Origin of the sequence: Lunatibacter salilacus, from assembly GCF_009797935.1 — a bacterium.
Taxonomy (GTDB): Bacteria; Bacteroidota; Bacteroidia; order Cytophagales; family Cyclobacteriaceae; genus Lunatibacter; species Lunatibacter salilacus.
This window is the reverse complement of record NZ_VOLC01000010.1, coordinates 173,015-230,685: the sequence shown is the minus strand read 5'-3', so window position 1 is coordinate 230,685 and position 57,671 is coordinate 173,015. Positions and strand designations below refer to the sequence as shown.

The window sequence follows — 57,671 nt, the reverse complement described above, 5'->3', positions numbered from 1 at the left end:
GATAGTGCCGTAAAGGAAAGTCAGCAGCGGGTAGAATCAGCCCTAAAATTTTATGGGTACCGTATGCCCCGGCAGAAGGTAGTCATCAATCTGGCACCGGCGGATATCCGGAAAGAAGGGTCTGCCTACGACCTGCCGATTGCCATGGGTATTATACAAGCTTCGGAACAAGTAATATTCCCTTCTTTGGAGGACTATATCATCATGGGTGAGTTGGCACTTGACGGAAAACTTCGTCCGATAAAAGGAGTCTTGCCCATTGCCATAGAGGCCAGGAAACGTGGATTTAGAGGATTTATGCTTCCCAAAGAAAATGCAAAGGAAGCATCTATAGTCAATAATTTGGATATCATTGGCGTGGAATCAGTCCAAGAGGCGATTCATTTTTTGGAAGGTAAAATTGACATTGAACCCCTTGTTACAGATACTCGGGACATATTCTACCATTCTTTGGAGGATTACTCCTTCGATTTCGCTGATGTTCAGGGTCAGGAAAACATCAAACGGGCAATGGAAATAGCCGCAGCGGGTGGCCATAATGTGATCATGATAGGCCCTCCTGGTGCAGGTAAGACTATGTTGGCTAAACGGCTTCCCTCGATATTGCCACCGCTTAGCCTGCACGAAGCCCTGGAAACAACAAAAATTCATTCTGTTGCGGGTAAATTGGGGACTGAGGCCTCACTGGTGGCCCAGCGTCCTTTTCGATCTCCACACCATACCATCAGTGATGTTGCCTTAGTGGGAGGGGGCGGCAACCCCCAGCCAGGGGAAATATCCCTATCTCATAACGGGGTATTGTTCTTAGACGAGCTTCCAGAATTCAAGCGTACGGTTTTGGAGGTGTTGAGACAACCCTTGGAAGAAAGAAAAGTAACGATTTCAAGAGCAAAAGTATCCGTTGATTTCCCAGCTAATTTCATGTTGATAGCCAGTATGAATCCCTGTCCATGTGGCTATTACAACCATCCGGAGAAGGAATGTGTCTGTGGGCCGGGGATCGTTCAAAAATATCTCAACAAAGTCAGTGGTCCTCTTTTGGACCGGATTGATCTCCATGTGGAAGTAACCCCAGTGAAATTTGAAGAAATGACTTCCACCAGAAAGTCGGAATCCAGCAAAGCAATCCGTGACCGTGTTACGGCGGCCAGAGAAAGGCAGGTTTTACGTTTCAATGCATTTCCTGACATTTTTTGCAATGCGATGATGCCTTCTCATATGGTCAAGGAAATTTGTACCATTAACGAAGCCGGAAAGGCCTTGCTTAAAACAGCCATGGAGCGGTTGGGTCTATCTGCCAGGGCGTATGACCGTATACTGAAGGTTTCGAAAACTATTGCGGACCTTGCCGCCTCAGGGGATATCAAAGTAGAGCATCTGGCAGAAGCGATTCAATACAGAAGCCTGGACCGGGAGGGGTGGGCGGGGTAGATGGATAACCCTGACTGTGAGGCATGCTTTTCCAAACATTTCATTTTTCTGAGAATTAAAGTATTATTTTTGCGAAAGCTCTGAATATTTTATTACTTGGCACATGAAATCCTAGTGACAATCATGTGCTTATCTGCCGATGGGAATTATCCCCATTAACCGATCTCGCTCGAAGGTTACCCCAAGTGAACCTAACAGAAATGGTTCAGGAGTTAAGTTAGAAATACTTTCAAAAAATTATGTGGTCTACAGATAAAAAAATTCTCGAAGAAATGGAAATGGCAAGCGCAACCTCTGTCTTTGCTGCGGGATTGAATGTGAATGGAGACATAGAGGCAGTTAGTGATATTCGCATAGAAGGCGATATAAAAGGAAACGTGACTACTAAGAGAAAGCTGGTTGTAGGTAAATCCGGTAATGTCAAAGGCAATATCCTGGCAGGAGAAGTATGTGTTATGGGTGAGGTTATCGGCGATTTTACTATTTTAGGATTGGCTAAGTTCACTGCCAATGCCAAAGTCAGGGGGAATATTGTATCCCAAAGTATCGAAATTGAAGAAGGTGCAGATATGGAGGTAACTCTGAAAAGAATAAAACCTGAGCAGAAAATCGAACCGACCATTTCAGGATTAAAAATGCTAAAGTTTGAAAAAGCACAGATCAACGACCCGATGTTGAGCGATACCGCAAAAGACGTAAAAGGGTTTTAAGTCTAATTGACTAAGTGAGTGCGGAATTCAAATCTGCAATAAGATCTTCTACATTCTCAAGGCCCACGGACATTCGGATAAGATTTTCGGCACTTTTAGAATCGGGACCTTCCACCCGTGCCCGCCTTTCTATCAAACTTTCCACTCCTCCCAGACTTGTAGCGTTACTGAAAAGTTTCAAACTGGAAACAAACCTGTCAGCCCTATTGGCATCTCCTCGGATCAAAAAAGAGAGCATGCCGCCAAAACCGGTCATTTGGGAACGGGCTACTTGATGCCCCGGATCTGAAGCCAAACCGGGATAATAGACTTTTTCTATTTCATCATGGCTTTCCAAGAAGGTTGCTATTGCCATTGCATTTTCGCAGTGACCTTTTATGCGGTAAGGTAAAGTTTTAATACTACGGCAAAGTAAATAACAGTCAAACGCTGAAGGTACTGCACCGCCGATGGCTTGTATAGTTTTTATTTTTTCCCAAAAGGCATCTTTTTTCCTCGTCACCAATATCCCTCCCAGGACATCACTGTGACCTCCAATATACTTGGTAGCACTGTGCATAACCAGATCCGCACCAAATTCCATAGGATTTTGTAGGATTGGCGTAGCGAAGGTATTGTCACAAACGAGACGAATATTGCGTTCCTTAGCCAAAACGCCAATCTTTCTCAAATCACTGATTTGAATTAGGGGATTGGAAGGGGATTCAAGCCAAATGAGCTCCGTATCTGGCTTAATAGCCGAGCGTAATTTGTCGAGATCAGTCATGTCCACGAAACTGATGTCCAGCTTGTCGTTTACAATCTCCCTGAGTTGTTTTTGAAGACCGTGGTACATGTCCAAAGGAACAATGATGTGAGCTCCAAGAGGTAATGCTTGGAATATTGCCATTCCAGCAGCATTTCCTGAGGCAAATGCTGCGGCGTCTGACCCTTTCTCCAGAGCAGCCATTACTGATTCCAATGTCCGCCTGTTTGGGTTTTCCATGCGGGAATAGATGAGTGACTCATCTCCATGCAAAAAAGTAGTGGAAAGTGTAATAGGCTGAATCACCGGATGGTTCAGGTCGTTTACCTGATTGGACAGGTGAATGGCAATCGTTTCTGGCTTCATAATAGTTGGGATCAAAGGATTTGCCCGTGTAGTTATCGAATTCTATCGACCGATCTTACCAATAGTTCATCTTTTCGGATAAACCGATTGGCCAGCATATTCATGACCAACGCAAAGACGATGGTATAAAACCCAATGACATAAGCACCTGTTACCGAAGGGTTGAACATCTCATTGGCCCGGTAGCTGACAAAGACCACCGCTCCTAGCGTAATTCCCATTAGAAGGGAATTAATCATATTAACTAGCATCTGCTTACCTCGGTCCTTATATTGCAAAAGGCTATAAAGTGCCAAGAGTCCTGCAACAATGGCAAGTATGCCTATGTAATAGTTGTTACTTTGCTCAACAATTTCTTGGCTACTTATCTGGGTTTTGATAAGTGACCATGCCGTTAGTTTGAGTTGGTACGTCTGCCCCGGATCTACCTGCACCCAAATGGTAAAAAAAGAGAGGCAAATCATGGCAATGGAAACTAATAATAGGAAAACGGACTGAATACGCTGTATCATTTTTTTATCTTTAGACAAAGTAAATGCCTTATTTGATTTTTCGCAAGGATTAACGTAAAAGCAACTTTATATTTTGAGCGATTGGCTATCTTTGCAGGCAGGATGACAGACAAAAAAAGATATTTTCTGGAACTGGCGTATAAGGGGACAGGATATCATGGTTGGCAGATTCAGGGAAATGCAGTATCGGTACAGGAAGTGGCACAAAACTCCATTTCTGTACTGCTCAGAAATAGTACCCCCATCATGGGAAGTGGTCGAACAGACACTGGGGTCCACGGCAGGCAGCAGTTTATTCATTTTGACGCAGATGAAATAGAAGAAAAAGATACATTTCTTAAAAAGTTGAATGGAATGCTTCCCCAAGATATAGCGGCATATGAAATTAGAGAAGTACAACCTGATGCGCATGCAAGGTTTTCCGCAAGATGGAGAAGCTATGAGTATAGGATAAGTCTCCAGAAGAATCCCTTTGAACAGGATTTATCTTGGTTTTGCTATTATAAACTTGACATGGAGCGAATGAATGAGGCGGCAAACCTGCTCTTGCATTATACAGATTTTGAATGCTTTAGTAGAGTAAAGACAGAAGTGAATCACTTTGAATGTAAAATAAAAGAAGCCTATTGGGAACAAATTGGCCAACATTTGATTTTTCATATAACTGCCAACCGATTTCTTCGGGGAATGGTGCGCACGATTGTTGGTACGCTCGTTTTGGTGGGACGGGAGAAACTGGACTTGGAAGGATTCAGGGCAATCATTCATAGTAAAAAACGTAGTAAAGCAGGATCTTCTGCGCCGGCTCAGGGACTGTTTTTAACAAAGGTGGTCTATCCGGAAAGCATTTTTATTTAAATTAAACCGATTTTGAGTCTAGAGAAGGAAAATGTAAGTAGTGGGGATATTCTGGACATGCAAGTCCTGAGGAAACTCTATGGATTTGTGGGTCCGTATAAGTCCCATTTTTACGGGTTGATTTTATTGACCATAGCCTTGGCTGTATTAGCTCCTACACGGCCCCTTTTTATTCAAATGGCTATTGATGATCATGTGGCTATAGGAGATAAACAGGGCTTATTACAGATGATGTACCTCTTGATCGGTCTGCTTGTTCTCCATGCTGTGGTACAGTTTGCGCATACCTATCTGTCAGGATGGATAGGACAGGTGATTATTCGAGACATGCGGATAAAACTCTACAAGCACCTTTTAAAAATGCGTCTCAAATTTTTTGACAACACCCCAATAGGAAGGCTGGTTACAAGAAATATATCAGATGTAGAAACATTGTCTGATGTGTTCAGTCAGGGATTGGCTTCAATTATAGGAGATTTACTTCAGTTGGTAGCTATTTTGGGTGTTATGTTTTTTGTGGACTGGAAGCTGACTTTAGTTAGCCTTTGTACTCTGCCACTTCTGATTATTTCTACCTATGTGTTTAAGGAGAAAGTAAAGGCATCTTTCAACGAAGTGAGAAATGCCGTTTCCAATTTGAATACTTTTTTGCAAGAGCACATCACAGGCATGAGTATTATTCAAATATTTAACAGGGAGGATCGGGAATTTGAAAAATTTAAAGTCATAAACAGGGAACATAGGAAAGCACATCTCAAGTCTGTACTTTATTATTCAGTTTATTATCCAGTAGCTGAAATCATTCAAGCCATTGGCATTGGACTGGTGGTATGGTATGGTGCTACCGGCGTTTTTGACTTGGACCTAAAAGTAGGTGTATTGATTTCCTTCATTATGTACCTGCAGCTTTTTTTCCGACCTATTCGAATGATCGCCGATCGGTTCAATACGCTTCAAATGGGGGTAGTAAGTTCATCACGCATATTTAAGTTATTGGAAAACAAGGAGCAAATACCAGACGAAGGCACGGAGCGTCCTGAGAAAATTCAGGGGACCATTCGGTTTGAAAATGTTTGGTTTGCTTATAATGAGGAAGAATGGGTGTTGAAAAACCTAAATTTTAAAGTGGACCACGGGCAGACTATTGCGATTGTTGGAGCAACGGGAGCAGGTAAATCTTCCGTAATCAACCTGATGAGTCGTTTTTACGAGATTAACCGCGGAACGATTTTGTTGGATGGAGTCGATGTACGGAATTATGAGTTAAGTACGCTTAGAAAGCATATCGGAGTGGTGTTACAGGATGTTTTCCTCTTTTCGGATACCATCTTTTATAACATCACCTTAGGAAATCCCGAAATCACCAAAGAGCAGGTAATGTATGCCGCCGAATTGGTGGGAGCCAAACGTTTTATAGAGCGCCTTCCAGGAGGACTTGATTACAATGTAAAAGAGCGCGGAGCAACACTTTCGGTGGGTCAACGGCAGCTCATTTCCTTTGTCAGAGCGATGGTTTACAATCCTGAAATTATTATCCTAGATGAAGCAACCTCATCCGTGGATACTGAAACGGAAGAGCTTATTCAGGAAGCCATTGACAAAATGATGCGGGGTCGTACGTCCATTGTAATAGCGCACCGACTATCCACGATCCAGAAAGCTGATCAAATCATAGTGTTGCACCAGGGAGAAATCAAAGAAACGGGGTCCCATGATGAGTTGATCCAGCGGGAAGATGGTTACTACGCCCAGTTGCATCAGATGCAGTTAAAATCCCTCGCAATAGGATAATTCCCGCAATAAGCAAGCGGCTGTTACGTTAACAAAAAACTACACCAACTCACTATTTATTTAGCATTTATATGAAAAAAGTCACTTTGTTTGTACTATTTATTATGCCGCTTTTCGGTATTGCGCAAGAACATCAAATCGGACTTCGGCTTGGAGAGCCATTTTCCATTACCTACAAGACTTATTTGGACGAACATTTTTCAGTGGAGGGTTTGATTGGTAGGGGAAGTCCCAATAGCACACCTTATTATAGACGGGCTTTTGAAAACAACAGGCCGGTGTCGTCTGCGGTATATAGCGGGCATTCCGTATCTGATGCGTTTAGCCTACATGCCAGGGTCGCTTATAATGAGGATATTTCTTCTGAGTTTGACATTAGCGAAGGCACTCTTTTGGCTTATGTTGGAGTAGGGGCTCAGATAAGAAGTGCAAGGGTTGATTATGCCTATTTTACTCCCAGTGCCAGTGACTTTCCAGTAATGAGGGCTGAATCCCGGAATAATATTGACTTTGGGCCGGAGGGGTATATTGGTTCGGAGTACATCTTTCAAGATCTTCCTTTAAGTGTATTTGCCGAGGTCGGATTGTTTTTGGAGCTTGTAGATCGTCCGGGCCATATTAAGTTGCAGGGAGGAATAGGGGCAAGGTATCTGTTTTGATGAAAAACCCTATAAAAATAGCTCTGTGGATAGCTTTGATATTGATAATGGTAGGTTTTGGCTACGTTCAATTAGGGGGATTTAGTCCCATTGATATATCCCTTGTTGAATGCACAGATTTAAAACTTGTTGGAGTGGAATATAAAGGAACCCCTCAGGACGAAATGTTGGCGAGTAGTTTTAGGAACGTGGAGGATACAAAACTGGCTAATCCCGGTTCGATACTCCATACCATTTATTATATTGAACCTGCTGGGAAATCGGATACCATGCATGTATTTGTTGGGATTCAGCGAGCGGCAGTGCGGGGATCTGTCTCGGCAATGACCGAGAAAAAAGTATCTTGTAGGAGAGCTGTGGTTGCAAAAATTTCTGCTCACCGATTTGTGATGCCGAGTCCATTACGAATAAAGGAAAAGATGAAAGAATTTGCGTCTAACGAGGGGCTAGTCCTACAAGATATATTCGTGGATAAGTTATTAGATGACAGTAATGTGGAGGTTTGGGCTCCTGTTATTGAAAGTTAAGTTAAAACCACTGATGATATTGGTACGATTCTGGTTTCGAAAAATTTAAACTAAACGATTTTACGATGATAAATTTTAAAAAGATGGGTGTTTACAGGCTGGGAGTGTTCTCCGTCGCCCTTTTGACAGTGATGAGTTGTGAGGGGCCAGTTGGCCCTCCAGGCCCTCCCGGCAGTGATGGGCTAGACGGGATTGTGCTATTGGGGGAAGTGTTTGAGTTGGAGGCGAATTTTAATGCGCAGGGTAGTTTTGGTGTCTTGGGAGAATATGGATTTGAGATAGAGGAATCGGACAAGGTTCTAATATACCATCTGGACGGAGTTGAGGACAACAGAGATATATGGAGGCTTCTCCCCCGAGTGGTTTTTCACCCAAATGGAATATTTAATTACTCATTCGATTTTACAAGGATTAATTTTTCCATTTTCTTGGAAGGGGATTTTGATTTAAATACACTGGAGCCAGGTTATTTACAGGGACAGATATTTAGGGTGTTGATAATCCCCGCAGATTTTTTACCTGACGGAAGGGTTGATTTGTCGGACCACGAAGGAATGCTTCGCATGATGGATGTAAATCCTGCAGATATTCCAAGAATTACATTAAAGTAAAAGAACTCTTTAATCAAAACAATATTATTGGAAAAACAGTCTTCTAAACAGGGAAGACTGTTTTTTTATTTCCAGTCCAGTCAATATTTGTTGGAAATAAAGAAATTTGAGTCTATATTTCTCCCTCATGGAATTATTTAACAATCTGATTGAGAAATATGAAAAAGATTTTACTAATGTTACTTATGGTCGGGGTTTTGGTGGCTCCTGCCTGCGAGGGACCTGAAGGTCCACAAGGACCTCCAGGCTTTGACGGGCAGGACGGAGTAGACGGCGAGGATGGTGCAGATGGACTTGATATTATAGACTTGGTTTTTGAGGCCGAAGTTGATTTCACAGAAGAGAGTGGCTATGCAGCCGCCTTCAATTTTGGGGAATGGGTATTTGAGGATGATAATTTCTTGGTTTTTAGAGAATTCGGAGTCACCGAAGATGGGAGATCAATATGGAGATTGCTTCCGCAGACCGTTTTTTTGGGAGAAGCTGGGGTACTAATTTATAATTACGAATTTGCACATCGTGTTCTGGCGATTTTCATAGATGGAGCTGTGGATCCAGCCACGTTACCTGCTGAATTTACACAGGACCAGTATTTTAGAATTGTCTATATGCCAGGACTATTCCCCAATGTTGAAGAAGGTGCGAAAGTTGATTATTCAGATTTTGATGCGGTAATGAAAATGCTCGGGAAAACCGAAAAGGATATAATAAAATTGAACAGTCAATAAAGTAAATTATAACTTTTTTATTTTACAAAATGCCCTAAGAAATCAGTTTCTTGGGGCATTTTCTTGCTTAGGTATTTGACCTGCATGTAAAGATTGTCGGCTGCATATTATATCTTTGTTTTATGGAATTGAAAAACGACCTATTACTACGTGCAATAAGGGGAGAGAAGGTAGAAAGGACTCCTGTGTGGCTGATGAGGCAAGCAGGCCGGATTCTTCCTGAGTATAGGGCTGTAAGAAATAGTGTAAGTGGCTTTATCGAACTGGCCAAGACTCCGGATCTGGCAGCAGAGGTAACCATCCAACCGGTGGATATTCTGGGGGTGGACGCTGCCATTATTTTCTCAGATATTCTGGTTGTTCCGGAAGCTATGGGGCTACCCTACGAGATGGTGGAAAAAAGAGGACCATGGTTTCCTAAAACAATTGGTAGTCTTTCTGATTTAAAACAGTTAAGGGTTCCAGATCCCCATGTTGAATTACATTATGTGTTGGAGGCAATTCGCGTCACAAAGAAAGCCCTGAACGGCAGGGTTCCTCTGATCGGTTTTGCGGGAGCTCCATGGACTATTTTTGCCTATATGGTAGAGGGATCAGGAAGCAAGACCTTTTCGAAAGCAAGAGCCATGCTCTACACCCAGCCTGATTTTTCTCACAAGCTTCTCGATATGATCACATCTACCACTATCCGGTATCTCAAAGCCCAGGCTGAAGCAGGGGCAAATTTGGTTCAGATTTTTGACAGTTGGGCTGGTATCCTTCCACCTACCCAATACAGGGAGTTTTCCCTTCCATATATTGACAAAATCTGTAATGCGATTACAGAAGTCCCGGTTACTGTTTTTGCTAAAGGCGCTTTTTTTGCCAGAGAAGAGATGGGTCAACTGAATTGCGACACTATTGGACTTGATTGGAATATGGGAATTAGTGAATCAAGAAAGTTGATTGGTTCGGGCAAGGCGTTACAGGGGAATTTGGATCCGGCGGCTTTATATGGGACGGAAAAGGGGATTATGGATGCTACCCAAAAAATGATGAAGGAATTTGAAGGAGCAAAGCATGTGGCAAATCTAGGGCACGGCGTTTATCCTGATATTGATCCCTATAAAGTAAAATTGTTTGTAGAATCCGTAAAAGCGTATAAGGCGGATTAATTAACCACCTGAGTAAATTTTTGGTTTTATTAGTACGATATGTTGAAATTCAGATCTGCTGGAATTCTTTTAATTTTATAAAAATCAGCATATGTAAAATTATATTTTTAAATCGACCGATTTACAGATGGGTTATTGTTTAGAGCCCATCTTTGACTTGGGTTAGCTTTTTAACGTAGAAAAAAGTATAATAAATACATAAAAATGTTTTTCAAATTTTAACTGAAAAACTTGCATCCGATAAACCGTCTTTATATATTTGTGAAAATGTATTTCAAATATATTAAAATGCTTTTTAAATATTTTGAAGGAAGTAGTTAGGTTTATTCTAAATAAACAGCGGTTGAGATGGAAAATGTATTAGTGAAGAGGGAATCGGGAAAATTTTATTCCAAAGATGAAAAAATCAAACGGGATCTAGCGTATGCATGGGGTTCGTGGGAAAAGGAAGCGGCAAAAAGAATAGGAAAGCGGGGATTAGACCTATTCGTCTCTATATTAGCTCTAGTATTGGTCATGTCATGGCTCTTTCCATTATTGGCCATATTGATCAAATTAGATTCGAAGGGTCCGGTTTTGTTCAAGCAGCTCCGTCATGGGTTGGACAATAAACCATTTTATTGTTACAAATTCCGGACAATGGTGGCAAATGAAGAAGCCGATTCCAAGCAAGCTACAATTAACGACAAGCGGATCACCAAAATCGGCAAATTTTTACGAATAAGTAGTATTGATGAACTCCCTCAAATTTTCAATGTGATCAAAGGTGATATGGCTATTGTTGGCCCGAGACCTCATACAATGCCTATGAATTTAGAATTTGCGAAGTCAATTGATAATTTTATGTCTAGGCATGCGGTGAAGCCTGGAATTACCGGGCTTGCGCAGTCTAAAGGCTTTAGGGGTGAGGTAAATGATTTTATTGATATTTATGGGAGATTCAGACTTGATGTCTTCTACGTTGAAAAATGGTGCCTGCTTCTTGATTTGAAAATTATCCTTTTGACAATGAAGATGCTACTTGGAAAAAATCCCAAAGCATATTGATAGGAATTAACTTATTTTCCCTAAATTTGAAATAGAATTGGAATATCAATAAAAAACCGTTATATTTTATTTTAAATTTTACAACAGTTCACCTCTTAATCAAAAAAGGCATGGTTAACGTTGTGAACATGGGGCTGTAAGATGTTTTTCGGACTTTTTCCCTGAAAGACAGCATTTACATTGTCATCATCATTTTATTGTCAAGCTTAACTTAGTACATATTACCCTTGCAACACATAAAAAGGCGTCATGATTTTCAAAAAATTGCTTCATTTTTCCGTAATTATAATTGTAATTTTCGGCTGCTCCACTAGAGATCTGGTTTATTTTTCTGATTTAGAAAGTGGAACGAGCATTCAATCTCAAATTAGTGAGGCTGTTTCTCCAAGAATACAAAAGGACGATCTGTTAAGTATAACTGTGAATAGTTTAAGTCCAGAATCCAATCTCCTTTTCAATTTGGGGCTCTTAACTACCGGAGCAGGCGATGGAGGCGTTGTTCGTAATGAAGTCGGTAGCAGATTGGCTACTGAAGGTTATTTAGTCGATACAAATGGAGAGATAAATTTTCCGGTATTGGGGAAAATAAAGGTCGAAGGCTTAACAAAGATGGAGTGCATTGATAAACTTTCTGAATTGGTAGGAGAGTATGTAAAGGATCCAATAATAAATATAAGGTTTATTAATTTTAAAATTACGGTAATCGGCGAAGTAAATAAACCAGCCTCTTTTGTAATTCCAACAGAAAAAATAAGCGTGTTGGAAGCAATAGGAATGGCAGGGGATATGACAATGTTTGGCAAGCGCGAGAACGTGTTGATACTTCGAGAAACTGGTAATGAGCGGAAGGCTGTTAGGATAAACTTAAACAGTAAAGAATTTTTAAATTCACCTTATTTTTACATGCAACAGAATGATATTATCTATGTTGAACCTGACAGGATTAAATCAGTTCAAGCGTCAACTAACCAAAGGTCGCTTACCGTATTGGGAATTATAACGTCTTTGTCTATCGCGTTGATATTTAATTTAAGATTAATGATAGAAAGGAGATGAAGGATTCGAAGATATTATCAGAGCTCCTTTTGGAGAATATAGAGGATGAGGACACTAATTTCGACTTGAAGTTAATTTTCATTTTTACTTAAATATTTGGGCTGCCTGCATTATCCATCATCGTATTTTTATCTCTTGCTTTTGCTCAGATTTTCTTAGCGATCCCGGTATATGCGCCAGGTATCTCCATGTTACCTTAGTTGACGATTTACAATAGGTAAAATATAGTATTCATTCGGATTCTCAAATATAAATATCGATTTACAAATTGAAAATCGGACTTAAAAAGTCCGGCTGATATTATGGTTCAACTTTTACACCAATCGCTTGCAACTGATTAATACTCTTAATATATTTGCAAAAGTGTAATTCAAATATAGATAAATGCTTTTTAAAGAATTACGGTAAAAATTAGCTTAAACTAATTTAACAGCGGTTGAAATGGAGAATGCACTAGTGAAGTGGGAATTGGAGAAATTTTATTCTAAGGAGGATCATCATAATCAGGACCTTGCGTACAAACTGGGTTCAATTGGGTTAGAAGATGCTAAAAGATTCGGGAAGAGGGGATTATATTTAATAGTATCTACATTAACATTTGTATTGGCACGGTCATTGCACTCTCAGTTATTGTGGAAATATTGATTAAACTGGATTCGACAGGTCCAGTTTTGTTTAGACAGCTCCGTCATTGGATAATAGTAAAGCCATTTTATTGTTAATAATTTAGGACATTGGTGGCCAATAAAGAAGCAGGCGGGGAATAGGCATCAATAAAAAACAGCCGAATTACTAAGATCTTTTTTCGCATAACTAGTTAGCTACGTGAATTCATATCGTTTACAATAAATCTAAAACTGCGGTGGAAGACCGGTCATTCTCAAGTATTAGGTCAAGCAACGGTTATTTCCTCCAGCTTTTGTCAATGCATTACATGTAGCAAATATTAGGACGACCTAGTGATTATAAGTTATTGAAAATCGGGAAGTTTAAAAGTAATTAGCTAATTTTGCATTTAATTCCTATGTAGTTGGAATCTGTGTCTGTTCTGAATTGTTATTTATATTTAAAAAAATTCATCGTTTGCCAAACGAACACATAATGAGGGGATTGATTTTATTTTTAGTGTTGCTTAATTTTTCCTGTACAAAAAGGGATTTTGTTTATTTAATTGATTTAGACTCGCACAGCGACTATACAATGCGAATTACCATGAACAATGAGCCTAAGATACAGATCGGCGATCTGTTGCAAATAACGGTAAGCAGTTTAAACGAGGAGTCAAATTTCCTTTTCAACGCAGATGTTTTAAACGCTCAAAGGGGGGGACAAGGAGCAAATGCTGTTTCTTTGAACCAGGGGTACTTTGTTGTTACGGAGGGAAACATAAACTTCCCCGCTATTGGGAAAATTAACCTTTTGAATGAAAAAAGAGAGGAGGAGGTTGATATTATTGGTGGCTTAGTAGAAGAGCATGTAAAGAACCCAATCGTAAATGTTTCGTTTCTCAATTTTAAAGGTACTGTAATCGAAGAGGTTGCGAGGCCTGGAACCTTTACATCAGAGAATGATCGGATTAAGCTACTGGAAGCTATCGGGTCAGCGGGTGACATGACAGAATTTGGAAAGCGGGAAAATGTCCTGATTATCCGTGATGAGGGAGGAGAACGTAAATCCATAAGGCTAAACCTTAACGATAAAGATGTGTTGAATTCTCCCTATTATCGTTTACATCAAGATGATGTGATAAATGTAGAACCAGAAAAATTAAAGTTATACAAGCAACTACGAACCACCAATCGCTTTCTCTGTTAGCAATTGCTACTTCCGTTGCAGTGGCTGTTTTGCTTAACTTAAGATGGTACCTTGATTAATTAAATGATGAAAAATCCCACCGATTTCTTACTTGATGGTTTTGAGCCTGAAAAAACAGATAAGAAAAGTCTGAAATTTATTCTGCTCCGGTATTTGAAGTATTGGTATCTTTATTTGTTAGGTATCAGCTTCTCCTTAGGTTTGGCATATCTATATTTTATGTTTGCGGTACCGCAGTATCCTGCATCTACTACGATATTGATTAATGCCACAACAAGAGGAAGTGATTTTGGACAAAACGCCGTTTATAGCGAGTTGGAAAGTTACCAGTCTATTAAGACGGTAGAAAATGAGGCAGAAGTTTTGGCTTCCGTAAGTCTTATGAACCTCGTGATGAAAGACCTTGATTTTAGAGTTTCGGTATTCAGGAAAGACAACATTTTTCGACGATTAGAAGTTTACGGGAGCCAGATGCCACTTCAAGTTTCATTTTATGATTATGATTCTTTGTCTTTTTACGATAGTGATCTGGATACTAAATTTAGTTTTAAGCTTCATAACAGTGACTCTTTCGAACTTATTAACACCGAAGGGGTTAGTCAAAGGTTTGTTTTTGGAGATACGATTAGGAAGCCTTTCGGGTCTTTTTCAGTTACAAAGGGAGAGTTTTTTGATCCGAATGATGAATTAAATATTGTTTTTGAAAATCCATATTCATTAACGGGTCGCTACGCAAGCAGGCTTGATGTTTTTGTGGTGAATAAGCTAGCAAGTGTTATACGGGTAAGTTTGACAGACCCAGTGCCACTCAAGGCGACACTAGTGTTAGATAAGTTGATTGAGGTTTATAATCGAGAGGCTGTAAGAAATAAAAACCTGACGGCAGTAACGACTCTTGAATTTATTGAAGAGCAACTGGAAAATGTAAGGTCGGAGTTAAGACAAATTGAAGCTAAGGAAGAGAAATACAAACGCGATAACCAAATTACTGAATTGAGTGAAAACGCATTACAGTATTCTAATAATGCCGAATCCTTTAGGAATCAGTTATCCAGTTTCAATATACGTTTAGAAGTGTTGGAATCGATTGAAAAATACATATTTTCTCAGGATGGCCGCTTTCAGGCTGTTCCAAGCACTATGGATATTGAGGACCCTACACTCAATTCTCTTGTTGCGCAATATAATGAGTTGCAGAGTGAACGGGAAAGAATGTTGCGGACTGTGCAACCAGAAAGCCCTCTCGTGCAAAATCTCAATGATCAGATCACCAATGTTAGAAGAGGCCTACTGGACAACCTCAAAAGTATTAAGGGGAATTTAGAGATTTCTAGAAATAATCTGTTGGGAAGGGTAAATCAACTCGATTTTCAGTCAAGTCGGGTACCCGAAATCGAGCGTCAGCTCGTAGAAATCACAAGGGAGAAAATCACAAAACAAGACCATTATAACTATCTTATAGAAAAAAGAGAGGAAGCTGCCATGTCCTTGGCAGCGACGACTGTGTCAAATTCCCGAATAATTGATAAAGCAAGTGCAAGTAGTACTCCGTCAAAGCCTAATAAGCTTTTAATAGTAGTATTTGCACTAGTGCTAGGAATCGGGGTGCCATTTGGTTTTGTGGTTGGAAAATACCAGCTCACCGATAAAATTTTAAGCAAAGAGGATATATCTTCAAAAACGTCCCGTAGTATCTTAGGGGAAATTATGCATAAGAAGGGCAAAGAAATCAAAGTAATCGGAAATTCGAAGCGTACTGCGTTGGCCGAACAATTTAGATCCATCCGTACCAATGTCCAATTTGCCTTACCCTCACATGACAAAATGGTTATAATGGTTACATCTGGTCTTCCAGGAGAGGGAAAGTCCTTTATCGCTTTAAATTTAGCGGTTAGTTTTGCATTGACTGGAAAAAGTGTTGCCATTTGTGAATTTGATTTACGTAGGCCTTCTCTTTTGGAAAGCGTTAATCTCTCCGCTCGGAGGGGGATTTCAGATTACATCGTGGATAGCGAATTGCAAATTTCTGATATATCTACTCAAGATGACTCTATTTGCGAAAATTTAACCTTTTTTGGATGCGGGACTTTACCCGAAAACCCATCAGAGATTATGATGGCACCGAAAGTGATTCATTTTGTAGAAATGCTAAAAAAGGAATATGACGTGATAATATTCGACACAGCTCCGGTAGGACAGGTTGCTGACGCTTATTCGCTTTCAAGGTTTGTGGACTTAAGTGTATTTGTCATGCGGTATAACTATACTCCGGTCAATACGGTAGACTTATTAAATGACGATTATAAAGATCGAAAATTGAAAAACCCAATGATTATTTTAAATGACGCCAAAGATCTTTATAATAGTATTTATGGTTATGGTTATAAATATGGATATTATGAGCAGGAGGATAAGAAAAAATCAGGTTATACTCGGAGACAAAGTGAAAAAGAAGTGAATTCCTGATTTAAATGGTGTTGGCAGTAGATATTTTGTCATTTTTCTAGTATTATGAAATTGAAGGAGTCTGGGTTTTATTCCACAATTACAAGATTAATAAGCAACGGCCATGCGAGAAGTATAAAGGCTAAAAAAAATATTTTAGCTTCCCTAGTTATTAGAGGCGGAAGTATAGCAGTGTCATTAATCTTGGTGCCAATGACCTTAAACTATGTGGATGAAACTCGATATGGGATTTGGTTGACACTAAGTTCATTGGTGGCATGGCTGTCATATTTTGATGTTGGATTTGGGCATGGCCTTAGAAATAGATTTGCCGAAAGCGTAGCAAAGGGAAGATTTACTTTGGCAAGATCCTATATCAGTACAACCTATGCCATGATGACCATCATCATGGTGGGGATGATGGTAATATTTTTATTAGTAAATAAATTCCTTGATTGGAGTGCAATATTGAATACTGCTCCGGAAATGGCTCAGGAGCTTGGAGTTGTTGCTATGCTCGTATTTGCGTTTTTTTGCTTGCAGTTTGTGTTACAACTTTTCTCTACGGTATTAACCGCAAACCAAGAGCCCGCTAAAGCTAATTTAATTCATCTATCAGGTAGCGTTATATCGTTAATAGCGATTTATATTTTAATGAGAACAACCGAAGGTAGTCTCGTATATTTGGCTAGTGTTCTTAGTGTCTCACCAGTAGTCGTTTTGTTTTTGGCGTCCCTTTGGTTATATAACACAAGTTATCGACGATTTTCACCTAAATTAAATCTCGTTAGGTTTGAATTAGTAGGAGATTTGATGAATTTAGGAGTGAAGTTTTTTGTGATCCAAATTGGTGTTGTAATTCTATTCAGCACACAGAATATTATTATAATACAACTATTCGGCCCAAGCGAAGTGACATCCTTTAATATTACTTATAAGCTATTTAGTGTCGTTCCTATGGTCTTTATGATCATTGTAACGCCGCTTTGGAGTGCATATACAGATGCTTACATACGCGAAGAATTTGATTGGGTGAAAGGGACGCTGTCAAAAATGCTGCGATTCTGGTTTTTGACAGTGATTGGGGCATTTTTTCTTTTGATCCTTTCTCCCTATTTTTATCATTTATGGTTAGGGGATAAGATTTCGATTTCATTTTCGCTTTCAGCAGTAATGTGCCTACAAGTAGTGGCATTTTGTTTTCAAAGTATTTACGTGTATTTCTTAAACGGAATTGGGAAAATTCAAATGCAATTGTATCTTATAATAATTTGCGCCACGGTCAATATTCCACTGACAATATTCTTAGGGAAAATTTTTGGAGTGGTTGGGGTAAGTCTAGCTAGTTTTTTTATGTTCGCTTTGACAGGATTAGTTTATATGGTTCAAACTAGGAAGATAATTAATAATACTGCTACAGGTTTATGGATAAAGTAGTTGTGTAAAAGCTGATAAGGCGAAAAAGTGAAATGAATATATAAGATATGCAGTCTATTGAAACTTCTGATTCATACGAAAAGTATATTGGGAAACTTAATCTCAACCTAACTATATTTTGGGGCTCATTTTTTATATTTGTCTTTTGCTCGGCTGTCCTTCAGGTACACATTAAACCATTATTTATACCACTGAATTTTCTTCAGACATTTTCTATTCTTGCACTGATATATGCGAGTTTTAATTTAGTGCAATTTAATGTTAAGAATGAAGTAGTTGGTGTTTTGATCTTTTGCTATTTTGTTTGGTGTTTTTATATTATTTTTAACGGATTTGTATACGAATATGATTTTATTAAATTTCAGATTTTTGGCGGGTTTTTAAAATATTTTTTTCCTATTGTATTGTTTTTCCCAAAGACCATACGATTTTACAAGTTTCAATTTAATGTCATATTTTTTGGGGCTGTCGGCTTTATTTTGATAAATTTGATCTTTTTTGAACAAGTCACTACTAACTATGAAGATAATGTGAATGAGAAGTTTACGTTTGAAGGGTTTGTAAAAAACATCGGGATTTCGATTGGTTTCATTTTGTTTACTTTCATTTATCACTCTAAGAGCAAAGTTACTATCTCATTGGTCGGTCTTTTTATGATTATTGGTATCGCAACATTTAGGGCTCGGCGAGCAATTTTGTTGGTTGCCGTAGTCCATTTGATGATTTTTATGCTGATCTACTTCCTTTATACTCATAGAAAGGTTTTGGTAGCTTTGGTTTTCCTTCTTTTTACAGTGGTTGCTGCAAGCTATGCAAGTATGATCTACAAAGAGAATAGGAATTTTTTCTCTGAGTTAGAAGATCGTAATACTGGGGACACTCGAACCAATGTTGAAGTTTTATTCCGAAGGGATTTTGAGCCAATAGATTGGGCGTTTGGCAGAGGTATTAATGGTATGTACTGGTGTCCAAGTATTGATGTCAACAATACTACCGGTTATCGATCGATGATTGAGACTGAGTATTTAAATATTATATTAAAAGGAGGAATACTTCACCTCGGAATGCTTTTATTATTTATGGTTCCAGCCATGTTTAACAATTTATTTAGATCAAAAAATCTCCTTTCTAAAGCGTCAGGTATTTGGATAATTCTTTGGATACTTAGTTTATATCCAATGAATGTGTTTAATTTTGATTTAAACTATTTATTGGTATGGACTTCTGTGTGTATTGGATTTTCTCCGGATATTCGTAACATGTCGGACGAAAAATTGAAAAAATTATTTGCAGGTAAATCTTAATATAATTCTGAATTACGCTATGGATGGTAAAAAAAAGGTGTTGATTTTAGGGCAGTCATTCAATAAGGTGACGGGAGGGGGGATTACGCTTTCAAATTTGTTTGCTGGTTGGGATCCCAATCAGCTAGCGGTAGTTTGTTCACCTCCTTTAACAGATGAAAATACGGATTTTAAGGCGACTTCCAATTACTACCAACTTGGTGACTCAGAACACAAATGGCGGTTTCCGTTAAACCTGTTAAAACGTAAGTATGTTTCTGGTCCAGTCTTGTTTTCTAAGAATAGTAGCCCACCGAAGACCAAGGCACAAAATTCCATAAAGTTAAGGAATAAGATAATTGACAATTACTTTTATCCTACGTTAGATTATTTAGGTATCAAGCCAGCTGCTTCCGTTTTAAAACTTTCCCCGAACCTTGAGCGGTGGATTGATACCTTTTCTCCCGACGTCATATATGCCCAAGCCACCTCTCGAAACGGAGTAAACCTAATTAGAGCTTTGCAATCAAGATTTCCCCATATACCATTTATATTTCATATGATGGATGATTGGCCTTCAACCGTTCGGTTTGGGAATATTTTGGGCATGTATTGGGATAAAGTAATAGATAGTGAGTTCAGGGATTTAATTCGGAAGTCCTCACTTTGCCTCAGTATAAGTGATTATATGGCAGAGGAATACGAAAAAAGGTATGGTGTTGCTTTTATTCCTTTTCACAATCCGATAAATGTCGAATTTTGGCAAAAGGGTGCAAAATCTGATTATGCCATTGGTACAACTTGTGAAATCCTATATGCAGGAAGGCTTGGGTTAGGTCTAGAAGATTCCTTAGAGCGTGTTGCTGCGGCAGTTGAGTTGGTAAATAAGCAGTCTATAGTAACTGTTAAATTTCATTTACAAACGCCCAATAAACCTAAGTGGGCAGATAAATATAACTGTGTAGTACATAGACCTTTAGTTGATTATCAAGAGCTTCCCATAGTTTTTGGTCAGGCTGATTTTTTAATATTACCGTATGATTTTGAGTCAAAATCGTTGGCCTTTATAAAATATAGTATGCCCACAAAGGCACCGGAATATTTTGCGAGTGGGACACCGACTATTGTTTTTGCTCCAAAAGATACGGCATTAGTTCGATATGTTGAGCTTCATGATTGTGCGGCATTAGTGTGTCAAAAATCTACTATTTTACTACGAGATGTAATTCTAAAAATGATTGATGATCAAGATTATAGATGCCAATTAGGTTCTAGGGCAAGGAACGTTGTCACGGATCTACATAACTCTAAACTGGTTACGAAAAGGTTTACAGCTACTCTAATGTCTCTCTTAAATAAATAACTCAAATGAGACAGGTTGTCATAATAGCTAATGGATTCCAAGAGGAGTATATCTATAACTTTGTTAATGGTTTATCGAAAACATGTAGCAGGGTTGTACTAATTGGCGGTGAAAATTACGATAGAAGTCGATTGTCTATAAATGTTAGCTTTAACCCATTGAGGGGGCGTCATTTCCACGGGGAGAGCTTTATTCGGAAGACCTTAAGGTCGATCAGGTACTATATTCATTTAATTCTATTTATAGTTAGATCTCGCATAAATACAGTACATTTAGCCTGGCTTCGATTTCCGATAATCGATGGTATTTTTATTCCAATAATTCTAAAAATGTTTAAAATACGCATTGTTTACACTGCCCATAATCCATTGCCTCATCACAAAGAGGGTTGGTATTTTAGATTTATTTTTCGAATGATTTACCGAATTTCCGATTTCATCATTGTTCACACTGACCATATTAAAAACTTGCTAGTGAGAGAAATAGGTGTTGACAGCAAGAAGATATATATGGTGGAACACGGTCTTTATGATGTTACAGAGACGCCTGAAATTAATTCTATTTCTTCTAAAAAATATTTTAATCTGGAAAGTCGGAAGCCCGTTCTTCTTTTTTTTGGAAAAATAGTTCATTATAAAGGCTTAGATTTGCTATTGGAGAGTATGGTATGGGACGATATTCATATGAAATTTCAAATACTAATAGCGGGTAGAGTTGGGGATGCATATAAGGATCAGTTTGATAAGTTGATTGACAATTATCCTTTTTCTAATTTAACCATATTGGATCGCTATTTAACTGACAAAGAGGTTGAAATGTGCTTTAAGGCAGCTGATCTCACGGTTCTTCCCTATAGAGAAGCGAGCCAAAGTGGAGTCATGCTCATGTCATTTTCCTTTGGAATTCCCGTTGTGGTTCCGGATTTGGGGTCTTTCCCAGAGTATGTAAATGGAGGCGCTACTGGTTTATTATTTCACAGTAACGACTGGGAATCCCTCGGTAAAGTTCTTTCGGAATATTTGTCACAACCTGACCAATTTCAAAAAAAAGATATTTTAAGTATAGCTAGTACGAAGTATTCTTGGGATGATGCGTGCCGAACCATTTCCGATATCTATAATAACTAATTGATTGATGTATATTAATTTTAGAATAAATGAATCTTGCTCCGATAGCCGTATTTTGTTTTAAACGAGTTGATACTTTGGAAAAGTGTATTGAATTGTTAAAGGCCAACCCTTTATTTTCAAAATCCGACTTGATTATTTTCTCGGACGGTCCTAAAAAGCCGGAGGATGTTAAAAAAGTCGAAGCAGTTAGAGGATTTATTTCTAGTATCGATGGGTGTAAGTCAGTCCGTCTAGTAGAGCACAAAGTAAATCAGGGATTGGCTAACTCTATAATTAATGGAGTTAGCGTCGTGTTGCAGGAATTCGGGCGAGTAATTGTTCTAGAGGATGATTTGATAGTTTCTTCTAATTTTCTTTCTTACATGAACAAAGGTTTAGAATATTACGCTAAGGATACTCAGATTCAATCAATTTCAGGTTTTTCACCCTCCATTAAAATTCCAAATAATTACTTGGGAGACATTTATTTTAGTCCTAGAAGTACGTCATGGGGGTGGGCAACTTGGATAGACCGTTGGACAGGAGTTGACTGGGCGATGAAAGATTTTGAAAAATTTTCAAAAAACCCGCTACAAATAAGAGAATTCAATCGATATGGTAATAATTTCTACTCTCTGTTACAAAAACAATATTCTGGAAAAATTGATTCATGGGCAATCAGGTGGTGCTTTGACCAATTCAAGAAAAAGAGATACTCAGTTTTTCCGACCCAATCCAAGGTTATGAATATAGGATTCGGGCCTGAAGCAACACACACCGCTATAAAATTAGATACTTTTGATTCCTCCTTTGACCGATCTGATAAGCATGCTTTTGAATTTTTAGAATCTAAAGTTGGATATAATAAAAGTATCCTTAAATTGATTCGAGCCCACTATAGTTTCTTTAGTAGAGTTAGAGCAAAGATTAAGTCCATTTTATTTCATGAAGATATTGATAGTTCACAATAGATACACCCAGGCTGGCGGTGAGGATTATGTTGTAGATGCAGAGCTGGCCATGCTTCGCGGAAATGGGGTGGCTGCCGAGGTTTTATTTTATCAAAACCCGTCCCGTATGTTGTCCCAAATATTTGGGCTTATATTATCTCCGTTCAATGTACGGTCCTATTTTCAATTTAAGAAAATTTTACGAGAGATTAGGCCTACTCTAGTTCATATTCATAACTGGCATTATACAGCCTCACCCTCCCTAATATGGGCGGCTGGCAGTTTAGGCATTCCGGTGGTTTTAACAATTCATAATTATCGATTGATTTGTCCTTCAGCAACTCTCTTCCATCGTGGCAAATTGTATCTAAAATCCATAAATTCCTGGGGTCTTTTGAGTGCTATTAAAAACCGTGTTTATAGAGATTCATTTTTTGCCACAGCATTTTTAGCACTAGCATTAAAATTCAATCGAAAAATCGGTACATGGAAGAAAGTAGATGGATTTATCTTCCTAAACGATTTCATGAGGGATATACATCATAGGGCTCTTCCTGATGTGGCAGGTGTTCCTAACTTTATTAAGCCGAATTTTACCGTGAACATTCCTTTATCAAGCGGTTGTGACATCAGTAGCCGAGACGGTTTTTTGTTTGTTGGTAGGTTAAGTACTGAGAAGGGGGTTGAAGTCCTTTTACAAGCATTTTCCGAATCTGGTTTACCCCTTAAGATTATAGGAGATGGTCCAATGAGAGGCTTGGTTGAGCGGTACGTATCGGAATTTGCGAACATAATATATGTGGGTTATCAAAAAAAAGAATATATATTACATGCAATGGGCGTTTCTAGATGGTTAGTTTTCCCGTCAATCTGGTATGAAGGCATGCCGATTACGATATTGGAAGCATTTATGGCTGCTACACCCGTGATTGCTTCCAGAATTGGATCGCTACCAAGTATTGTTAAAGAAGGTGAAAACGGAATCCTATTTCCGCCCAATGAAGTGAATGGCCTGAAGGATGCACTTAAAATTGCTGCCAATATGTCTTTGTCGGATTATTCAAGATATAGTGTTTATTGTTCCGATTCTTTTCAGAAAGATTTTACTGAAGGGGAGAATTTTAAAGAGCTTTCCAAAATTTATGAAAAAATAATTGATAAAAGCATATGAAGATAGGTATATGGGGTTCCTACGACAAAGGTAACTTCGGGGATGATTTGATGGCATATATGATTTCAAACTATTTGATCCAGCACGGGCATGAACCGGTAGTGTTCTGCGCCAGTGCCGGTTTGGTCGAAGAAAGTGAGGTACGATCCATTGAGTCATTAGATGAATTCGTGAGTAGTGTCGACATTGTAGTAATTGGAGGTGGAGGAATGTTAATTAATAATTCGCCCCTTCGATTCCTTTTAAAGAAGGTTGCCTTTGAATTTGAAATGTCTTTTTATAGACTTTATCGTTCCTTACGCAAACATGGGAAAAATATTTATCCAATTTCAATTGGGGGAGACGGCAACCTCGGCTTGAATAATCCTTTTAAAAAACGTTTATTTTCGTCTCCGACCTGCATAGGTGGTACAGTTAGACTAGCGTCCGACCTTAAAGTAGTAGACAACAAATTGTTTTCATGTTTTTCCGATATCGTTCTATCAACAGGAAGAATTTTTCCAAAAACAGATGTAGTTAAATCGAACACCGTAGTTTTAAACTTAAAACAAAAAAATGGGGGTTCTTTAATTGAATATTTATCGAAGAGTTCTTTACGAGAAAAATTTAATTTTGTCACTTTTGGTTCCCATTTAAACTCTGTAGAAGGGGTTTCAGAATATGAACTAAAAGCGGAATTTCCCCATTATCAACATGAAAATTTAAAAGATTCGTTGGGTTTTCTTGCTCAGAGTTGTGCTGTAATTAGTTCAAAGTTACATGTAGGAGTAGCTGGACTGGCTTATGGTACGCCATTTATAAGTTACAAAGGACCTGCAAAGGCTGCAGAGTTTTTAAATACAGTTGGACTTTCCGACTATGTCGTATCTAATGTTAGCTCACTCGGAGAATTACTTTTGCGATTAGACAGTTATCCTATTCAAAACTTGAAAACTCCGATTTCGGAGAGTATGCAACACTATACTGAACTGGAGCGAAATTTACGGATGAGCTAATTTATTGTTTTTCGTGTTTTGATCAACTTAGGCTATATGAAATTTTATAAGTATAATAATTTATTTGATGAGGATTTGTCGGTGATTCCTGAAAGAGGAAAACTTATTTCTACGATCAATCAGTATTCGTTTTGTCTTGCAGAGAATGATCCGGATTTTTTAGAATCGTTAAAAGGGTCGGACGTTTTGCTTCCAGATGGAGAAGGGGTCGTGTGGGCGGCAAATTATTTGGAAGGTAAGAAAATTAGGAAAATCGCAGGTGAGGATCTATTTTATTTTTTTATGCGGTATCTCGAACAACAGAAAGGGTCCTGCTTTTTTTTGGGATCTAGTGAAGAAACACTCAATCTGATTGTGAAACGGGCAAAAAGAGATTTCCCCCACGTAAGAGTTGGAACCTATTCTCCTCCTTTTAAGCAAGTATTTACAGATCTCGATTCGGAGAAAATGAAACAGCAAGTTAACAGCTTCAATGCGGATGTTCTGTTTGTTGGAATGACAGCGCCAAAGCAGGAGAAATGGGCATTTAAGTACCATGATGATTTGAAGGTTTCTTATATTTGTTGTATAGGTGCAGTATTTGATTTTTATGCTCAAACTATAAAAAGACCTAATAAAATTTGGATCAAACTCCGTCTAGAGTGGCTTGCTAGGTTAATAAAAGAACCAAAACGTATGTGGACTCGGTACGTGGAATTCGGCCCCGTCTTTATTAATAGAATTTTTGAAATAAAAAAGCAAATGCAATAAATTCATTCCTCTATGAATGTAGTTTTAATTAACAATTATCCCATGGATAATGCCTATCGCCTTTGGCAACAAGGAGTAAGCGGGAGCCATCATGTGTGGGGTAAGGTGGAGTTAGAAAGAAATTATAATTACAATTTTATTTTGTTTCGTCATGTTAAGTACCCATTCCTCAACAATATAGGTCGCCTTTTCGGAGTCAATTTCTTGGATCAGCAATTAAGGCTTATCTTTTGGAAGCGAAGGAATTACGTGCTTTATCTCCCCTATGCCTCGTCAAATTCTAAATTGCTTCTAGTTTTGAAATGGCTGGGTTTGTTTAAAGTACCGATGGTTTCCCTGATTCATCAACCATTTTTAGGAACTAAATCTGACAGTAATCTAAAGAGGGCGATAGCAAGACGGGGACTGCTTTTACAAGATGCTGTTGTATTTTTAAGCGAAACCTTACTAAAGGATACAGTCCAAGTGCTCGGGCTTGATAAGGACCTAATTGGAAAAAAGTTTTTTGTCGCACAATGGGGACCTGACACATTATTTTACAAGAAGTTTTTGAGTAGCAGGCAGTCTTTCGAGTCCTGTAGGTACTTTATTAGTGCTGGACATACCGATAGAGATTATGCTACATTAATCGAAGCATTTAGAGAGATTGATTTTCCGTTGCACATTTACTGCACCGAAACCACAGTTCCAAAGGTTGACGATTTACCACCAAATGTTTTCATTTTTTCCAAGCGTATCTCCTATGCTGAGCTGCTGCCTCACTATGCGGATGCGCTCGCAATATTAATTCCATTGAAATTCTCTAAAGGTGATGAAGGTTGTCAGGGAATGACAAGTTTACAAGATGTTGTTGCTCTTGGAAAACCAACGATAATTACCAAAAATTTATCTCTGAATTTAAATGTAGAAGAAGAGGGGCTCGGTTTAATGGTGGATATGTTTGATAAGGAGGGATGGGTACGTAGTGTAAATTTACTTTTAAATGACAAAAACCTTTGGAATGAGATGGTCTATAACGCGGGAAGAGTGTATGAGGAAAAATTCAATTCTGAAATATTCGCGGAAAATTTACATTTCGTATTTCAGCAACTGAAAAACAGTAATTAGTTATTTTTCAGTAGAATCTATAAAGGAAGATTTTTGTTGTAATTTTAAGATGATATTTTGTGATTGTCAATTTGCGGAAGGTACCTGGGTTCTGTTGGGACATCCAGGCAAGAACTGCAAGTTTGTCTGCTGACCGATGAATATCCTGTCATTTGGAATCTTCCAGTAATTTTTAAATAGTGAAGACTAGAAAAAAGGCGGCATCTAATTTAGATGCCGCCTTTTTTATTTTAGGTAAGTATTACGTACTGTTTTTTACCCTATTAACTAAGCTGAAGTGTCCACAATGCACTTCGTTATCGATCTGCATAATGCCTACTTCGTAACCATTAATTTTTCCTTGAATTGTACACCTCGTTCGGAAACCACAGATACAATATAAACACCTTGTTTTAAATCCAACAGCGGAATACTCAATGTTCCGTTATTGAAATATATTTCACTTTGGTTATAGAATCTGACCAGCTGACCGGATGTGTCGTGTATCATAATTCTGGAATTGGGGTATTCTGAATCCAAAACTAAATTGACTTGACTTGATGCAGGATTTGGAAAGAGTTTGGCTTTCGCGTCCTTGAAATTTCCGAAATTTAAACTTTCAGATTCTGGATCGGTAAGTTCGCCATTTAATTGCCGAAGGTTGGCCATTTCTGGGCTGAATTTTTCATTACTTGGGAAAATTGCGATACCGGAAATGGCAGCGTCTGCAACAGATGAAACCAGATTTATTGTCATTTTCCCATCTTTTACTTCAATATTTTCAAAGATGAGCTCAAACTGTTTAGAATTATTTTCCACAAATAGATCTAAATTTTTCTTGACGAGTTTGCCCTCTATAAAAATATCAAAAACTCTCCGTCCAGGTCCTGTGGCGGCCACTCGATTTCCAAAATACACTTCATTGTGATAGGTAATGACTGTATATTTGCCATTTGAAACGGGAACATCATAAACTAGATTTTTTGCAAATCGCTGGGATTGAAATAACTCCTGATCACTCGCTGAAACATGTGATTCGAAGAAACTTCCGTTAAAATGCCTGTTTTGAAAATCTGATTCAAATTTGGTTCCATGAAAATCCGCATCGTTGTTACTTCCTGCATTTATATATACTCCATTTTTGGGAAGGGTATTATCCACGACCGGAGGAATATTTGCATCAACGGGAATAATTGAAATTCCTGAAATTGCTGCATGCCCTATTACCGCTAACAGCCTAATTTTCATCAAACCATTTTTTACCTCGATATCTTTATGCTCCAGTGCAATTTCTTTGTTATTGTTTACAACAAAAAGGTCAAAGTTTTTCTTTACTTCTTTATCTTGAATTGAAATCGAATAGACCCGTTTATTAGGACCTGTCGTACTTACCTTTTGCCCAAAATAGACTTCATTGTGATAGGTGACGACATTATATTTACCATTTTTTACCGGTATTTCATACACCAAGTCTTTGGCGAACCGCTGACTTTGCATCATAGTGTGGATGCTAGCTGACGCAATGCCTTCAATATATCCGGTATTGTAATATTTCCCGGTAAATTCCGATTCAAATTGAATTCCTTTGTATTCTCCTGATCTCGAATTACCGGTATTTATATGAATTGCCTCTTTAGATATAGTTTCCTTTACTTGATCATCCCCATCATTGGTTGATTCAGGCAGAATTGCAATGCCCGAAATTGCTGCGTCTGCAACAGATGAAACCAGATTTATTGTCACTTTTCCATCGTTCACTTCAACATTTTCAAATATGAGCTCAAACTGTTTAGATTTATTTTCCACAAATAGATCTAAATTTTTCTTGACGAGTTTGCCCTCTATGAAAATATCAAAAACTCTCAGACCAGGTCCTTTGGCAGGCACTCGATTTCCAAAATACACTTCATTGTGATAGGTAATTACTGTATATTTGCCATTTGAAACGGGAACGTCATAAACCAGATTTTTTGAAAATCGCTGGGATTGAAATAGCTCCTGATCACTCGCTAAAGCATGTGATTCGAAGAAGCCACCATTAAAATGGCTGTTTTGAAAATCTGATTCAAATTTGGTTCCCTGAAAATCCACATCTTTATTACTCCCTGCATTTATATATATACCATTTTTGGGAAGGGATTTCGTATTATCCACGACCGGAGGAATATTTGTATCAACTGGAATAATTGCAATTCCCGAAATTGCTGCGTGGCCTATAATTGATTCTAATTTTAAAGTCAAGTTTCCGTCTATCACCTTAATGTCTTTAAATAATAGACTAATTGGCTTATTGTTGTTTTCCACAAACAGATCGAAGTCTTTTTTTACAAGTTTGTCTTCAATTGATATATTGTAGACTCTCTTGTTAGGCCCTGTGGTGGCTACTTTATTGCCGAAGTAGACCTCATTATGAAAAGTAACTATATTATAGGTACCGTTTTTCAACGGGATATCGTAAACTAATAATTTTGCAAACCGTTGGCTTTTAAATATTGGCTCAATATTCGGAGCGTCGAAGGATTCAGTAAACCCACCTGAGTAATTTTTATTTACATATTCAGATGCGAAATTCACAGAATTGTAAATAGCATCCCTGGTGCTTCCTGTGTTTATATAAATGCCTTCTGATTTGAATTTCAAATCGCCAAACCCTACATGGGGTTCTTTGTAATTTCTCTCGGTGTCTTCGGTGGTTTTTGCCTGTGTAATATTAAGATTGATTTCCTCTGAATTAAAAGTCCGGCCATTTCCATCATTGAGAGACGCCCAAATATACTGTTCACCAGGTTGCAGGTTTTTCCAATTGATATTAAAAGGATAGGTGTTACACTTCCCAATTTCGTTCAGACCACAATAAAATGTAGCAGAAGTCATTCCGGCATTTTGGTTATTAGCAATGCCTAGCGATATTTGTACGGAGTCTTTTGTTGTTATTTTATCTATACTCTTATTAAGTGAAATCACGATTTCAGGATCCTCTGGCTTATTCTTTTCAACAGGCTTTTCTACATCCCCTGTCTTGAAAAGAGCGATTCCAGAATATGGTGCCAGCGTTACCTCACCGGTGAATTCCTTTAATTTTGCATCCACATATTTTCCTTGAAGTAATACTTTTTTGGACTGGTTTGTCGCATTAAATTCAAATAGAATCTTTTCGTCTATCCTTACCTCATTGGCTTCTACTTCAACAATCTCTAAGTCATCTATCCAATAAGTTGTGTTTGGGTTTTTAAAGGTAAGTATCAAAGCTGCGTCAGCTACATCCAGTAAGGGAGATAGTATTGTTTGATATATGGCGGTGCTTGATGTCAAATCAAAAGTTGAGATAGGGGATATGAGGTGCCAAGGTGAACCTGAATGTCGGAAATGAACACTTATTGCAGCATTTTGTGAGGCAGAGGAATTAAGTCTTATAAGGTACTTTTTTTCCTTTTTTAAATTTCCCAATTTTATAAAAGAGAAAGCATTATCATTTGCAACAATCTGCAGTGTAGGTCCATTTATTTTGTTAGGTATAACTGATGGCTGTGCCCGGGTAAAATGGATATCATTCAAACTGCCATTAAATTGGCCATTTTTGAAAAAATTTTCACCTTTTACTACAATATTTTCATATTTGGGAAAAACATTCTCATTGCTTTTTGAATTATTATCCTTTCCAAACATATTTTTGAAGCTGGATAGATTCTGACGGGTTTCGACATTGGTTCCATTTACTAATTGTCTGGTGAAAATGGAATAGGGATCTCCAAACGGACGGAAAAATACGTTGTTATCAAACGCTCCCATCTCTTTGACATCATTTTTGTGAGAAAGGAATGTGTATGAGTTTTGTAGATTTGTTTTAGCAAAATATGTATTGTTCGACATTGTCACATTTTTCACGTCGGCTCCCCTTATGTTATTGTCAAGCGTTATGCTATGGTCTGTGTCGTAGATTAAATTATCTTTGACAATAATGTTTCTCACATTCGACATTTTAACACCACTGTTTTCTGTATGGCCGATTGTATTATTTGAAATCTCAATGCCATTGGCATTGTCATCCATAAAAATTCCTTCAGCCATGCCTCGGGGATAGCTTGAGTTGTTTGGCAGCCCTCCCAGATTTCCCTTTCCATTAATAATTATATTACTGACTATCTTTCTGTTGTGAAAGGTTTTATTATTGTCACCTACATAGGTGTAGATACCACCGCCATCTCCTTTTATTAAACAAAAGTTATCAATGAAATTGTTTTTAACAATTGTGTTATTTCCACCAAACTGAATCCCTAGATAACCCGTATTGTACACTTCATTTCCCTCAATTATGGTGTTGTCGTCAAGGGCTATTATCCCATTTCCTGATCCATCGCCATTTCTAACGCCGCCGGGAAATCTCGCGGAATTTTTCACAATGTTATTTTTTATTGATGCATTCGGATTTCCGTATCGTAAATTAATACCATTGTTTAAGCAATTCTCAACATAACTATTTTCAAATGAAAGGTTTACAACGCTTCTCACGTAAATTCCGCTTTCCCCAGCAAATTTGATTTTGACTTTATTGAACTTAATGTCCCGTCCCCCGGAGATGTCAACAACATCGGAATTGGACCCTTTGAGAATCAGATTTTGAAAAGTTATATAGCTTGCACCGTATGACTTAGTCACTAAATTGTTTAGAGTGCTTACTTCAATATTGCGTCCATTAGGTGACACATTTCCGAAGAACATGCTCATTTTTTTAGAAGTAGGGTTAAAATACCATTCTCCAAACCTGTCTAATGTTGAAATATGGTTTTGAATAAAGAAACCATAGTCTTTAATTGACGGATAAGATTCATTCCCAGTGTAGGTAACTGAATTACCATTATGACTAGATATTTTATGGGTATCAATGATCCATTGATTTTTTCTGATTACGACATCTCCACCAGCCCAGTTCGGTGAGGCAGATAATTGAGCACTAGATAGTGTTTTCCCACCGCTTATTCCCGAAATTCTTAGATATCCCTCATTAATTGCGTCTGCGTTAGGGAAACGTCCCATAAAATGTGATTCACCGTCTACCAATAGAGTTTTTACTAGATTGGTATTTAAAATGGATTGGCTTTCGAATACCCCATTTCCTTTAGATGTCCATTGGGAAATTTTTTGGAACGAAGTAATTATGGGTTCTTCTCCTACCCCATATGCATCTAGGCGAATTGGACTTCCCATTACTCCGGAGGCAGTCAAATGAATTGTGCCATAAAATGAATCTCCTCTTTTGAAAAATACTCCATCACCTGGTTTAAGTGTGGAAAAGACTGCGTTTACTTTTTCTATACTTTTCCAGGGAGTTTCCGGATTTTGTGCTTGTAAAGCCGTGCGCTTGTCATCACCGATACTACTTGAAATGTAATAATCTGCTGCATACGTCAAATGGCTGATTAATATCGCCACTATGATCATCCCAAATTTTCTTCCTACACGTTTCATAACTTTGATATTTAATTTTCCCATTACCTGTTTCTTTTCGAATTACTCAAAAGTTTTAATTGAATTTTATCTAGCTAAATCTGATTTTCAAATTATTAAATTGGCATTTTGCTTTTTGAAATTAAATTTTTTGTTTTTTGTATTACTAAAAATATAATTCTAAAAAGATTTCTGTTTTCGATAAGTAGTGATATAAAAATCTCATTTACAAATTTGGGGTCGAATTATTTTACAGCATGTGACGTTGTAAAAAGCACATGATTTATTTTAAAAATACTAATTCGTATTTCGAATTATGAATTCTGTGGATGTTGGGTAAATCGAATAAAAATAAAAAATGCGAAAATTTTTGTGGAGTTCATTTAATGGAACAGCATTCAAAAGCCAAATGGAAAAGGAAGCTGTCACCTTGTTTCCATAAGTGCAGCTATTGCGACCTCAAATAGGGTAGAAGTAGATACAATGCGGATACAAGTCCTCCACGAAGACATCGTCGGGACCACACTCCTATCAAAAAGGTTAAAATAGTATAGTAAAGTGGAAACCGGAATGTCTTTGGATCAGATGGAATAGTTTTGTGCGCTCACCGTGCATTCATTTACGGTACAGTGTTTAAATGGAATATAAATCTCTTGTAAAATAAAAATTTAGTGGTAAGTAACGACGTTTAATAATGCGTTGGTTATTAAAAAATGCACTGTTCTAAGCAAAAACAAGACGACTATTTGTACAGTAAAATAGATTGAAATGGTTTGAGAACCAATGACCTATCAGTTCCTTCAGCAGGGATCACGATTTTTGACGGATCGGTAAGAAGAATCTCTGAGTCGGTAGGGTTATGGAATAGAAGAGCCTGATGTGCGGCTTCATCAACTCGGTGCGCTGTTACCTGTAAATTCGATAGACCTATATCTTTAGACGAGTCCTGTGAAAAAATCAACAATAAAATTCGATCCGCATTTTCTGTTTTACCTAAATTTACAGTATATTCCGTTTGTAAGGGAGATAACATGACCGGTTGGGTAAGAGATAAGTTCGACCATGGTCTTCCGTCAAGTCTTAAAAAAAGGTGAAGTATTTGGGTTTGTTCGGTATTCGCATTGAAAGATAGTTGATAAAGGTTATCATCGGAGATTTGGGGAAAACCAACTGCGACAGCTCCGAATGGTTTTTTAAATTGTATTTTAATTTGGCTTTCAATGCTCGAGATTTCGCTCCCATCATTAAAAATTTTGAAAGTGGAGAGGGAAATTTTCTTTGCGTCTCCCTGTTGATTTGATAGATTGTATTTCGTTTGGGTACTGGAAGGAAGTACAATTCTTATTGGAGATTCCTCTTTAATTCCAAATGCCTCAATCATCCTTAAATTCATAAAACTGGTTTCATATGAGCGGTCTGGTTGTTGCTTTTGAATTAAATAGAATAATTTTTGATTTTCGGGAGTAATATACGTATTGTTCCCAAAATTCGCCATTGTGGCATGATTGTCAATATTTGAAGCGATTGAGACTAAGTTTTGGTGATCAGAGAAAGCTGCAAATTGGTTTTCCTCAATTCGGATATTTTCAATTCTATCCCCTAGATCATCGTCTGAGAGAGCCAACTGTATATAACAGTTGGCAACTTTGTTACGGATAATTTGAATATTTCTACCATTATGGATATGAATTCCGTTACGTCTTGAGTTATTCACTGTGTTTCCTTCGACCATAATCCCGGAGGCATTATCGTCCAGATATATTCCCTCTACCTGCGGAATTGAAATATTTTTGGACATAGTTGTTCCAGAAGTTGTGCCAATTCCGTTCTCAATGATGTTTTCTTTAATTATTCTTCCGAAATTAAGCTTTTTGTTGGCTCCTTGGTAAGTGTAGATCCCACCTCCATCATTTTTTACAAGACAATAGTTATTAATATGATTTCTCTCGACGATTGTTTGGATGCCATTAAACATAATTCCTGAATATCCAATATTCGAAAGTCGGTTATTTGCAATGACGCTAAAGTCAGAAATACTGTGGATACCGACTCCATTTCCGTCTCCAGACTTTCCCATTCCAAAAAATGGGTGGATGTCAGTTATGTTATTATCAGCTATTATGGAGTTTGGGGTACCGTATCTGAAGAAAACCCCACTGTTCAAGGCGGTAACAACGTTGTTGTTCACAAATTTAAGGTTAGGAACATCCACTGCATACACGGCATTCTCTCCCGCATATTCAATTGTGCAATTGCTGATCTCAATATTGAAAGCTTTTTCTAAAGAAATAGCATCTTTATTAGCTCCGGAAAAACATAAATTCTGGATCTTTACATGTTGAACCCCACCTTGATTAGTCAGCAAATTCTCTTGGGAACCAATTTTTATATCTTTTGAGCCAGGTTGGCCTTCTGCTAGAAAAATATAAAAATTTGACGTTTTGTCATCAAAATACCATTCACCATCCTCATCAAGTGTGTTTATATGATCTTGTATAAACAACCCATATCCCGATTTTGGCGGATATCGCATATTATTTTCTAATCTGATTCCATCTGCACGGTACTCCAGAGGAGAAACTTTATCTATAATCCATTGATTTTTCCGAATAACAAACGTTGCCGATTCCCACGCTTTTGGATTAATGTGTGAAGGTAATTCAATCAGGCCATTTTCATTGACGTTGTAGTTCACGAATGCATTATTGGGATACCTTCCTTTCTCTTTGATTTTATTTTCTATGCTTACTAAGTTGAGCAAGGTATTTCTATCTAATTCCGATGACCAGATACCTGGTTTCTCATGCTTTGTCCATTTCTTAATCTTTTTCCAACCACTAATAACAGGGCTGTGGCCCTCTCCATAGGAGGAAACTACTATTTTGCTTTGGTTGGTACCAGAGCTGCTCAAAACCAATGAACCTTCGAAAACATCTCCTCTTTTTAGCAATACACTGTCTCCAGGTTTCAAACTCCCGAAATAGGAGTTGATTTTCGCCAATGATTTCCAAGGTGTTTGTGTTTGTGTCGCTTGTTGTTGAGTATTTTCATCGTTACCATCTGATGAAGAAACATAATAATTAGCTGACTTTAATTCGCTCAAATTGGTAAATCCAATAAAAAGTACAACTGTAATAAACTTTGATGTTATCATAAAGCCGAAATATAAAACCAAACCAACGATTTTTTACATAGTAATATCTTGCCAATAGCAGTCAAGTTAAAAAAAATAATTATAGCAAAACAAGGTTAAGGTAGAAATTCCCGATGTAGATAAAAAAAAAGAAGGCACTCCACTATGTGGAGCGCCTTCTACAATGAATTATAGTTGAATTAGTAATTACTATTTAACTATAAATTTCTCTTTTTCAAACCTACCATTTAGGTCATGTATTGAGATAAAATAGATTCCAGAATTAAACCCGCTTAGCGGGATTTTTATCTCACCATAATTGGCTGTTTCCTCTGAGATTTCTTGAGTCAACAAATTTTGTCCCATAGAATTATGGATATATAACGTCACTCCCTCGGATTCTCTGCCGATTTTTATATTAATCTCGTCAATTGCGGGATTAGGATAGAGGACAATTCGGCTACCGGTCGCAGGAACGTCAAAGTTCCTGCTTCCTTCAATCGGTTGTGTTTCGCCGGCCTGCCTAAGATTTGCGGAACTTTGGAAATTAGAAACTGATGGGAAAATGGCTAAACCGGAGATGGCAGCGTGACCAACACTAGCGTTGAGCGCAAAATTTAATATTCCATCATTCACTGAAATGTTTTCAAAGATTAGTTCTATAGGTTGACCATTTTTTTCTAAATGCATATCCATGTTCGATTTTACTCGCCTACCCTCAATTTCTATATTGAAAACCCTTTGGCCGGGTCGTTTTGGAGGCCTTCCAGCTCCGTTTCCAAAATAAACCTCGTTATGGTAGGAAACAACCGTGTAAAGACCATTCGGGACTGGAACATCATAGCTGAGTGAATTTGCAAACCTTTGAGACCTTAATAATTCATGCGAACTGGCGGAGTTGCTTTGCTCAAAAAATCCCCCGCTAAAGTATGGTTTATCGAAATCAGACACAAAGTTTGTACCCGAAAAGGAGGTATTCGATGTACTTCCGGCGTTAATATAAATTCCGTTCGCTGGAAATTTGGAATTAATATTGGATTTATTGTTTGGATTTGAACTGCTACCGCCAGCAAGAATCTCAAATCCGGAAATAGCTGCGTGTCCTACCCTTGCAGACAGGTCTAGCGATAAGATGCCATTTGTTACTACAATGTTGTCAAATGTCAGCACCAGCGCCTGATTTTTGGACTCAACGAATAAATCCATATTTGTTTTAACGGTAAGCCCTTGTAAAGAAATATCGAATATTCGAAGGTTTGGTCCATTTACTCCAGAAATGTTGCCAAAATACACTTCATTATGATAGGTTTTGACGGTGTAGGTGCCGTTTTCGATTGGAACTCTATAGCCAATTTGCTTACCAAACCGTTGACTTTGTAGCATAGGCTCCGAGTGTGCAGAAGAAGTTTCTTCAAAAAACCCTGTATCAAAAAATCTACTTCTGAATTCCGATTCGAATGTTGAACTGAGGTATTTGGCATCTCGCGTACTCCCTGTATTGATCTGGTATACGACTTGAGTGTTTTTACTAGGCTCGGAGACAACGGGAGGAACGGGAGGCAGTGGTGTGCTTGTATCCGACGGTATAATTGCAATACCTGAAATAGCTGCATCTCCTCGTGTAGCGACTATTTGTATAGTCAAAACTCCGTCTTTAACCTCAACATTGTTGAAGCTCAATTCCCCATTTCCATTTGGAAACGCTACGGCTATGTCTAGATTGTTTTTAACAACTTTGCCTTCTATACTGATGTCGAAGACACGAAGATTTGGTCCGCGAAGTGGGACTGAATGGCCGAAATAAACTTCATTGTGAAATGTTTTTACTTGATATCGTCCATTCGGTACAGGTATTTCATATCGGAAATTCTTTCCAAATCTTTGACTTTGCATAACCGGCTCAGAACTTGACCTACTGTTTGACTCCGTGTTTCCACCGATGAAATATCTATCCTTGAATTCAGAGTCGAACAAGTTTCCTTTATATGTAGCAGCTGAGTTGGAACCTGTATTGATATAGATTGCGTCGGTAAGTTCCTTTTCGGTAGTTCCTTCATCAGGTATGCCATCATTGCCTACTATCGATAGCTTTGTGGAAACAATTTTTGAATCGTAGGCTAAATCAGACTGCAGCTGTACAGATGCTTTTAGAGTGAGATCACCAGCAGGGGGATTTTCCCATTGAAAATTGTAAGGGGAGCTTGCAGATCGACCGATGATTTGGGTTCCATTGTAAAATATAACTTCCTTGATATTATTCCCATTGGCGTTTACGGCTGTGGTAATGGAAAGTTTTTGTCCACTTTCTAGGGAAGAGGTAGCCGCAGTTGGAGATGTAATGCTTATCGTGGGAGGACTTATTGACTCCTTTGGAATATCACTTGAAGTTTTGAAAAGTACTACCGACTGGTACGGTGGTATAGCAACAGTTCCTGAAAAACTCTGGCCTTTTGCATCTACGTATGAACCATCCAACGTAATGCGTTTCTCGGTTTTAGATTTGTTATATTCAAACAAAATCCGATCCTCAGGCTTTGTTTCGATGATGTTGCTTTGTCTAACATCTAGGTCCTCTAGCCAATATTCGAAGTTTGACTCATCCGAAACAATTAGTAAGGCAGCATTTTCAACGTTATCATAAGGCTTAAGTAGTACAGATATTTCTTGGTTGTTTGCGTTTAGCTCTATTGCTGTCGATGGGGAGGCTACTTGCCAAGGATTGCCGGTTTGCCGTAAAAATACTCTTATAGTACCGTTTTTATTTGATCGGGCTCTAAGTTTTGCAACATAATTTTGATTCTTTCTAACAGCTCCAAGTGGTATAAGTACAGTTGATGATGATGGCGACTGAACTTTAAGCGACCCTTGACTCAATTGGCCTCTTGTCCAACTTGACTGGCAATCGGCGCAAGTAACGCCAACAACGTTTGAAAGAAAATTGCCATTTTTAAATAAATTGTCGCCGATAGAATTGACAACTTTAAAATATTCAAACGGGCGGATGACCTCTTTGGACGTATGATCCTTATTATAGCCGTTTTTCCACCCATTCAGATTCAGCGTTTTTTGTACATAGGAGGAGCCATTACGATATCTCACAAACATGTGAAACGGATCTCCAAACGGCTTGAAAAAATAGTTTTGGTTCACGTTGCCTATTTGTGCGATACTGTTTTTGTTGAAAATAAACGAATAGGACTGTTGATACTGTTCTTTCGGGAAAACGATGTTTTTTTGGATTGTAAGTGACCTTACATCACCGCCATTTTCGCTATCTGCTATCGCTAGGCCTTTATCATTGTTGTAAATCGTATTGTTTTCAACAACTAAATTATTGACATTATTCAATTTTATTCCGGTATCTCCCATACCAGCAATCGTGTTGTTAGTCACGATGACATTGCTTACGTTGTCATCCAAAAAAATTCCATGGGACTGGCTGATCTTTCTTAGGAATAAAGAGAAAACTCCATCAGACGCTCCTTCACTACCATTTATAATAATGTTGTCGACTATTTTCTGTTCGCGCCCTTTAGAGGCAGTCACGGCACCGTAGCTGTAAATCCCTCCGCCATCACCTTTGTGTAGACAAAAATTATCGACGAAATTGTTAGAAACTACTGTTGAATTACCCCCAAAATGAATTCCCAAATATCCGGTGTTTATTATTTCGTTGTACTCAATTTTTATATTGTCGTCTATGGCATGAATACCCAACCCCGCTCCATCGCCACTTTGCATTGAACCTTGGAATAATGCCGTATTCGTGATTTTGTTATTTAAAATGTGGGCACCGACAGCCCCATACCTTAAACTTATACCATTACTGCTGCTGTAATCAATTTCATTACCGTTTATTTTTAGCTCTAATATACTTAACGAGTAAATCCCGCTAATCCCAGAAAACTCAATTTTATTGTTCAATAGGGTTACATTTCTACCGCCAGCTATGTCTATTGCGTTTTTGTTTGCCCCTTTAAAGTTAAGATTATCTATTTGAAAATTACTCGCACCGTAGCCTTTCACGAATAAATTATCCCGACTCGGTATTTGAACATTGAAATTGTCTGGTGAGTTGGATCCAAAAAAAACATATAGTTTTTTGTTGGATTTGTTGTACATCCATTCTCCAAACCTATCAAGTGTGTTTATGTGGTTTTGGACAAAAAAACCATAAATCAAGGACGGCATATATTTACTGTCACCGGAAAAAGAAATGGTGTTTCCTGAATGAGAGGAAATTGGATGCCGATCAGTGATCCATTGGTTTTTTCGGATCACAACCTCTCCCCCATTAAAGTTTGGAGCCCCAGACAGTTCGCTACTAGTTACAGATCTATTTCCACTGGCAGAATTAATACGTAAATACCCTCCGTTGAATTGATCTCGGTTGGGATATCGGCCCCTTTCCTGTTGCTTCCCGTTTAATATCATCAGCTCGATCTCTGACATATTAAAACTCTGATTTGATTCATATATTCCATTGCCCAATGCCCTCCATCCTTGTACTCTAATTAGAGAAGTAATGACTGGAGCAGGACCACTTCCATAAGCGGAAAATTTGATTGGATTTGTAGCCGATCCTGAAGAATTAAAATTTATTGTTCCAGAAAATTCCTCACCCCGACGAAAGTACACTACATCGCCAGGCTGTAATATTCGCATGATGGAATTTAGCTTATCAATAGACCTCCAAGGTGTATTCATGTTCTGAGCCTCGGAATTGGATCTAGAATCATTGCCTGTGGAGGATGAAAAATAATAGGATGCTCCGTATGTAGAGGTGAATAGGCAAAATAATAGCAATAAGAATAAGGTTGACTTTAACGTTGGTTTCATGAAATTAAGCGTTAGAATTCAATGATGTGGATGGTTTTGTCTTTTAGTAACTTATAGGCCTTGTTTTGTAACCAAAAAAATAAATTTAGTGCAACTTTTTTTGGTGCTTTTACGTATTTAGGCTGGAAATCATCAAAATGAATAGTACAAATGGGCGATTGCGTGTGAATTTTAGTTTATGACTAATAGGGTGATTGGCCAATTTTTTTTGTGAAACTTTTCTCAATATTTCACAAAAATTGATTTTAAAACCAAAATTACGCCTGTAATATTAAAGAAAAAGTATTTCATATACTAATAGGGTCAGCCTCAAAAAGTTGAGACTTTCGACTGATAAAACATGATTACTGATCGAAATATAAATATATCGTGAATTAGTTTATAAATAGTATGTGGACTTTTTATAATTTGCACAAAAAAAAAGCATTTGTTTAATTTAAAATGCCATTAATTCCCTAATTTTTTTTTTGAATTATTTCCACGACTTCATTTTGTCGGATCATTCCAAAATTTATGGGAACCATATTTTGGCCAAAATAAATTTTATTGCCGTTTTTACGAAATTTAGAAAGTGTGCGCAATGGTTCTTTCCCAATTTCCCCGGTATCCTGGTCTACTGTTGTCATGACACATCGTGCGCAGGGTTTGACGATTTTAAACCGAACGCCACCCACTTGAATGAGATCCCATTGATCTTCCTCAAAAGGTTCTGTGCCGGTAACGACTAAATTGGGACGAAACCGGTCCATCGTGAGCTGCTTTTTTAGCCTGCTATTCAGATCGTCTAAAGATGCCTGTGATATAAGCAGGTAGGGCATGGAATCCGCAAAACTGACAGATTCATCAGAGACGGCATATTTTTCTTCAATAGGTCGGATTACTGACTCAGGCATGTGCACGAGCTCACAGGGTATTTGTAGCTTTTGTTGGATCCACTTGCTGATGGTAGGATCAATCAAAAAAGCATTTACATGCGCATCCCAAATCCTGACTTTTTTGATGAAGTTGGAGTGTGGAATTATTGGCAAGGTAATTTTGTCTGTAGGGTTGTGTTTGTCTTTCACCTGAAATTCACCGTTATTCAATTCGACCGCAAGCGTAGCCATTTTGGGATGGGTCCGCTGACTTAAAAAATTTCCATCCAGGTCCACTAGCATCCACCTGCGGTCGTGTTCCAGTCCCGGCTTACACACTAGAGATTCATTCATTCGTATTCCGCCAAAAGATTTTATCGGATATACAAAAATATCAGTCAGTTTGATCATGAGATATTCTTTGGGATAAATTTCTACTAATTGAATTCAATGGATGCGCCTATAAGTGTCATTAAAAGACGCCTACTAGGCATTAGATTTTTTGTGGAAATCGTTCAGAATTGGCAAAATTACCAATTCTCCCTGTCATTAATAGCTTGATAATGTCAAAAATTCTGACAATCTGACATAATATTTGGTCTAGTTTTACTTGGCACATTGGTTGATAATAGTCTTTATCGATAAGAAAACGTAACTAAAATTTAAAATTCATATAATTATGGGAAAAATTATTGGTATTGATTTGGGTACAACCAACTCGTGTGTTGCCGTAATGGAAGGGAGTGAACCCGTAGTAATTCAAAACAGTGAAGGTAGGAGGACGACACCCTCTATTGTGGCGTTTTTGGACAACGGAAACGGTGAGCGGAAAGTGGGTGACCCAGCCAAGCGACAGGCTATTACCAACCCTACGAATACAGTGTCCTCCGTAAAGCGCTTTATGGGAAAAAATTTCTCTGAAGTAACCGCTGAAAAAAAGCATATATCTTACAAAGTAGATAAAGGCTCTAATGATACCGTTGTGGTAAAAATTGGGGATAGAAGCTATACCCCACAAGAAATTTCAGCCATGATTCTTCAGAAAATGAAATCTACCGCTGAAGATTTCTTGGGACATGAGGTTACAGAGGCAGTCATCACTGTGCCGGCATATTTCAATGATGCAGAGCGTCAGGCAACTAAGGAAGCCGGTCAAATTGCCGGGTTGGATGTGAAGAGAATCATTAATGAGCCTACAGCAGCAGCCTTGGCTTATGGATTGGACAAGAAAAACCGTGATATGAAAATTGCGGTATATGACTTGGGTGGAGGTACATTTGATATTTCCGTTCTAGAGCTTGGAGACGGGGTATTTGAAGTGAAGTCTACCAATGGAGATGTCCATTTGGGAGGTGATGACTTTGACCAAGTGATTATCAATTGGCTGGCTGACGAATTTAAGGCTGAAGAACAACTGGACCTTAGAAATGATCCGATGGCACTTCAACGACTTAAAGAGGCTTCGGAAAAGGCTAAGATTGAACTGTCCAGTTCAAACAGTACTGAAATCAACTTGCCCTATATTACCGCAACCCAATCAGGCCCAAAACATTTAGTAAGAACACTTTCAAGATCTAAATTTGAGCAGCTTGCCGAATCTTTGATCAGAAGGTCTTTGGAACCTGTTAAAAAGGCAATGCAGGATTCGGGATTGTCTCCATCTGATATTGATGAGGTAATCCTGGTTGGTGGATCCACCCGAATTCCTAAAATACAGGAAGAAGTAGAGAAATTCTTTGGTAAAAAGCCTTCGAAGGGAGTGAATCCAGATGAGGTTGTTGCTATAGGAGCAGCGATCCAAGGTGGTGTCCTAACCGGTGAGGTGAAAGACGTACTCTTATTAGATGTCACTCCACTTTCTTTGGGTATAGAGACCATGGGAGGTGTGATGACGAAATTGATCGAATCTAATACGACCATACCAACCAAGAAGTCAGAGGTTTTTTCTACGGCAGCAGACAGTCAACCCGCAGTGGATATCCATGTGTTGCAAGGTGAGAGATCCATGGCAAAGGACAACCGTAGTATCGGTAGGTTCCAGTTGACGGATATTCCCCCCGCAGCTAGAGGGGTTCCCCAAATTGAGGTTACCTTCGATATCGATGCAAATGGTATCCTAAGCGTTTCTGCTAAGGATAAGGGTACAGGCAAAGAACAGAAAATTAAAATCGAAGCCTCATCTGGACTTTCTCAGGAAGAGATAGACCGAATGAAGAAAGAAGCAGAAGCCAACGCTGCAACTGATAAGGCAGAGAAAGAAAGAATTGACAAAGTCAATCAGGCGGATGGTCAAATCTTCCAAACAGAAAAGCAGCTTAAGGAATACGGCGATAAGCTATCTGAAGGAAATAAGACTGCTATTAATGCCGCTTTGGAAACATTGAAGTCAGCTCATCAATCACAGGATTTGGCTGGAATCGATGCTGCCCTCGAAGGCTTGACTGCCGCTTGGGCAGCTGCCTCCCAAGAAATCTATAGTGCATCCCAAGGGGAGCCTGGAGCGCAAGCCGGAGGTCCTGGACCAGAAGCGTCAGGCGATGGTGCTTCCTCCCCAGGCGACGGAGTCTCAGATGTGGACTATGAGGAAGTCAATGAAGAGGATAAAAAATAATCGTCTTTTTCAGGAAAATAAAGATATGGCGTCCCTTACAAGGGATGCCTTTCTTTTTGCCCCTCAGTATTAAAAAATATATAGATATCTATACCATGCAAATCACGTCTGAAAATAAACTGAGAAAATTAATTATCGTTGGTGATAGATTACTGATAAAGCTAAAAAAGCCCAATCATAAAACCTCTGGCGGACTCTACCTTCCTCCGGGAGTACAGGAAAAGGAAAAAGTCCAGCAGGGTTACATTATAAAAGCTGGGCCTGGGTATCCGATCCCATTACCTGTTGAAGATAATGAGCCTTGGAAAGACCAAAATGAAAACATCAAATATATACCCTTGCAGGCAAAGGAAGGAGATTTGGCAGTCTTCTTACTTAATGGCGCGTACGAAGTTATTTTCGAAGGAGAAAAGTATTATATCGTTCCCCAAAATGCCATTTTAATGCTAGAACGCGAAGAAGATCTGTAAGTTCTATTTTACGACCAACTGATATAGTTTAACGCCACTCGGAATTTTCCGAGTGGCTTTTTTATGCGATTTTATGTAGAAATTGATTTTATGTCAAAAAGTAGTTTTTACTACCTCTTACTCAGAAATTTAAAATATTTTTTTAAAACAGAAAAAATAAGAATAAAATTCTGTTAAATGTATATTTAATGATTTAAAAATTAGATAAATAAATCTATAGGTGTAAATTTCTGATTAAAGAAATGCCTATAAATATTTAAAATTCAGTCATAATGTTAGTTTAAGGTAAAAAAATAAACTAAAAATACGTAATACTTTGTAAAATCGATAAATATGCATTATTATTGAGCTATTAAATAAACTATAGTTAATTACAAATAAAATTTTGAATCAAGTGATCTTTTAAAAACAACCTAAATCAATTAAAAAATGAGAAAAATTGACAATTTAGCATTTTCAAAGGTAGCAGTGGTATTAACCATGATCTGCTTACTAGCGGCTTCCCCCGCGTTTTCCCAAACAGATGACAAGTTTGACTTCACAGTGACGTTAAACTCGGATCAGTTCTTTGGTTTTTATCCATACTTTACAGGCTCCTACAGTTTAAATGAAACTTCTGCTTTTACCTTTTACGGCATCCTATGGTCAGGTGGAACAGCCGGCGCTTGGGGTAACTGGACAGAGTTTGGTGTGGGTATGGATTTTACAGTAGCCGATGGGGTTAACATCAACCCTTCCATAGGAATATTGAACGGTACCCTGCTATCTTCTGGTGCGGCTAGATCTGCTGGAATATTTGGAGAAGGTGTTGTTCCAAATATTGTAGTTGGACTAGACAAGGAGAAAGTGGAAGGAGAATTTTACTTGGGATATTATACGCCAATACGGGATGAGGCACCAGCCGGTGGATCGACAAATGCCTATCTTCACTATTGGGCAAACTTTGGGGTAAAGGCATCTAGCTTCTTTTCATTAGGGGTGCATTATGAGCAACTGGACCTTGCTGGCGGTTCAAATGTTACCACAAGTACACTTTATCAGTGGCTTGGCCCCTACGTTCAATTTTCAGACCCTAACGGAAGAGCATTTGCAAGATTTGCAGGTGGAGGAGATCTAGTCGAAGGGAATGATTCCTTCTTTAAATTGACGACTGGTTTTAATTTCTAAACCTCTCATTTAAAAAATACCATTACACAAAAAAAAGCTGCTTTAGAATTTCTAAAGCAGCTTTTTTATTTATAAATCCTTCGCTGATATACGGATGTATTTGGCGGTGTCAGATTTAAGACATATCAAACCGGCCCTACTTCACAAGAGAGGCAAACTCCTTGGCAAAATAACTTAAAATGACATTCGCTCCAGCCCGCTTGATGCTAAGTAAACTTTCCAGCATGGCGCGTTCACCATCTAACCACCCCCTTTGTGCGGAGGCTTTTATCATGGCATACTCACCGCTGACATTGTAGGCAGCTATGGGTACTTGGTAATTGTCTTTCAGAAGCTTGATTATATCCAAATAGGCCAAAGCAGGCTTCACCATCAAAAAGTCCGCACCTTCCTCCACATCCAAATCCGCCTCGATTAGTGCTTCCGAAGCATTGGCAGGATCCATCTGATAGGTTTTTTTGTCGCCCAACTTGGGTGCCGAATCCAATGCATCTCTAAATGGGTTATAAAATGCACTGGCATACTTAGCGGTATAGGACATAATGGATACTTCCTGAAATCCATTGGCATCCAACACATTTCTAAGAAATCCAACCCTTCCATCCATCATGTCAGAAGGCCCGATAATATCCGCTCCAGCCCTGGCCTGCGCCAAAGTCATTTTTCCCAAGATCTCCAACGTCTCATCATTGAGAATCTTTCCATCCTGAACCAGCCCGTCATGTCCGTCCGAACTGTAGGGGTCCATAGCCACATCGGTCATAACGCAGGCCTCTGGGAAATTTCTTTTTATAGCCTCAATGGTTTTGAGGTAGAAAGTTTCCGGATTGTAGCTTTCTGTTGCTGTTTTGTCTTTTTTGTTTTCAGGATATGCGGGAAAGATATCAAAGGCCATAATCCCCAAATTCATGCACGACTCTATCTCTTTTATCATCAAATCAGAGGAGTAACGAAAGATCCCAGGCATAGAAGACACCTCCACTTTTTGGTTGTTTCCCTCAATCAGAAATAGAGGAAGAATAAAATCTTTTACCGAAAGCCGGGTTTCCTCCACCATTCCTCGTATTACAGGGGATTTTCTATTTCTTCTTGGTCTTCTCATCATAATCGTTAACGTCTTGTGTGTGATTTGTGAATCAGTTAATCCCCAAAATTACCAAAATACTGCAAGAACTTCCTTAAGATTTGAAAATCAAAAATTGACCTGTGCCTGAAGACGAAGCAAACCCCCTTGTTGTCTGTTTGATGGATTTAATGAGTTTTCGACCGTTCGGTCTGATAAGGTATACATCGCAACCAGCTCAAACGCGCTATGGGGCTGCCATTCAATTCCAAATTCCAGTTCTTTCACCCGGTGTTTTATGGCGTCAAATTCATGTTTTTTACCCCCATTGTAATAGTAATACAGCGGTGCAATATTATCGGTAAGTGCGTTGAAAAAGCCTGAAAGAATAGTTTCAATTTATTATCAAAAAACGGATAACAAGACGTACAAATTAGCGTCTTCTCCTTAAATGTTATGAAAAAGCCCCCCCTCAATTACTGGGAAGGCCTTTCTAATGTAACGGATTTGTTAAGCCCTGAATTATGGAAAGGTTTTTTCCCGTAAGATTTCTTGGACGATAGACACCTCAATATTCACATAATTTTCAATATAGTAATTGCATGGAGGTAATTCTTCTTTGGTATGGGAAGACAATACTCCCACCACCCGCATGCCGGCGTTCAGAGCGGCAGAAACTCCAGAGTAAGAATCCTCAAATACTATGCATTGAGATGGTGAGACGCCAAGGTTGGAGGCAGATGTTAAATATACCTCAGGATCTGGCTTATGTCTCTTGACATTTTCACTTGCTAAGATCGATTCCATTTTTGATTCAAACCCGAGTCTTCCCATGATCAGTTCCAAATTGGCAAATGGTGCCGAGGTTGCAACCCCGGTCTTGAAGCCAAGTTCTTTCAGAGACTTCAGAAACGGAAGAAATCCGGAAATAGGAGTGATGGCCTCTTTGTAAATTTCCCGAAAGAGCCCCTCTTTTTCATCTTCTAGTGCGACGAATTCGTCTCCCACAATTTCCCGCCCTAAAAAATGACTGAAAATGTATTTGTTGCTTTTTCCATACATATGTTTGGCATATTCATCCTCCGTAGGGTTAAGGTTTCTCTTTGCAAAGAACACTTGGAATGCTTTGGAATGGAATGGATTGGTGTGGCATATAACACCATCCATATCAAAAATTACAGCTTGTTGACTCATTATATAGATGTGATTATTTTTTAAAATTTAAAATGGTTTCTTCAATGATGTCGCAGCAAGTATGAAGTTCCTCTTCCGTAATCACAAGTGGCGGGGCAAAGCGAATAATGTTTCCGTGTGTGGGTTTGGCCAAAAGTCCATTGTCTTTCATGGCGACACATATATCCCAAGCCACACTACTTTCAGCCGACGTATTAATAACAAGTGCATTAAGCAATCCTTTCCCTCTTACCAAAGAAACCAAATCTGACTTCTTTACTAATGTCATCATTCGTTCTCTGAATATGCGTCCAAGTCGGCGCGCATTATAGGCGAGTTGTTCATCCAGAACCACCTCCAAGGCAGTCACGGCTATTTTTGCCCCCAATGGATTCCCGCCAAATGTGGATCCGTGTTGACCCGGTTTAATGAGTTCCATTATTGGATTGTCCGCCAAAACTGCCGAAACCGGGAAGAAACCACCTGAGAGTGCCTTTCCCAGGATTAGGATATCCGGCCTTGTGTAAGTAGACTGCTTTTCACAATGTCCCTCACAGGTACAGTCACCGCATACTGCCAGCAGCGATCCGGTTCTGGCAATTCCAGTTTGAATTTCATCTGCCATCAACAGTACATTTTTCTTACGGCAGGCGGACGCTGCTTTGGGGATATAGTCTATTTCGGGAGTATAGACACCTGCCTCTCCTTGAATCGGTTCGATTAAAAAACCCACCACATTGGGGTTATCCTCCAATGCTTTTTCCAATGCGGGAATGTCATCAAAGGGTATTCGGACAAATCCGGGAGTAAAAGGCCCGAAGCTTTGCCGTGCGTTGGCATCATTGGAAAAAGATATTACAGTGGTGGTTCGCCCATGGAAATTATTTTCCGCCACAATAATAGTTGCCTCGTTTTCAGCAATCCCTTTTTTTTCATATCCCCACTTTCGGGCAATTTTAATTGCTGTCTCTACGGCTTCCACGCCGGTGTTCATAGGAAGCACCTTATCAAATCCAAAATATTCGGTGATGAATTTTTCGTAGGGGCCCAGTACGTCATTGAAAAAGGCCCGTGAGGTTAAGGTGAGTGTACTTGCTTGCTGAATCAGTGTGGCTAAGATTCTTGGGTGGCAATGCCCTTGGTTAACTGCTGAATAGGCAGAAAGAAAATCAAAATATCTCTTTCCTTCCACGTCCCAGAGGTAGACACCTTCACCTCTTGCGAGGACTACCGGGAGGGGGTGGTAATTATGCGCACCGTATTTATCTTCTAGGGCTATTGCTTCTTCACTTCTAGCTATCAATTCTGACATATTTCGTTTTTTATTATGGTATATTGCGGTTCTTACCGCACGCAGGTCGTTGGGTTACCACAAAGATAGTTAATGCACCGTGGAATACAGAATTGAAACCAAAAAGATGAAATACAAGGAATTATAAAATATTTTACGAATGCATTTTTGAAATTACATGAAAAGTTCCGATATTTGCAGACTCAATTGGAAAAAGTCTTAAAATACGACACTTTATATATCATGGCAAAAGTTTGTGACATCACTGGAAAGAGGCCTCGGGTAGGTAACAACGTATCCCACGCGAATAATAAAACAAAGCGTATGTTTTATCCAAACCTGCATAAAAAGAGCTTCTATATTCCTGAAGAAGACGCTTGGATTACCCTTAAGGTTTCCAGCAAGGCGCTTAGGACTATAAACAAAAAAGGTATTACGGCTGTGTTGAAAGAAGCACAAAAAAAAGGTGATATCATCATCAAATAAGACATTACCTCACTAAAACGAATATAGAGCTATGGCTAAAAAAGGCAACAGAGTGCAGGTGATCATGGAATGCACAGAGCACAAAACAAGCGGGATGCCAGGAACTTCCAGGTATATCACGACTAAGAACAGAAAGAACACAACCGAAAGATTGGAGTTGAAGAAATTTAACCCAATTCTTAAGAAAATGACTGTTCATAAAGAAATTAAGTAATTTTTCTACCAACACTAAAATTTGTAGAGAGATCACCCATTATCTAAAAGATAAACAAAAGAAGAAATGGCAAAGAAAGTAGTTGCAACCCTGAAAAAAGAAGGTGGCATTACCTATTCAAAGGTAATTAGAGCGGTAAAATCGGAGAAAACCGGTGCTTACACCTTCAAAGAAGAAATGGTTCCTACCACAATGGTGCAGGAAACCCTGAAAAAATAGTTATATTCAACTTCCTTTAAGAGATCATAAAATCCCTCCCGATTATAATCGGAAGGGATTTTATGATTATATTCTACATTAATACCAATTCAAATTATGGGAGTATTCGGGTTCTTTTCCAAAGAAAAAAAGGAAAGTTTGGACAAAGGATTGGAGAAATCCAGCCAAAACATTTTTTCCAAACTCGGCAAGGCCATCGTGGGTAAGTCCAAGGTGGACGAGGATATTCTAGATGAATTGGAAGAAATCCTAATCACTTCTGACGTAGGCGTAGATACGACCATTAAGGTTATACAGCGGATCGAAGAGCGTGTTGGGAGGGATAAATACCTCAACGCCGCAGAATTGGATGTTATTCTTCGGGAGGAAATCGCTGGCCTGTTAGAGGAAAATAATACCGAAGATCTTGCCGATTTTGACCTTCCCGAAGGAATTTCGCCCTATGTTATTATGGTTGTCGGTGTAAATGGGGTTGGTAAAACTACGACAATCGGAAAGCTTGCCCATCAATTTAAGCAGGCGGGTAAATCCGTCGTGCTTGGGGCGGCGGATACTTTTCGGGCTGCAGCTGTGGATCAACTCATTTTATGGGGAGACCGTGTAGATGTCCCAGTCATTTCCCATGGTATGAACACAGACCCTGCATCAGTAGCTTTCGACACGGTGAAAAAGGCAGTGGAAATGAAGGCTGATGTAGTGATTGTTGATACAGCGGGAAGGTTGCATACCAAGGTCAGTCTAATGAATGAGCTTACTAAAATCAAGCGGGTAATGCAGAAGTTTATTCCCGAAGCACCCCACGAGATTTTGTTGGTGTTGGATGGGTCAACAGGGCAAAATGCATTTATTCAAGCAAAGGAATTTACAAAAGCGACTGAAATCACCGCCTTGGCAATAACTAAATTGGATGGTACCGCCAAAGGAGGAGTAGTGATCGGAATATCCGATCAATTTAAAATCCCTGTCAAATATATCGGAGTCGGGGAGAAAATGACAGATCTTCAGGTTTTCAACCGGAAGGAGTTTGTGGATTCACTCTTTAAGAAAAAGTAATACCCATCGCTACTTATCCTGAGAAAAATACTCAGGATTTTTTTTTGTTTTTTTTTATCATGATTGTAACATTTGCTCTTTCCAATCATCATCTTCCTGAATGAAGACTTTTTTTGAAAAGCACATCTGGCCAATAAAAGGTAAACTTTACCGGTTAACCTATCTCTGGGTAAAGGACCGGGAGGTGGCGCAGGATATTTTGCAGACGGTTTTCGAAAAAACGTTGCGAAACGAATCGGATGTATGTAAACTAAAAAATCCGGTCGGATGGGTAGTAGCAAGTTTGAAAAATGAAAGTCTTCAACATCATCGTGGAATAAAAAGAATGTCTGGTCTAGGAGATCTTGATTTGGTAGATCCGGGAAGTCCTAACGAAGAAGTGGATCCTCGAATAGAGCAGGTTTTTCGTTTTGTTCAGTCGCTGCCTGAGATGCATCGTGAAGTATTTCATCTTAGGGAGGTAGAGGGACTTACCTATGAGGAGATAGGAGATTATTTGGATATATCGCTCGATCAGGTAAAGGTGAGCCTGTTCAGGGCGCGAAGGAAACTGAGAGATTTGTTACTTAAGGAAACTGATGAAAGATAGATTAACGGAATTGTTGGATAAATACTGGGAGGGCGAAACCTCCTTAATGGAAGAGGCTGAACTTAAATCCTTACTAAAGAAAACTGACTTGTACCCGGAGCTTCGTAGGTTCTTCTCAGGTACCGAACAGCTAGCCGAAATGGACATTGGAATCACGAAGACGAGGAAAATCGGATTTGAATTTTTCATGAGAATCGCGGCAGTTTTCATTGGATTTATAGTTATTGGAAGCCTCATATACAATAATTACCATCAGCGGGAGCAAGAGAAGGCCTATTTTCAGGTTATGGAGGCCTTTGCTCTAATCCAGTCCAACATGGCAAGGGGCACTGAAGAACTTCAAGTATTGGATGAATTGCGGCATTTGAATATGCCCCATGAACTATTTAATATAAATGAATTAAATGAACAATGATGAGAAAGCTATTGACACTAATGATTCTATTGGCATTAGGCGGGACGGTGCATGCCCAAGACGATGCCATCGTAAAATTCTTCTCAAAGTACATGGAGGACGACCGTTTCTCGAGGGTATTCATTAGCCCCAAAATGATGCAAATGGCAGGCGGTTTTCTCCGATCGGATGCAGCGGCCTCTGATTCCGATGCCAAGGATTTGGGAGATCTTATTAGTAAGGTTAGGGGCATCCGCATACTCAGTGCGGAAAAGTTAAATGGCAAGGTCTTCTATGATGAAGCCATGAGCACGCTTTCCAAAAATAAGTATGAAGATTTAATGGATGTTGCAGACAAAGACTCTAACACCAAGTTTATGGTCCGTGAAGAAAACGGGATCATAAAGGAATTGCTGATGCTCTCTGGTACCCAGGAAAGTTTTACCCTCCTCAGCATGCTAGGTAATTTTACCTATAAGGATTTAAATATGCTGGCAGAAAAAACAAATATGCCGGGAATGGATGAATACAATAAAGGGAAAAAGAAGAATAACTAAAAACTAACACAACTATGAAAAAATTAATTTTGGCAATTTGTATGAGCATCTCTGTCATTCCATTATTTGCGCAAAGTAAAAGCGTTGCATCTTTATATCAAAAATACAAGTCACATCAGGATTTCTTCCACCTTGATCTTGGTGGCAACTTTATGAACTTGGCCAAATCCTTCAATGTGAAATTTGACGAAGTCCAAGGGGAATCCATATCCCAGTCCATCGAAAAAATCATAATGTACAAACTTCCGGTAACCGGAGAAGCAGCAGGAAGTGAATACCTTAGTTTACGAAAAGGCTTGGAAAAAGAAAGGTTTGATGTAATGATGGAAGCAGGGAAATCTAAAAGTGGGGTCATCCTCTATGGTAAAGGAGGTAGCCGAATACAGGATTTGGTGCTTTTGGTCCGTGATGATAAAGAGGAATTAATGGTGTTCGAAATAACCGGAGATTTTGACCCCAAGATGATATCCGATTTTGGGAAATAAAATAAATCAAATAACAAATCAAAAGGAGAACCTGTTTATGGTTCTCCTTTTGATTTTTAACTACACTGTCCCAAAAGGTACCAAAGTATTACAAATACTAAGATGGTAGAAAAGCATCCTCCTCCGAGTTTATAGGCTCCGTATCCGGCAAGTAAGCCTTTAAATATGTTGTTCATAGTTGGTGATTTTAGTGGGTTTTATTATGAAAATATTGATAATAAATTGGAATAGGAATAAAAGTAAGAATTTGTTTTAGAAAGGTTGGGATTAAAAATCAATTTCAATGTATTTTTTAGCAGAGGTGTAAACGCTGATTTTCACATATGGTTAATTTTTAAGTATATTTGAAGTAGCCCAGAATAAAATTCTTCCCATGAAAATTAATTTATTTGCCTGCCGTTTAGGCACCTTTCTCGTATTTTCTTTTTCTATTTTCCCAAGTATTGCCCAGCAGGAAGATGCGATTTCACTTATTCGGGAGAGGCTAATTAAAGATGCGCTGGAAGAACGGGGATTTGTAGACCGGGTGAAGCAATATATGATGCCGGATTTAGATGCGGCGGGGTCTTATCAACAGGAGATTATGCCTGATGGCAGCTGGTCTGATGTGGATTATTTGGATACAGACAACGAATGGGATCCGTTGAAAGCACTCAACAGGACCTTGGTAATGGCCTATGCCTATGCGGAACTGGAAAATTCGTTCTACAAAAATGAGAAAATGCTTGAGTCCATAGAAAATGCACTCAGCTATTGGTATCAAGTAAATCCGGTCTGTAAAAATTGGTACAAGAATGACTTGGCCAAGCAAATGTATTTGGGAGTAATTGCCTTATTGCTTCAAGATGACATTTCTCCGTTCATATTAAAAAGAATGATAGAAGATCAAACGGAAGAACCCAGGATGACAGGTTCAAATCGTACCCTTTTCGCCACGTCCGTTTTTTATAGGGGCGTATTGGAAAGGGATCCCCAGCGGATTTCGGCAGGGGTGCAAGGGGTTTTGGATCAAGTCGGTATAAATCAGAAAGAAGGTGTTCAACAAGATTATAGTTTTCATCAGCATGGACCTTATCTCTACAATGGTAGCTATGGCAATAATTTTCTTCGGGAAACCATCTGGATGGCGGCCATGGTACAGGGTACTCCTTTTGCTTTTAAGCAGGAGGACCTTGCGGTAATGAGAGATTATTATTTGCAAGGAACCCGGTGGATGGTATACAGAGGATTGATGGATTACAATGTGCGGGGACGGCAAGTAGGCCGACCTAGTGGTTTCGATCAACGTGCAGAAATCCTCCTGCCACAATTAGCTTATTTTATGCAGGCAGATCCGGATCATAGGAAAGAATTTGCCAAATCCCAACAAAAAATAATCCACAAGCTTCCTCAAATTGAAAAGGGGCATAAGCATTTCTGGAGATCAGATTATACGGTTCATCACCGAGGCACATTTTTCACTTCGTTAAGGATGTGCTCCGATCGGACGATAGGTGTGGAAACAGATGTGAATTCGGAGAATCTTTTGGGATATTACCTGCCTTATGGTCTTACCTATATCTATCGGAATGGGGACGAGTATGAGGATATTTTTCCGGTTTGGGATTGGGCAAAGTTGCCAGGGGTAACGTCTCCGGATAAGGTCTATCCGTTAATTAAAGGTGCATTTACCCAACCAACACAATTTGTAGGCGGTGTTAGTGACGGCCATTTTGGCGTTTCTGTCATGGACCTCGAAGTTCATGAACTTACAGGAAAAAAAGCATGGTTTTGGTTTGACAATGAGTGGATCGCTCTCGGCGCGGGAATCACATCTACCGGAGAGGATTTCATTCAAACCGGCATAAACCAAACGAGATTAAAAGGCAATATCCTTGTAAATGGAAAGCCATTGGTTCACCAAGATGCTGTACCGAAAGATGCATCCTGGGTGTGGCATGACAGTGTTGGCTATTTTTTCCCAGGTTCCCCAGATAATCTTCACATCTCTGGTCAAGAACAAACAGGTCAAATGCATCGGATTTATGGACTCGGTGAAAATACCCACCATAACATGGATGTTTTTTCACTGTGGCTTTCCCATGGATCAAAGCCCGAAAATGCAACCTATGCCTATGCGGTTATTCCAGGAATATCGGGACAAGGGATGGAAGAGTATGTAAAGGATTTTCCGTTCGAAATTCTAGTTAACACCGGCAAAGTACAGGCTATATATCACAATAAACTGCAACTGACCGGAGTGGTGTTTCATGAGTCCATTGCTTTTCATTTGGGAGAATCCCTTATCCTTGAGCCAAACCATCCCTGTCTCGTTCTTATTAACCACAAAACAAGTACCTTTACAGTCAGCGATCCAACCGCAACTCATGAACACATAGAATTGATTGTAAAAGACGCAACAGACGAAAGTCAGCGGATCATCATCGATCTTCCCTCCGGGTTGGATGCTGGGAAAAGTGTTTCTATACCTAATAGTTTTCTAGCCACTAACGGACTTTTAACTTTTTTTAAATAGCGAAGTAGCCCATCTTAATATATTTTTACCACATGAAGTATGTGACATTCAATTACATCTGGCTTTGTTTACTCGCTGCATGTTCGCAGCCAACCAATTACTCTAACGACTCTGATAGTTTCGAATTAACCGTGGTAGACTCCATTCGAGTGGACTACCTGGGAAATCTTTTTGTATTGGACTATGACCCGAATTCTGGGATGTATCTGAGCAGAAACAACAGCACGGAGGAGATTGTCCTGTTCGATGATGCGGGAACAATAAAGGAACAGTTTACCTTCCAGCAAGACGGACCTGATGCTGTGTTCTCAGCAAATGGTTTTGGTTTAGCTCTCATTGATGAAAAGATCATTGTGATGGATCGCCAAAAGGGTATTCAGTTTTTCAACCGGAATGGTACCTTTCATAAACGGATTGCAGTGCCAGGAGAACATTTTTTTATTGCTGGAGCGAGTTTACCCTATCATCCGTTGGGTGACAAACTTGCCTATTTTCGACCGGAACGTGGTGGAATCGATTGGGAAAATCCAGCCAATATATTTAAAGGTATATATTCAAGCCCTTTGTTGGAAGTATTGGATACGCTCTCCGGCACTGTTCACCGAACCATGGCATTTCCTCGTAATACAGTTTACGAAGATGGGAATTACTACAATTGGATATTTCCGATAATTGTAAAAAATGGAAATGAATGGATCCTTTCAATGATGGCTGAAAGAAAATACCATATCTATCTCGAATATGGTAATGAATTGGAATACAGTAGAACAGTAGATTTGGATCTAAATGATGCTGTTGATATAAAGGGTGCACCCAATGTCGATCAGGTGTATGAGGAAAACCTATTCAACATATTTGGTCGGTTCCATGAGATATATACACATGACGGGATGATCCTCGTGGTGTATTCAAAAGGTGTCAAGGAAGAAATAGCCTTGCAATATAATCCTGAGAATATGGATGAGTGGGATCTGTTTGTTCAGGGAATTCCCCGCTATTTGGCGGTATTTGACCGTAATCACCAGCTACTCTGCAAAGACGTTCCCCTGCCTGCCGGATTACATTTGACATCGGTTATCAATAGTCAGGGAGAATTTTTGGCCATAAAAAACCAAGAATATTGGAGCGTTGAAGAAGATTTTGTTACGGTATATAAAATAAAGTTTTCCCAATAAAGAGATTGTGAGCAAAGGATTGTGGAACTATCTCCCAACCCCAGTTTCACACAATCACTCCCAATACCCAAAATACCTACCCATCCAGTAAGCTACCAAAAAATAGGTTCCACTGTCTTCGGTTTGTCCCCCATCTCCCACATCCATGAGTTTGGGGTTGGTGTTCCACCTGGAAATATTTCCCTCCGGACTCGGAAGGGCTTTATCTGCCTGATCTTTTAGAGTCCGATGGGCCAAGAGATCTCTACGAAGATCCCAACGATGACTGTTTTCCATTTTCCAGTTGATCAGGTCAACAGGGAACTGCTGGATTTCTTCCAAGGCGATATCCAAATCACAATTTTTTTCCAATAGCGCACTGGCGAAAATATTCCAAATAGGCATGCGATCCGAGCGTACGGCCCCCCAGGTTCTATTCAGGCTAGTCGCAAAAACTTCACGGTCAGGATCGTCCTTTGGCAAATTGGTAAGTAAATTATAATAGGGTAGGAAGTTTAAGATATCATCAGAGTGGCTGATATCAAAAGGACTTGTTATTTTGGCGTATCGGGCATTGTCCAAATAGCCATGTTCATACACCAAATGCTGATACACCTCTTCAAACTTTGCTTTTTTTGTCAAATGCTGTGCTGTTTTCAGGAAAGACAATATCTGTAGTGAATTCAACCCACGCTCAAACATCCAGTTCGGAGCATGGTTTAATGAATCCGGATGCCAGATACCCCACCTGGTGGGCAGACCGTCAAAATCGATCAGGTGATACTCATTGTCAATGATGTTGGTAACAATACGGTCGATATGATTTACCACTTCAACTTTTTCTGACCTATCAGCCACCAAATCATGGTAGAGAGAAAGCGAATAAACATGTCCGGTAATCTCATCAGAGCTGGTGTCATCCAGCCATTGCCACACGCCATCTGGGGAAGGGTGCCATACTTTAGGATGGGGCGAGCGGGAAGGCGTCACGGTATCTGAAGCCCGGGCAAAAGACCTGGCAGGTAGTCCCGAAATTCCGGTTACACTTTCTAATCGGGCCATGGCCTTGTAAGTCTGGGTTGCTTTGTGCCTTGCATCCTCACTCTTGGTAACTGCATATCGGTAACTCTGCGCAATTAGATAACAGGCTGTCCACAACCCATCATTATCTTCATTATCCATATAACTGGTCGATATGTCCCCCGCGGTGGATAATTTCGACCGGTTTACCAGGCCCAGGCGGGTATGCCGTTCTTCGATTATTTTTTCAATGTATTCTGCCTTACTCTCCAATGTCATTTCTTCCCGGCTGATCTCCGAGATTCCCTCTTGAGTTCCTATCCAGATCTTATTGGGACCC

Annotated in this window: 45 protein-coding genes (2 of these 45 running past the window's edge); 35 read left to right on the top strand and 10 right to left on the bottom strand. The window is 39.0% G+C overall.

Annotated elements, in window-relative coordinates:
- Window positions 1–1,431, top strand: partial view of a YifB family Mg chelatase-like AAA ATPase gene (locus FQ608_RS15170; protein WP_158859075.1) — the 3' portion only. 108 nt of this gene lie to the left of the window's left edge; the window shows 1,431 of its 1,539 coding nt (coding positions 109–1,539); its start codon lies off the left edge, out of view; its stop codon occupies window positions 1,429–1,431.
- A gap of 239 nt (window positions 1,432–1,670) precedes the next feature.
- On the top strand, window positions 1,671–2,141 hold the full coding sequence (locus FQ608_RS15165; RefSeq protein ID WP_158859074.1) for a bactofilin family protein: 471 nt from the start codon (window positions 1,671–1,673) through the stop codon (window positions 2,139–2,141).
- A 10-nt stretch (window positions 2,142–2,151) separates the two neighbouring features.
- On the opposite strand, the gene FQ608_RS15160 is transcribed toward FQ608_RS15165, so the two are convergent.
- Together FQ608_RS15160 and FQ608_RS15155 are read right to left on the bottom strand one after the other, a co-directional pair.
- Window positions 2,152–3,252 (bottom strand): trans-sulfuration enzyme family protein, encoded by a 1,101-nt coding sequence (locus tag FQ608_RS15160; RefSeq protein ID WP_158859073.1) that lies wholly within the window; start codon window positions 3,250–3,252, stop codon window positions 2,152–2,154.
- 32 nt (window positions 3,253–3,284) lie between these two features.
- A complete protein-coding gene (locus FQ608_RS15155) occupies window positions 3,285–3,764 on the bottom strand; it encodes a DUF4293 domain-containing protein (RefSeq protein WP_158859072.1) in 480 nt (159 codons plus the stop codon).
- 102 nt (window positions 3,765–3,866) lie between these two features.
- Between FQ608_RS15155 and truA the strand changes: the two genes are divergently transcribed.
- The 20 genes from truA (at window position 3,867) to FQ608_RS15055 (ending at window position 26,620) form a co-directional block, all read left to right on the top strand.
- Window positions 3,867–4,622: a tRNA pseudouridine(38-40) synthase TruA gene (gene truA, locus FQ608_RS15150; protein WP_158859071.1), complete on the top strand. Its 756-nt coding sequence runs from the start codon at window positions 3,867–3,869 to the stop codon at window positions 4,620–4,622.
- Window positions 4,623–4,634: 12 nt separating this feature from the next.
- Window positions 4,635–6,413 (top strand): ABC transporter ATP-binding protein, encoded by a 1,779-nt coding sequence (locus FQ608_RS15145; protein ID WP_158859070.1) that lies wholly within the window; start codon window positions 4,635–4,637, stop codon window positions 6,411–6,413.
- Between the two features lie 71 nt (window positions 6,414–6,484).
- Window positions 6,485–7,072, top strand: coding sequence for a hypothetical protein (locus FQ608_RS15140; RefSeq protein ID WP_158859069.1), 588 nt, complete (start codon window positions 6,485–6,487; stop codon window positions 7,070–7,072).
- The gene (locus tag FQ608_RS15135; RefSeq protein WP_158859068.1) at window positions 7,072–7,599 is read left to right on the top strand and encodes a hypothetical protein; all 528 of its coding nucleotides are present in this window, start codon (window positions 7,072–7,074) and stop codon (window positions 7,597–7,599) included. Before FQ608_RS15140 ends, FQ608_RS15135 begins: the two co-directional genes overlap by 1 nt.
- Before the next feature lie 65 nt (window positions 7,600–7,664).
- Window positions 7,665–8,210 (top strand): hypothetical protein, encoded by a 546-nt coding sequence (locus FQ608_RS15130; RefSeq protein ID WP_234364220.1) that lies wholly within the window; start codon window positions 7,665–7,667, stop codon window positions 8,208–8,210.
- 158 nt (window positions 8,211–8,368) lie between these two features.
- A complete protein-coding gene (locus FQ608_RS15125) occupies window positions 8,369–8,938 on the top strand; it encodes a hypothetical protein (RefSeq protein WP_158859067.1) in 570 nt (189 codons plus the stop codon).
- A 122-nt stretch (window positions 8,939–9,060) separates the two neighbouring features.
- Window positions 9,061–10,092, top strand: a complete 1,032-nt coding sequence (hemE, locus tag FQ608_RS15120; protein ID WP_158859066.1) for a uroporphyrinogen decarboxylase — start codon at window positions 9,061–9,063, stop codon at window positions 10,090–10,092.
- Between the two features lie 348 nt (window positions 10,093–10,440).
- Window positions 10,441–11,139, top strand: a complete 699-nt coding sequence (locus tag FQ608_RS15115; RefSeq protein WP_158859065.1) for a sugar transferase — start codon at window positions 10,441–10,443, stop codon at window positions 11,137–11,139.
- A 249-nt stretch (window positions 11,140–11,388) separates the two neighbouring features.
- A complete protein-coding gene (locus FQ608_RS15110) occupies window positions 11,389–12,195 on the top strand; it encodes a polysaccharide biosynthesis/export family protein (RefSeq protein ID WP_158859064.1) in 807 nt (268 codons plus the stop codon).
- Between the two features lie 1,212 nt (window positions 12,196–13,407).
- Window positions 13,408–14,010 (top strand): polysaccharide biosynthesis/export family protein, encoded by a 603-nt coding sequence (locus tag FQ608_RS15105; protein WP_158859063.1) that lies wholly within the window; start codon window positions 13,408–13,410, stop codon window positions 14,008–14,010.
- 63 nt (window positions 14,011–14,073) lie between these two features.
- Window positions 14,074–16,476 (top strand): GumC family protein, encoded by a 2,403-nt coding sequence (locus FQ608_RS15100; protein WP_158859062.1) that lies wholly within the window; start codon window positions 14,074–14,076, stop codon window positions 16,474–16,476.
- Between the two features lie 45 nt (window positions 16,477–16,521).
- Window positions 16,522–17,892: a lipopolysaccharide biosynthesis protein gene (locus FQ608_RS15095; protein ID WP_158859061.1), complete on the top strand. Its 1,371-nt coding sequence runs from the start codon at window positions 16,522–16,524 to the stop codon at window positions 17,890–17,892.
- A 47-nt stretch (window positions 17,893–17,939) separates the two neighbouring features.
- Window positions 17,940–19,196: a hypothetical protein gene (locus tag FQ608_RS15090; protein WP_158859060.1), complete on the top strand. Its 1,257-nt coding sequence runs from the start codon at window positions 17,940–17,942 to the stop codon at window positions 19,194–19,196.
- Window positions 19,197–19,215: 19 nt separating this feature from the next.
- Entirely contained in the window at window positions 19,216–20,538 is a 1,323-nt protein-coding gene (locus FQ608_RS15085; RefSeq protein WP_158859059.1) for a glycosyltransferase, read from the top strand.
- Window positions 20,539–20,543: 5 nt separating this feature from the next.
- Window positions 20,544–21,665 carry a glycosyltransferase family 4 protein gene (locus FQ608_RS15080; protein ID WP_158859058.1) on the top strand — a complete coding sequence of 374 codons (1,122 nt, stop codon included), beginning with the start codon at window positions 20,544–20,546 and terminating at the stop codon, window positions 21,663–21,665.
- Between the two features lie 29 nt (window positions 21,666–21,694).
- Window positions 21,695–22,618, top strand: coding sequence for a glycosyltransferase (locus FQ608_RS15075; protein WP_158859057.1), 924 nt, complete (start codon window positions 21,695–21,697; stop codon window positions 22,616–22,618).
- A complete protein-coding gene (locus tag FQ608_RS15070) occupies window positions 22,593–23,768 on the top strand; it encodes a glycosyltransferase (RefSeq protein WP_158859056.1) in 1,176 nt (391 codons plus the stop codon). Before FQ608_RS15075 ends, FQ608_RS15070 begins: the two co-directional genes overlap by 26 nt.
- Window positions 23,765–24,763: a polysaccharide pyruvyl transferase family protein gene (locus tag FQ608_RS15065; protein ID WP_158859055.1), complete on the top strand. Its 999-nt coding sequence runs from the start codon at window positions 23,765–23,767 to the stop codon at window positions 24,761–24,763. Before FQ608_RS15070 ends, FQ608_RS15065 begins: the two co-directional genes overlap by 4 nt.
- A 36-nt stretch (window positions 24,764–24,799) precedes the next feature.
- The gene (locus tag FQ608_RS15060; RefSeq protein WP_158859054.1) at window positions 24,800–25,513 is read left to right on the top strand and encodes a WecB/TagA/CpsF family glycosyltransferase; all 714 of its coding nucleotides are present in this window, start codon (window positions 24,800–24,802) and stop codon (window positions 25,511–25,513) included.
- 12 nt (window positions 25,514–25,525) lie between these two features.
- A complete protein-coding gene (locus tag FQ608_RS15055; protein ID WP_158859053.1) occupies window positions 25,526–26,620 on the top strand; it encodes a glycosyltransferase family protein in 1,095 nt (364 codons plus the stop codon).
- 315 nt (window positions 26,621–26,935) lie between these two features.
- Here the strand turns inward: FQ608_RS15055 and FQ608_RS15050 are convergent, their stop codons facing one another.
- The 4 genes from FQ608_RS15050 to FQ608_RS15035 all read right to left on the bottom strand — a co-directional run bounded on the left by FQ608_RS15050 (window position 26,936) and on the right by FQ608_RS15035 (window position 41,281).
- Window positions 26,936–32,065 (bottom strand): malectin domain-containing carbohydrate-binding protein, encoded by a 5,130-nt coding sequence (locus tag FQ608_RS15050; protein WP_158859052.1) that lies wholly within the window; start codon window positions 32,063–32,065, stop codon window positions 26,936–26,938.
- A gap of 721 nt (window positions 32,066–32,786) precedes the next feature.
- Window positions 32,787–35,198 carry a right-handed parallel beta-helix repeat-containing protein gene (locus FQ608_RS15045; RefSeq protein ID WP_158859051.1) on the bottom strand — a complete coding sequence of 804 codons (2,412 nt, stop codon included), beginning with the start codon at window positions 35,196–35,198 and terminating at the stop codon, window positions 32,787–32,789.
- A gap of 189 nt (window positions 35,199–35,387) precedes the next feature.
- The gene (locus FQ608_RS15040; RefSeq protein WP_158859050.1) at window positions 35,388–40,016 is read right to left on the bottom strand and encodes a malectin domain-containing carbohydrate-binding protein; all 4,629 of its coding nucleotides are present in this window, start codon (window positions 40,014–40,016) and stop codon (window positions 35,388–35,390) included.
- A 455-nt stretch (window positions 40,017–40,471) separates the two neighbouring features.
- Window positions 40,472–41,281, bottom strand: a complete 810-nt coding sequence (locus tag FQ608_RS15035) for an MOSC domain-containing protein (protein WP_317168928.1) — start codon at window positions 41,279–41,281, stop codon at window positions 40,472–40,474.
- A 268-nt stretch (window positions 41,282–41,549) separates the two neighbouring features.
- On the opposite strand from FQ608_RS15035, the gene dnaK reads away from it, so the two are divergent.
- The 3 genes from dnaK to FQ608_RS15020 all read left to right on the top strand — a co-directional run bounded on the left by dnaK (window position 41,550) and on the right by FQ608_RS15020 (window position 45,118).
- Window positions 41,550–43,481 carry a molecular chaperone DnaK gene (dnaK, locus tag FQ608_RS15030; RefSeq protein ID WP_158859049.1) on the top strand — a complete coding sequence of 644 codons (1,932 nt, stop codon included), beginning with the start codon at window positions 41,550–41,552 and terminating at the stop codon, window positions 43,479–43,481.
- Window positions 43,482–43,576: 95 nt separating this feature from the next.
- Window positions 43,577–43,951, top strand: a complete 375-nt coding sequence (locus tag FQ608_RS15025) for a co-chaperone GroES (protein WP_158859048.1) — start codon at window positions 43,577–43,579, stop codon at window positions 43,949–43,951.
- A gap of 429 nt (window positions 43,952–44,380) precedes the next feature.
- On the top strand, window positions 44,381–45,118 hold the full coding sequence (locus tag FQ608_RS15020) for a DUF6733 family protein (RefSeq protein WP_158859047.1): 738 nt from the start codon (window positions 44,381–44,383) through the stop codon (window positions 45,116–45,118).
- A 136-nt stretch (window positions 45,119–45,254) separates the two neighbouring features.
- Here FQ608_RS15020 and hemB read toward each other — a convergent pair whose 3' ends face one another.
- From hemB to rocD, 3 genes are all read right to left on the bottom strand, one after another.
- The gene (hemB, locus tag FQ608_RS15015) at window positions 45,255–46,223 is read right to left on the bottom strand and encodes a porphobilinogen synthase (protein ID WP_158859046.1); all 969 of its coding nucleotides are present in this window, start codon (window positions 46,221–46,223) and stop codon (window positions 45,255–45,257) included.
- A 480-nt stretch (window positions 46,224–46,703) separates the two neighbouring features.
- Window positions 46,704–47,375, bottom strand: a complete 672-nt coding sequence (locus FQ608_RS15005; protein WP_158859045.1) for an HAD family hydrolase — start codon at window positions 47,373–47,375, stop codon at window positions 46,704–46,706.
- A 13-nt stretch (window positions 47,376–47,388) separates the two neighbouring features.
- Complete coding sequence (gene rocD, locus FQ608_RS15000; protein ID WP_158859044.1) at window positions 47,389–48,666, bottom strand: ornithine--oxo-acid transaminase; 1,278 nt, start codon at window positions 48,664–48,666, stop codon at window positions 47,389–47,391.
- A gap of 222 nt (window positions 48,667–48,888) precedes the next feature.
- On the opposite strand from rocD, the gene rpmB reads away from it, so the two are divergent.
- The 10 genes from rpmB (at window position 48,889) to FQ608_RS14950 (ending at window position 56,332) form a co-directional block, all read left to right on the top strand.
- On the top strand, window positions 48,889–49,131 hold the full coding sequence (gene rpmB, locus FQ608_RS14995; RefSeq protein ID WP_158859043.1) for a 50S ribosomal protein L28: 243 nt from the start codon (window positions 48,889–48,891) through the stop codon (window positions 49,129–49,131).
- 31 nt (window positions 49,132–49,162) lie between these two features.
- Window positions 49,163–49,345, top strand: a complete 183-nt coding sequence (rpmG, locus tag FQ608_RS14990; RefSeq protein WP_075350619.1) for a 50S ribosomal protein L33 — start codon at window positions 49,163–49,165, stop codon at window positions 49,343–49,345.
- A 66-nt stretch (window positions 49,346–49,411) separates the two neighbouring features.
- Window positions 49,412–49,564, top strand: a complete 153-nt coding sequence (locus FQ608_RS14985) for a DUF4295 domain-containing protein (protein ID WP_158859042.1) — start codon at window positions 49,412–49,414, stop codon at window positions 49,562–49,564.
- Window positions 49,565–49,660: 96 nt separating this feature from the next.
- A complete protein-coding gene (gene ftsY, locus FQ608_RS14980) occupies window positions 49,661–50,617 on the top strand; it encodes a signal recognition particle-docking protein FtsY (RefSeq protein ID WP_158859041.1) in 957 nt (318 codons plus the stop codon).
- Window positions 50,618–50,717: 100 nt separating this feature from the next.
- A complete protein-coding gene (locus FQ608_RS14975) occupies window positions 50,718–51,206 on the top strand; it encodes an RNA polymerase sigma factor (protein WP_158859040.1) in 489 nt (162 codons plus the stop codon).
- The gene (locus FQ608_RS14970; RefSeq protein ID WP_158859039.1) at window positions 51,196–51,621 is read left to right on the top strand and encodes a hypothetical protein; all 426 of its coding nucleotides are present in this window, start codon (window positions 51,196–51,198) and stop codon (window positions 51,619–51,621) included. The genes FQ608_RS14975 and FQ608_RS14970 overlap by 11 nt, the downstream gene beginning before the upstream one ends.
- Complete coding sequence (locus FQ608_RS14965; protein WP_158859101.1) at window positions 51,621–52,157, top strand: DUF4252 domain-containing protein; 537 nt, start codon at window positions 51,621–51,623, stop codon at window positions 52,155–52,157. The genes FQ608_RS14970 and FQ608_RS14965 overlap by 1 nt, the downstream gene beginning before the upstream one ends.
- A 14-nt stretch (window positions 52,158–52,171) precedes the next feature.
- Window positions 52,172–52,642, top strand: a complete 471-nt coding sequence (locus FQ608_RS14960) for a DUF4252 domain-containing protein (protein ID WP_158859038.1) — start codon at window positions 52,172–52,174, stop codon at window positions 52,640–52,642.
- Window positions 52,643–53,015: 373 nt separating this feature from the next.
- Window positions 53,016–55,157, top strand: coding sequence for a polysaccharide lyase 8 family protein (locus FQ608_RS14955; protein ID WP_158859037.1), 2,142 nt, complete (start codon window positions 53,016–53,018; stop codon window positions 55,155–55,157).
- A gap of 32 nt (window positions 55,158–55,189) precedes the next feature.
- A complete protein-coding gene (locus tag FQ608_RS14950; protein WP_158859036.1) occupies window positions 55,190–56,332 on the top strand; it encodes a hypothetical protein in 1,143 nt (380 codons plus the stop codon).
- Window positions 56,333–56,386: 54 nt separating this feature from the next.
- Here the strand turns inward: FQ608_RS14950 and FQ608_RS14945 are convergent, their stop codons facing one another.
- Window positions 56,387–57,671, bottom strand: the 3' portion of a protein-coding gene (locus FQ608_RS14945; RefSeq protein WP_158859035.1) for a ligand-binding sensor domain-containing protein. It continues 866 nt past the right edge of the window; 1,285 of the gene's 2,151 nt are visible here — the last part of the coding sequence; the start codon falls outside the window, past its right edge; its stop codon occupies window positions 56,387–56,389.

Coding starts and splice junctions, on each gene's coding strand:
- FQ608_RS15085 (WP_158859059.1), top strand. CDS start 19,216: ATGGATGGTAAAAAAAAGGTGTTGATTTTAGGGCAGTCATTCAATAAG.
- FQ608_RS14965 (WP_158859101.1), top strand. CDS start 51,621: ATGAGAAAGCTATTGACACTAATGATTCTATTGGCATTAGGCGGGACG.
- FQ608_RS15040 (WP_158859050.1), bottom strand. CDS start 40,016: ATGAAACCAACGTTAAAGTCAACCTTATTCTTATTGCTATTATTTTGC.
- FQ608_RS15140 (WP_158859069.1), top strand. CDS start 6,485: ATGAAAAAAGTCACTTTGTTTGTACTATTTATTATGCCGCTTTTCGGT.
- FQ608_RS14970 (WP_158859039.1), top strand. CDS start 51,196: ATGAAAGATAGATTAACGGAATTGTTGGATAAATACTGGGAGGGCGAA.
- FQ608_RS15065 (WP_158859055.1), top strand. CDS start 23,765: ATGAAGATAGGTATATGGGGTTCCTACGACAAAGGTAACTTCGGGGAT.
- hemB (WP_158859046.1), bottom strand. CDS start 46,223: ATGATGAGAAGACCAAGAAGAAATAGAAAATCCCCTGTAATACGAGGA.
- FQ608_RS15160 (WP_158859073.1), bottom strand. CDS start 3,252: ATGAAGCCAGAAACGATTGCCATTCACCTGTCCAATCAGGTAAACGAC.
- FQ608_RS15115 (WP_158859065.1), top strand. CDS start 10,441: ATGGAAAATGTATTAGTGAAGAGGGAATCGGGAAAATTTTATTCCAAA.
- FQ608_RS15005 (WP_158859045.1), bottom strand. CDS start 47,375: ATGAGTCAACAAGCTGTAATTTTTGATATGGATGGTGTTATATGCCAC.
- FQ608_RS14955 (WP_158859037.1), top strand. CDS start 53,016: ATGAAAATTAATTTATTTGCCTGCCGTTTAGGCACCTTTCTCGTATTT.
- FQ608_RS14960 (WP_158859038.1), top strand. CDS start 52,172: ATGAAAAAATTAATTTTGGCAATTTGTATGAGCATCTCTGTCATTCCA.
- FQ608_RS15075 (WP_158859057.1), top strand. CDS start 21,695: ATGAATCTTGCTCCGATAGCCGTATTTTGTTTTAAACGAGTTGATACT.
- FQ608_RS15035 (WP_317168928.1), bottom strand. CDS start 41,281: ATGATCAAACTGACTGATATTTTTGTATATCCGATAAAATCTTTTGGC.
- FQ608_RS15080 (WP_158859058.1), top strand. CDS start 20,544: ATGAGACAGGTTGTCATAATAGCTAATGGATTCCAAGAGGAGTATATC.
- FQ608_RS14985 (WP_158859042.1), top strand. CDS start 49,412: ATGGCAAAGAAAGTAGTTGCAACCCTGAAAAAAGAAGGTGGCATTACC.
- FQ608_RS15020 (WP_158859047.1), top strand. CDS start 44,381: ATGAGAAAAATTGACAATTTAGCATTTTCAAAGGTAGCAGTGGTATTA.
- hemE (WP_158859066.1), top strand. CDS start 9,061: ATGGAATTGAAAAACGACCTATTACTACGTGCAATAAGGGGAGAGAAG.
- rpmG (WP_075350619.1), top strand. CDS start 49,163: ATGGCTAAAAAAGGCAACAGAGTGCAGGTGATCATGGAATGCACAGAG.
- FQ608_RS15165 (WP_158859074.1), top strand. CDS start 1,671: ATGTGGTCTACAGATAAAAAAATTCTCGAAGAAATGGAAATGGCAAGC.
- truA (WP_158859071.1), top strand. CDS start 3,867: ATGACAGACAAAAAAAGATATTTTCTGGAACTGGCGTATAAGGGGACA.
- rocD (WP_158859044.1), bottom strand. CDS start 48,666: ATGTCAGAATTGATAGCTAGAAGTGAAGAAGCAATAGCCCTAGAAGAT.
- FQ608_RS15095 (WP_158859061.1), top strand. CDS start 16,522: ATGAAATTGAAGGAGTCTGGGTTTTATTCCACAATTACAAGATTAATA.
- FQ608_RS14975 (WP_158859040.1), top strand. CDS start 50,718: ATGAAGACTTTTTTTGAAAAGCACATCTGGCCAATAAAAGGTAAACTT.
- FQ608_RS15125 (WP_158859067.1), top strand. CDS start 8,369: ATGAAAAAGATTTTACTAATGTTACTTATGGTCGGGGTTTTGGTGGCT.
- rpmB (WP_158859043.1), top strand. CDS start 48,889: ATGGCAAAAGTTTGTGACATCACTGGAAAGAGGCCTCGGGTAGGTAAC.
- FQ608_RS14950 (WP_158859036.1), top strand. CDS start 55,190: ATGAAGTATGTGACATTCAATTACATCTGGCTTTGTTTACTCGCTGCA.
- ftsY (WP_158859041.1), top strand. CDS start 49,661: ATGGGAGTATTCGGGTTCTTTTCCAAAGAAAAAAAGGAAAGTTTGGAC.
- FQ608_RS15050 (WP_158859052.1), bottom strand. CDS start 32,065: ATGAAACGTGTAGGAAGAAAATTTGGGATGATCATAGTGGCGATATTA.
- FQ608_RS15130 (WP_234364220.1), top strand. CDS start 7,665: ATGATAAATTTTAAAAAGATGGGTGTTTACAGGCTGGGAGTGTTCTCC.
- FQ608_RS15105 (WP_158859063.1), top strand. CDS start 13,408: ATGAACAATGAGCCTAAGATACAGATCGGCGATCTGTTGCAAATAACG.
- FQ608_RS15070 (WP_158859056.1), top strand. CDS start 22,593: ATGAAGATATTGATAGTTCACAATAGATACACCCAGGCTGGCGGTGAG.
- FQ608_RS15025 (WP_158859048.1), top strand. CDS start 43,577: ATGCAAATCACGTCTGAAAATAAACTGAGAAAATTAATTATCGTTGGT.
- FQ608_RS15090 (WP_158859060.1), top strand. CDS start 17,940: ATGCAGTCTATTGAAACTTCTGATTCATACGAAAAGTATATTGGGAAA.
- FQ608_RS15060 (WP_158859054.1), top strand. CDS start 24,800: ATGAAATTTTATAAGTATAATAATTTATTTGATGAGGATTTGTCGGTG.
- FQ608_RS15100 (WP_158859062.1), top strand. CDS start 14,074: ATGATGAAAAATCCCACCGATTTCTTACTTGATGGTTTTGAGCCTGAA.
- FQ608_RS15045 (WP_158859051.1), bottom strand. CDS start 35,198: ATGATAACATCAAAGTTTATTACAGTTGTACTTTTTATTGGATTTACC.
- FQ608_RS15055 (WP_158859053.1), top strand. CDS start 25,526: ATGAATGTAGTTTTAATTAACAATTATCCCATGGATAATGCCTATCGC.
- dnaK (WP_158859049.1), top strand. CDS start 41,550: ATGGGAAAAATTATTGGTATTGATTTGGGTACAACCAACTCGTGTGTT.
- FQ608_RS15155 (WP_158859072.1), bottom strand. CDS start 3,764: ATGATACAGCGTATTCAGTCCGTTTTCCTATTATTAGTTTCCATTGCC.
- FQ608_RS15110 (WP_158859064.1), top strand. CDS start 11,389: ATGATTTTCAAAAAATTGCTTCATTTTTCCGTAATTATAATTGTAATT.
- FQ608_RS15135 (WP_158859068.1), top strand. CDS start 7,072: ATGAAAAACCCTATAAAAATAGCTCTGTGGATAGCTTTGATATTGATA.